This is a genomic window from uncultured Pigmentiphaga sp. (assembly GCF_937950555.1).
Lineage (GTDB): Bacteria > Pseudomonadota > Gammaproteobacteria > Burkholderiales > Burkholderiaceae_B > Pigmentiphaga.
The window spans coordinates 1-56,044 of the sequence record NZ_CALFCW010000062.1 but is presented as its reverse complement, the minus strand read 5'-3'; the positions used below and the strand labels follow the sequence as shown (position 1 = coordinate 56,044).

Sequence of the window (56,044 nt, the reverse complement as noted above, 5' to 3'; positions counted from 1 at the left end):
GAATGTGGCGGGGTACGACGTCACGAGGTTGATCACTGGTTCGTTGGGCACGCTGGGCGTGATACTCGAAGTGTCCTTGAAGGTCATGCCCAAGCCTGCTGCCGAAACGACGCTGCGGTTTTCCGTGGGGGAAGAGGAAGCGCTGCGCCAGATGAATGCCTGGGGGCGCCAGTCGCTTCCCATCAGCGCCACCGCATGGGATACGGATGCGGACGGGCGCGGCCGCCTCACCGTGCGTTTGTCCGGAGCCGGCGCCGCCGTCGCCGCCGCGATGAAAAAAATGGGCGGCGACGTCGTCCCGGAAGCGCAGGCGGCGGCTTGGTGGCGCTCTTTGCGCGACCACACCCATCCTTTTTTGTCGCGGCGGCCGCTATGGCGATTGTCCGTCAAGTCCACCGCACCGGCATTGGGGCTGGGGGCGACGCTGATCGAGTGGGGCGGCGCGCAGCGTTGGCTGGCTGGCCCGGTTGCCGCGGATGCCGTGCGCGCTGCAGCTACGCGAGCCGGCGGGCATGCCACGCTTTTCCGGGCTTCGTCGGCCCAGGAAGTACGGGCGGTAGGCGTTTTTCATCCGCTCCCGCCCGCCATCGCGGCCATTCATCGCCGGCTCAAGAACGAATTCGATCCCGAAGGCGTGTTCAATCCGGGCCGCATGTACCCCGATCTCTAAAGATTCAAACACGAGCGACGCCATGCAAACCCGGCTAACGGAATCGATCAAGGAAACGCCTGACGGCAAGCGCGCCGAGGCCATCCTGCGCAAGTGTGTACATTGCGGCTTTTGCACGGCTACCTGCCCGACCTACCAGGTGCTGGGCGATGAACTGGACAGTCCGCGCGGCCGCATTTACCTGATCAAGCAGCTGCTCGAAGGCAATGAGGTGACTGAAAGCACGCAGCGTCACCTCGATCGATGCCTGACCTGCCGCAATTGTGAAACCACCTGCCCGTCGGGCGTGCAATATGGCCACTTGATCGACATCGGCCGTCGCCTCGTAGACGAGCGGGTGGAGCGCGAGCCCGGCGATAAGATCAAGCGCGCCGTGCTCGGCAAGGCGTTGACTTCGCCGTTGTTCGGCGTGGCGATGCGGATGGCGCAGGCCGTGCGTCCGGCCTTGCCCGCCGCGCTTGCCGCCAAGGTACCACCGCGCCGCGCGCCGGGCCCCGTGCCGCGCCGCGAGCATGCGCGGGAGGTATTCATGTTGGCCGGATGCGTGCAGCCTTCCATGATGCCGTCCATCGATGCCGCGACGCGGAGGGTGCTGGACGCCATCGGTATCCGGGCCCGGGTCGCGTCGAGGTCCGGGTGTTGCGGCGCTGTGCGATTTCATTTGGACCAGCAGTCCGCCGCGCTGGCCCAGATGCGCGCCAACATCGATGCCTGGTGGCCGGACATCGAGGCCGGGCGCGTAGAGGCCATCGTCACGAATGCCTCGGGCTGTGGCGCCACCGTGCGCGAATACGCGCATCATCTGCAGGATGATCCTGCGTACGCGGCCAAGGCCGAACGCATTTCCGCTCTGGTGCGCGACGTGGCGGAGATCGTCGAACCGCATGCGGACGAACTGGCGGGCAAGCTGACCGGCCCGCTTCCCGCCCGGCCTGCGTTTCATCCGCCGTGCACGCTGCAGCACTGGCAAGGCTTGCGGCCGTTGACCGAGAATCTCTTGGCGAAGCTCGGGTTTGCATTGCAGCCTTTTGCCGAAAGCCACTTGTGCTGCGGGTCTGCAGGAACGTACTCGGTGCTGCAGCCGAAAATTGCTGGCGAGCTTCGGGACCGCAAGTTGGCGGCGATCCGGCAGGTCGAGCCCGACGTCATCCTGTCAGCGAACATCGGCTGCCTGGCGCACCTGCAAGGTGGTACCGACGTCCCCGTCCGCCATTGGATAGAAGCCGTGGATGCAGCCTTGTGAGCGCACGCTGCCCGGCGCGGCGGAGCGCTGCTCACAACATCAAGCGAAGTTCGTCCAGCAGTTTGACCGCGGGCTGCGGAAGAATGCCCCTGCTGCGGCGAAACACCATCAACCTGCGCTTCAACATGCCTCCCGGGACGGGCAGGGTATCGGCAAGGCCCGCCGCGCGCTCGGGTTGATACATGGGCTCGGGCATCCAGCTCAGGAAGCCCGCGTGCGCCACCATGCTCTTGATGGCGAGAATGGAGCGCGTCTCGATGACGACGTTGGGCAGGGGCAGGCCGCGTGACGTGAAGATATGCGTCAGCTCCGTGAATGGGGCCGTGCCCCGCGGCGGCAGGACCCACTTGTGGCTGAGCGTGTCTTCGAGCTTCAGCCTTGCGCGCTTGCGCAGTGGATGGCCGGCGGCCGCGATGATGTGACTGGTATCGTGCCACTCGCAATCCGGGATGGCGCTGATCTCGGGCGTGTCGGGCATGGACACGCCGATGGCGAGGTCGATGTCGTAGTTCAACAGGGCGTCCGTGAGGAGATCCCCCACGCCTTCGACGAGATGCACTTGCAGATTGGGCCACTGCGCCAGCACGCGGCCGATGGCGATCGGCAGCACCTGGCTGACGGCGCTCGCGACGGCCCCGACGCGTATCGTTCCCCTTGCCAGGCCGCGGAGGGCGTTGAGTTCCTCCGTGGCCTGTTCGGCTTCCCGCTGCAACAGCGTGGCGTGCGGAAGCAAGGCCTGGCCGAAGCTCGTCAATACCATGCCGGTGGAGTAACGCTCGAAAAGCGGCGCGCCGACCTGCTGCTCCAGGCGCCGGATGGTGCGGCTGAGCGCGGGTTGGGTGATGTTGAGCTTCTGTGCCGCGCGCCCCAGGGATCCGTGGTGCACCACGGCAAGGAAAGCCTGAAGTTGCCGGATGTCGTAGGTCATGCCAAAAGGTAATGACTTTTTCTCGAAAAAGCAATGTTCAGGCAAGGGTCGGCTTGCCATACTTGCATCAAAGACGGGCGAGGCCCGGACCTATCCCGGAGACGACTCATGATGCCTTCCAGCCCCACAGCGGCAGGCGCCACTACGACTGTCCGAGAGGCGGTGCTCGAATTGCTCCGCGCTTTCGACATGACCACTATTTTCGGCAACCCCGGCTCGACCGAGCTGCCCCTGTTCTTGGACTTTCCCGACGACTTCCGCTATGTGTTGGGCCTGCATGAAGGCGTGGTGGTCGGCATGGCGGACGGGTACGCGCAAGCGCGTCGCGGCGCCGCGTTCGTCAACCTGCACTCGGCCGCCGGCGTTGGCAACGCCATGGGCAACCTGTTTACTGCCTATAAGAACCGCACGCCGCTGGTCATTACCGCAGGACAGCAGGCGCGCTCCATCCTGCCGTTCGAACCGTTCCTGTACTCTGCCCAGGCAACCGAACTGCCCAAGCCCTATGTGAAGTGGAGCTGCGAGCCGGCGCGTGCGGAAGATGTGCCGCTCGCCATCGCGCGTGGCTATTACATCGCCATGCAGCCGCCGCGCGGGCCGGTGCTGATCTCGGTCCCGGCCGATGATTGGTCGCGTCCCTGCGAGCCAGTGGCGCCGCGTCGGGTGGGGGACACGTTGCGTCCCGATCCGGCCGTGATGGCCGAGATCGCGGCGGCGCTCGACCGGGCCCGGCGGCCCGCTTTCGTCATCGGCGCTTCGGTCGATCGCGACGGGGCCTGGGACGCCGTGGTCGAGCTGGCCGAGCGCCACAAGGCAGGCGTGTGGGTGGCTCCCATGTCCGGACGTTGCGGCTTTCCGGAGGACCATCGGCAATTCATGGGGTTCCTGCCCGCCATGCGGGAGAAGATCGTGGGCCTGCTGGGCGGCTATGACTGCATTTTCGTGATCGGGGCGCCGGCCTTCACCTACCACGTCGAGGGTTTCGGCCCGCATGTGCCCGAGGGTGCGACGCTGCTGCAGCTAACCGACGATCCCAACGTCGCGGCATGGGCTCCCGTCGGCACCGCGGCGGTGGGGAGCATCCATCTTGGCGTGCGGGAACTATTGGAGCGCACGGCTCCGCCCGTCCGCGAGCTGCCCGCGCCAAGAGCGCGCGTGCCCCGGGCCGAGCCTTCGTTGCCCATGTCGGCGGCCTATGTGCTGCAAACCTTGGCCGAGGTGCGCGATCCCGCTTCCATCGTGGTGGAGGAGTCGCCCAGCGCGCGCCCCATCATGCACCAATACCTGCCCATGCTGCGCAGCGAAACCTTCTACACCATGTGTAGCGGCGGGCTCGGGTACGGCATGCCGGCCGCCGTGGGCGTGGCCCTTGCCAAGCCGCAGGGCAAAGTCATCGGGCTCATCGGCGACGGCTCCAGCATGTACGCGATCCAGGCGCTCTGGACTGCCGCACAGCTCAAGCTGCCTATTACTTTCGTCATCCTGAACAACCGGCGGTATGCTGCACTGACGGAATTTGCACCGACATTCGGTTTCAAGCCCGGCGACCCGCTGGCAGGGACCGAGCTTTCCGACCTGGATTTCGCGTCCTTGGCCCGCGGCTTGGCGTGCGAGGGAATACGGGTGTCGGACCCCGCCAAGTTGCCGGACGTGCTGCGCCAAGCGCTGGCATCGCCGGTTCCCATCCTGGTAGACGTGGAAATCGCCTGATTTCCCGCTTCTGCCTTACTTCAAGCAGGAGACTGATATGAAAACGATCGCCATGCTGATCGATGGAAAGTCTGCAGCGGCCTCCGGGGATGCGACCTTTGAGCGTCGCAACCCGCTCGACGGTTCGGTCGCCACGCGCGCGCCGGCCGCCTCGCCGGAAGACATGGTCAAGGCCGTCGAGGCAGCGGCACGCGCCTTCGAGAGCTGGCGCGACACCGGCCCCAGCGAGCGGCGAGCGCTGTTGCTCAAGGCGGCCCAGGCCTTGGAGGCCAAGGGCGACGCGTTCGCGCAGGCCATGGCGGCCGAGACGGGCGCTTCGGCGATGTGGGCCGGATTCAACGTTCACCTGGCCGCGGGCATGCTGCAGGAAGCGGCTGCCTTGACGACCCAGATCAGCGGCGAGGTCATTCCCTCGGATGTGCCCGGCAGCCTCGCCATGGCGGTGCGGCAGGGTGCGGGCGTCGTACTGGGCATCGCACCATGGAATGCGCCTGTGATCCTCGGCGTGCGCGCGCTGGCCGTGCCGCTCGCGTGCGGTAATACCGTGGTGTTCAAGGGATCGGAATTGTGCCCGGCCACGCATGGCCTGATCGTCGAAGCGCTCAACGAAGCCGGTTTTCCGCCGGGAGTGGTCAACTTCGTTACCAACGCGCCGGCCGACGCCGGTGCTGTGGTGGAGGCCGCCGTCGCGCATCCCGCCGTGCGTCGCGTGAACTTCACTGGCTCGACGCGGGTAGGGAAGATCATTGCGCAAACTTGCGCCAAGTATCTCAAGCCCGTGGTGCTCGAGCTCGGAGGCAAGGCGCCGCTCGTGGTCCTGGACGACGCCGATCTGGACGCCGCAGTCAATGCCGCCGCGTTTGGCGCGTTCGCCAATTCGGGCCAGATCTGCATGTCCACCGAGCGCATCATCGTCGATGAAAAGGTGGCTGACGAGTTCGTGGCCAAATTCGCGGCCAAGGCCCAGTCCCTGCCGCTGCAGGACCCGCGCAAAGGGCCGGCGGTACTCGGATCGGTGGTGGACATGTCGACCGTGGAGCGCTGCAACGCCATGATCGATGATGCGCTGTCCAAGGGTGCCGTGCTCGTGTGCGGAGGCAAGGCGGAAAACACCCTCATGCCGGCGACCATCCTGGACCGGGTGACGCGCGACATGAGGATTTACTCGGAAGAGTCGTTCGGCCCGGTGAAGGCGGTGGTGCGTGTCAGCGGCGTCGAAGCCGCCATCCAATGCGCCAATGACACCGAATACGGGCTTTCTTCCGCGGTCTTCGGCCGCGATGTCGCGCGCGCCATGCAGGTGGCCAAGCGCATCGAGTCCGGCATCTGCCATGTCAATGGCCCGACCGTCCACGATGAGGCGCAGATGCCGTTCGGCGGCGTGAAGGAAAGCGGCATCGGCCGTTTCGGAGGCAAGGCCGGCATCCACGAGTTCACCGAGCTGCGCTGGATCACCGTGCAGACCACGCCTCGGCACTATCCGTTCTGAACGCCCGGGTGCCCCGGCCGTCATCGCGGCCGGGGCGGGCGGGACGTGCAGTGTTCATCATGACAACACAGGAGACAAGCATGAACCGTCAAAGAGGCAAGCGAGCCATAGTGGCTCGGCTGAGCGTGTTCGCGTTGGGCTGGGCCGCGGCTTTCGGCGCCGCGGCCCAGTCATGGCCTACCAAGCCGGTGAAGGTCGTGGTGAACTTCCCGCCCGGAGGCGCAGCCGACCAGATCGCGAGGGCGGTCACAGGGCCTTTGCAGGAGGTGTTGGGCCAACCCGTGGTGGTGGAAAACAAGGGTGGGGCAGGCGGGAACATAGGCGGCGAAGCCGTCGCACGTTCGGCCCCGGACGGCTATACGTTGCTGATGAGCTCCGGCGGCATGGTGTCGGTCAATCCTTTCATCTATCCCAAGATGTCGTTCGATCCCGCCAAGGACCTGGACCCCGTCGCCGCCGCTGCCAAGGTCAAGGTGTTTCTCGTCACCCGCCCAGGCAAGCTGCCCACCGACGTGCAATCCTTCATCGCATACCTCAAGGCCAATCCAGGCAAAGTGACGTACGGCACGCCAGGCAACGGGAGTTCTCCTCACCTGGCCGCCGAAATGTTCCAGAGCCAGGCGGGCGTGAGCGTGGTACACGTGCCATACCGCGGCGCCGCGCCCGCGCTGGTCGATCTCCTGGCCGGCCAGATAGATTTCGCTTTCGATCCGGGGATCGCCATGCAGCACGTGCAGGCGGGCAAGCTCAACATGCTGGCCGTCGGCAGCCTGACCCGTTCGCCGCTGTTTCCCGACGTGCCGACGCTGGACGAAGTCGGGTTGAAGGGCTTCGACGCCGACACCGTCTTCGGTTTCTACGCGCCGTCGGGTACGCCCAAGGAAATCATCAACCGGCTCAATGGCGAGATCAACAAGATCATCGGCACGCCCGCGTTCCGGGAGCGCGTGGTGGCCATAGGTGGCGATCCGGCGCCGATGACGCCTGAGCAGTTCCGCAAGCGCGCAGAAGACGACGCCAGGCGTTTCGGCGCGATTATCCGTGAACGCAAGATCGTGGGCGATTGATGCGATGAAGGCACATCGAATCGTCTAGCAAGAGGCTCCGCCGTCAGCGCCGGGGCGCTCGCCAGCATCCGCCGGCGCGGCCAGCGCAGCCTTTTTTCGGTTCGCGGCGGGTTTTCAGGATAATGTGGTCATGTCTGGCGATATGCCACCTCCAGGAAGTCTTGCGTGGACCTCATCGTCGCCACCCGGGAAGGCTTGTATTGCCCCCCAGGCGGTTTTCACATCGATCCTTGGCGCCCCGTCGAGCGCGCGGTAATCACCCACGCGCATTCGGATCATGCACGCGTGGGCCATGGCGCTTATCTGGCCGCGCGGGCGGGCGAGACCGTGCTGCGGGCCAGGCTCGGAGATGTTTCCCTGCAAACGCTAGGGTATGGCGAGCCGGTGACGGTCAATGGCGTGCGCATCTCTTTGCATCCGGCCGGGCATGTCCTCGGGTCCGCCCAGGTCCGCGTGGAGCATCGCGGGGAGGTCTGGGTGGCGTCGGGCGACTACAAGCTCGAGCCGGATCCGACCTGTGCGTCATTCGAGCCGGTTCGATGCCACACCTTCATCACCGAATCCACTTTTGGGCTGCCCATCTATCGTTGGCAGGAGAACAGCATCCTGTTCGGTGAGATCAACGAGTGGTGGCGCCGGAATGCCGAGCAGGGCCGCCCCTCGGTGCTCTATTGCTACGCCTTCGGCAAAGCACAGCGCATATTGGCCAGCGTGGATGCTTCCGTTGGGCCCATCATCGTGCATGGTTCCGTCGCGTCGCTCAACGACGCCTACCGTCGCGCGGGCGTAGCCTTGCCCGCGGCCCTGCGCATCTCCGAGGTCGCCGACAAATCCCTCCTGCGTCGGGCGTTGGTGCTGGCGCCGCCGTCGGCCCAGGGTTCGCCTTGGCTTCGGCGGTTTGCCGACCATTCGGACGGTTACGCCAGCGGTTGGATGCGCGTGCGAGGCAATCGCCGCCGTCGCGGCGTGGACCGCGGATTTGTATTGTCGGACCATGCTGATTGGCCGGGCCTGCAGCAGGCCATCGCTGCGACGGGGGCGGAACGGGTGTTCGTCACGCATGGCAGCGTCCATGCCATGGTGCGTTGGTTGCGCGAACGTGGCCTGCTGGCGGAATCCTTCAGCACCGAGTACGGTGACGAAGAGGACGGGGGCGGAGATGAGCTCCAGCCCGCGGCGGGTGAGGCATGAAAGCCTTCGTCGATTTGTACGTTGCGCTCGAATCCACCACATCCAGCCGAGGCAAACAGGCAGCGATGGTGGATTACTTCAGGCAGGTGCCCGCCGCTGATGCCGCGTGGGCAGTGTACTTTCTCGCGGGCGGCAAGCCGCGGCAACTGGTGCCGGTCAAGCTGCTCAAGGAGTATGCGCGGGAGGCGGCCGACATCCCGGAGTGGCTGTTCGACGAAAGTTACCAGGCCGTCGGAGACCTGGCGGAAACGATCGCCTTGTTGCTTCCGGAGTCTGAAGGCCACGATCACGCGAGCCTCTCGGCCTGGGTGGAACACGGCCTGCTTCCTTTGCGTGGCCTGGCGCCCGAGCAACTCAAGCCGCGCTTGCTGGACGCCTGGGCCCGCCTCGACGCACGTGGTCGCCTGGTTTTCACCAAGCTCATCACTGGGAGCTTCCGGGTAGGCGTGTCGCGCCTTTCGGTGACGCGCGCGCTGGCGGAGGTAGCCGGCCTGGATGCCAAAGAGGTGGCGCAGCGCATGGTCGGATATACCGATCTCGGCGCACGCCCCACGGCGCACACCTACCTGGATTTGATTTCCTCCGAAGTGCGCGCCGAGCGGTCGCGAAGCGGCCTGCCTTACCCGTTTTTCCTCGCCCATCCCCTGCAACTCGACATCGGTGAATTCGACGGCGTGCTCGGACCGGTGTCGGAGTGGCTCGTCGAATGGAAATGGGACGGCATACGCGCGCAGTTGGTTCGGCGCAGCGGTGGCGTCTGGGTGTGGTCGCGCGGCGAAGAGCTCGTCAGTGATCGGTTTCCGGAGCTGGTGCAGGCCGGCGAGATGCTGCCTGACGGTACCGTCATCGACGGTGAAATCGTGGTCTGCAAAGAAGGCGAGGTCCAGCCTTTTGCGCAACTGCAGCAACGCATCGGCCGCAAGAGCTTGACGTCGGCCATATTGCGCAACGCTCCCGTGGCGCTCTTGGCCTACGACCTGCTGGAGTGGGAAGGAGAGGATTGGCGGAGCCGGCCTCAACGGGAGCGGCGCGGGAAACTCGATGAATTGCTTGCTGGCGTGGGCGCGGTGTGCCTGCGCCCGAGCCCGCTGCTGCAGGCGGCTTCGTGGGACGATTTCGCGCGCTTGCGCGAATCTTCCCGCAGCCGTGGCGTGGAAGGCATGATGCTCAAGCAGGCAGGCGGCCAGTATGGCGTGGGGCGCAGCAAAGACGTCGGATTGTGGTGGAAATGGAAGGTCGATCCTTATTCGGTCGACGCCGTCCTCATCTATGCGCAGAAGGGGCATGGTCGTCGCGCCAGTCTTTATACCGACTACACCTTCGCGGTGTGGGACGCGCCGCCCGGTACGCCGGGCCGCCGCCTCGTCCCATTTGCCAAGGCATATTCGGGGCTGACGGACGAAGAAATCCGACAGGTGGATGCCGTCGTGCGCAAGACGACGCAGGAAACGTTCGGGCCGGTGCGTAGCGTGTTGCCTACCATGGTGTTCGAACTCGGCTTCGAAGGCATTGCGCGCAGCACGCGCCACAAGAGCGGCGTCGCCGTGCGCTTCCCCCGCATGCTGCGCTGGCGCCGGGACAAGGCCGTCGAGGAGGCCGATACGCTCGAAACGCTGGTCGCGCTATTGCCGCAGGCTGGACGTTGAGTCGACCATAAGCATCTTCCGAAAAAATCGTTGACCGGCCGGGGGCTCCCGAATAACCTAGCTCTACCCGTCATTTGCACAAGTTGTTCGAATTATGAACATAAGCGGAGCGGGGATTCGAGGTTATCAACGGGCAAGAGGAAGTCGTGATGGCGATAATGAAGAAGTGGGCAATCCGCATTGCGGGAGCGGTGATTGCCTCCTGGTCGGCGGCGAGCGCGGCGCAGGCCTTTCCCACCAAACCAATTCGCATCGTTGCGCCGTATGTGCCGGGCGGAACGGTCGATGCCTTGGCGAGGGCGCTGGCTCCCCACTTGTCCCAGGAGCTCGGCCAACAAGTCGTCGTGGAGAATCGCGCGGGTGCCTCCGGCAATATCGGCGCGGAATACGTGGCGGGATCGGAGCCAGATGGCCATGTGTTGCTGTTGACGGCCAGCACGGTCATCGTCAATCCGCTGGTGATGAAGGAGAAGCCACGTTTCGACCTGCATGAGAATTTCACTCCGGTCGGGATGGTGGCGAGCACGCCGCTGGTATTCGTCGTTTCGCCGCAGAGCGGCATTAACACGGTCGGGGAATTCGTCCAGTACGCCAAAGCCCACCCTGACAAGGTGAACTTTGGCGTCGGCGGCTTCGGGTCGGGCGGCCACTTGGCCATGGAAACGTTCAACGTCCGCACGGGCACGTCGATTCCCATGGTGATCTACAAGGGTTCTGCGCCGGCGCTGACCGACATCGTCGGCGGGCAGCTCAGCGCGATGATGGATCCGGTGCTGACGACACTGCCGTTCGTGAACACGGGACGCCTGAAGGCGATCGCGGTGACGGGCGGACGTCGCAGCGATTTGCTGCCGTCGGTGCCGACGCTCGAAGAGGCAGGCGTTCCGAACATGGACTTCGTGTCCTGGTACGGCATGTGGGGGCCTGCGGGCCTCCCGGAATCGGTATCCAACCGTATTCAGTCCGCGTTGACCAAGGTGCTCGCTTCGCCTGATTTCAAGGCTTGGCTCGACAAGCAGGGCATGGTCGCCGGGACGGTCACCGGCAAGCGATTCGGCGATTACGTCTTGCAGGAAAGCAAGAAGTACGCCCAGGCCGTGGCCGATGCAAAGATCGAGCCGAAGTGACCGGCGCTGCACGGGAATAGGAGATCGCAGGATGGCGGGGCGTGCGAAGACTTTCCATGGCGTGACCATCGGCATCTTGATGGTGAAGACGGGGTTTTGCCGCCTTCCCGGAGACGTCGGCCATGCCGGAACCTGGGATTTCCCGGTGCAGTATCGCATCGTGGAGGATGCGACGCCCGACAAGATGATGGCGCTCGAATCGTCCGGGCTGCTGGACTCGTTCAAGGCCGCGGCACGCGACTTGGTTGCCGGCGGGGTAGACGGCATCGCGACGACTTGCGGTTTCCTGGCGTTGTATCAGCAAGAGTTGGCCGCTGCTTGCGGCGTACCCGTCGCCGCAAGCAGCCTGCTGCAGGTCCCGCTAGCGGAACGATTGATCGCGCCTGGCAAGCGCGTGGGCATTCTCACGTTCAGCCGAGAAAGCCTGCATGCGAGCCACCTGGAGGCAGTCGGCGTCCATCCGGGCACGCCGGTGGTCGGCATGCCGCCTGACTCCGTATTCGTGACATCCATCAAATCGGGCGATACCGTTCCACGTTACGAGCCAATGCGCACGGAGGTGCTCGAGGCCGCGGAACGATTGCTGCGGACTTATCCGGAGGTCGGCGCCATCGTGCTGGAGTGTGCCAATATGACGCCATTCAGCGCCGACATTGCCGAGCGTTTCGGCGTGCCCGTGTTCGATGGCGTGACGCTCATCAATTGGTTCCACGCCGGCTTGCGCCCGCGTCGCTACCGCCCTGCGTGAGGCGCTTTTCAGCCGTGCCGAAGGGCCGCGGAGACGTTCTCGCAGGCGCGGTGCAGATGCTGCGCGAGGGGGGACTCCGCATCCAGGCAATCCTCCAGGTCGAGCCCGGAAACCACGATGGCGCCGAGCGCTTCGGTGCTTTGTCCTCGAAACGGCAAGGCGATGGAGGCGAGCCCCCGCTTGTAGTTGCCGACGGTCATGCAGAACCCGCCTGCCTGCCGGATCTTGCGTAAGTCCGGGCGTATTTTGTCGTAGCGGGCCTGGCCCAGGGTGGCGATGCAGCGTTCTTCCGAGTAGGTGGAAAGAACTGATTTACCGCTGGCGCATTCGTCGATCAGGAATTGGTCGCCGATCTCGATGATGACGTTCATGGGCGTGAGCGGTGTCCAGATGCGCTCGACGATGACGATGCGGTCGCGCGCGGGTATCGAGATGGAAACCAGGGCGGAGCGCCCTTGCAGCACTTTTTCCTGCAGTTCGACCGCGTAGGGCAGCACGGCCCGCCGGATCTCCCGGCGGCTGATATGGCCAGCTGCGAACAAGAGGCATTCAGGCCCCAGCGCGTACGTTCCTTCGTGTGCGGTGACCATGCCCCAATGGATGAGGGTCTTGAGGAGCCGATGGACCGTCGTGCGTTCTATGCCCGTGCGGCGGGAGAGCTCTAGCGCGGTGGCCCCCTTGGGCGTGGCCGTGAGCTCGCGCAGCACCGCAAAGGCACGGTCTACGGATTGCACTCGTCCTCCGCCGTCGGCGTCGGAAGAGGGCAGTTCAGGCATCGTCTGCAAGGTTTGTGCTCGATGAGAAAAAGTACCAAGCGCCGCAGGCCTGGCCGTCATCAGTGCGGCAGGGATGTCCGGCTGGCCGCTATCGCTTCACGAATTTTCCGAGTCAACACTTTACCGTAGTGCGATCTTGGCAGGGCGTCCATGAATAGCACGTATTTCGGGCGTTTATGCGAGGATAGGTTTTCCCGGCAATATGCATGGATGTCGTCCGCGCTCATTGGCACGCCGGGTCTTGCCACGATCGCCGCCGCGACGATTTCTCCCCATTCTAGGTCTTCCACGCCGACCACCGCGGCTTCGAGCACGGCCGGATGGCCGCAGAGGACTTCTTCGACTTCGGCGGGTTGCACTGATTTGCCGCCGGTCCGGATGAGGGCTTTGGCCCGGCCCTGTATGCGCAGGCGGCCATGCTGGTCGAGGCAGCCGAGGTCTCCCGTGTGGAACCATCCGTCCTTGAGGACGGCCGCGGTCAGTTCCGGTTGGTTCCAATAGCCTTGCATGACGTGGGGGCCGCGAATCAGCACTTCGCCCGTAACGCCGGGGGGAAGATGGGTTAGTCCGTCGGAAACAACGATTTCGGTCGTCGTGGTGGTGGCCCCGACCAGGCCCAGCGTGTTTACCGGATCAGCCAGGAGCTCCCAGGCTGAGGAGGGGGGCCGATAACAGCTCCACGGCGCCTCGGTGAGGCCATAAATGACGGAGAAAATCGGGCCGAACGCGGCAACGGCGCGTTCGAAGAGTTCCGGCGACATGGCGGCGGCGCCCACCTCTATGCACGCGAGCGAGGTCACGTCCGAACGCTGGACTTCCCAGCGCCGCAATATCCGGATCAGATGGGTAGGCACGAGCGAGGTACAGGTCGGCCGATACCGTTCTACGAGCTCAAGAAAACGGCCCGGTTCGAAATGTGCGCCTAGGATCAGCGTGCCGCCCTGCATTAAATGCGCCAGCAACAGTATTGCGGCGATCGGCCAGAGCGGCCGCACATTGAGCATCCGGTCTCCCGTCCAGCGGCGGCGAGCCTCGGCGATGTTGAGCAGTGCAGCACAGTAGCTGCCATGCGTATGCACGACGGCCTTGGGAATCCCCGTCGTGCCACCCGTGTAATTTAGCGCCGCGATCCAGTCCGATTGGCACTGGACGGGGCAAGTGGTCCTGGCCATGGGCTGGTCCCGGACGATGGTGTCGATACTGCGTGCCTCGATGCCTCCGGCTTGCAGGTCTGGCAGCAACGCATCGACGTGCGGGGCATAGGCAGGGCAGTACAGCAATACGCGTGCGCCGGAGTCGTGGATCTGGGCGAGCAGCTCGCGCGTGGCCAGCGAGGGGTCCAGCGATACCTTCACGCGTCCCGCACTCATGACGCCATAGTCGGCGAACAGAAACCCCGGCGTTGCATCGCCCAGCAGCGCGATGCGGTCGCCCGGCCTGGTGTCGAATGTCTCGAGCAGCCGGTGCGCGCACTCGAACACGGAACCGACGAATTCCCGGAAGCTGTAATGCCTATCGGTTTCGGCGTCGATCAGTGCGCAGCGGTCGGGCCAGGTCTTGGCCGCGTGTTCGAGAAGCGAAGATACGTTCATGCCAGTGAGGCATCCAGGAAGCGATGGAATGGTATGTTCATAATAAACACATATTGTGCTCTATACAAACTCTTCCTAGAATGGCCTTCCCGCTGGCGCCGATGTGGGTGGCGCCGCAAGGAGCAACGATGAGCATCGAATTTCAAAGCGAGGGGGACGGCGTATTCGTTGTCACCCTGAACCGGCCGGAGCGTCTCAATGCCCTGGATTCGGCGCACAAAATGGCGTTGGGCGAGATTTGGCGCGAGGCAGAGGCCCGGGACGACGTGCGGGCGATCGTCGTTCGCGGCGCAGGCCCGAAGGCCTTTTCGGCCGGATCTGATTTCAAGGAGATGAAAGAGACGGGGCGCACGGTGGATACCGAGGTCCTGGCCAATGCGATCCCCACCGTGGGAGTCGAGCTGACCAAGCCGGTGGTCGCTGCGCTGCACGGCTATGTCATCGGATTCGGGTTGACGCTGGCCATCCACTGCGACCTGCGCATCGCCGGCCCGGACGCACGCCTGGCGTTTCCGGAGGTGGAGCACGGCATGCTGTCCGGCATCAGCGATGTCACCTTGCCTGGCATTGTGGGTGAAGCCGCAGCGCTGGAAATCATGCTGACCGGCCGCGCTTACACGGCAGAGGAGGCCCGGGAGATTCGCTTAGTCAATCGTGTCGCATCGGATCCCTATGCCGAGTCGCTCTCCTTGGCGCAAGAGCTTGCGCGCCATTCCTCCCGCGCGATGCGGCTGACGAAGAAACTGGTATTGGCCGAGCGCCGGGCTGCCATAGCGCGCCATATGCAGCTCGTGGGCGAGGCGCGCCTGGACATTGCAAAATCCAGCCGCCACGCGTCGGTCGTCGAAGGGTCCGCCGCCCAGCCGCGGGCACGGATCGACTGAACCATGGGCGAGCCCCACAAAACCGGCATGCCTGCATGGTTTGAGCGTGCCTTGGCGCATCGCCCCGAGTCGCGATTCGTCATGTCAGAGGGCGCCCGGCTGCATTATCTGGCGTGGGGCCTCGAGAGCCGGGACCGCCCGGGCCTGCTCTTCGTGCACGGTTATCGCGCGCATGCACATTACTGGGATTTCATCGCGCCATATTTCACGGACCGCTATCGCGTCGTGGCCATGGACTTATCTGGCATGGGTGATAGCGGGCATCGCAAGACATACAGCGCATTGGGTTTTGCGGCGGACATCGCGGCCGTGGTCGAGGATGCAGGGCTGGCTCCCGCAGTGGTGGTCGGGCATAGCTTCGGCGGTGCGCGGGCATTGCGGGCCGCGGCAGAGTTTCCCCGCTTGATCGCCCATGTGGTGGCCGTCGACAGCATCTGCCGCTTTGCGGACAGCCCCCCGAGTGCGGCGGCCGCCCCTCGCAAGCCGCGCCTCGAGCCCTATCCGGATTTCGAGAGCGCGCGCGCACGTTACCGGCTGACGCCGGAACAACCGTGCGATAACGGGTTCCTGCTGGACCACGTTGCGCGCTTTTCGCTCCGGCCCGAAGGCGGCGGTTGGATCTGGAAATTCGATCCATATTTGCCGCCCGGGCCCCACGAGCCCGACATGGGCGTCGTGCTCAGGGGCCTCGACATCCCCGTGGACTACTTACGCGGGGAGTCCAGCACGGTGATCCGCCCGCAGGAGGCCGAACGCATCGTGGGCTGCCTGCGGCGCGGGCGCGGGCCAATCGTGATCCCAGAGTCTTACCACTACCTGATGCTCGATCAGCCGCTCGCCTTGATCGCCGCGCTGAAGGCCTTGCTTACTCCACGGCCTTGACCATGTCTTCGACGACCTTTTTCGCGTCGCCGAAGACCATCATGGTCTTGTCGAGATAGAACAGCTCGTTGTCCAGGCCGGCGTAGCCCGCGGCCATCGACCGTTTGTTGACGATGATGGTGCGCGCCTTGTAGGCCTCGAGGATGGGCATGCCGGCGATGGGCGATTTGGGGTCGTTCTTCGCTGCCGGGTTGACCACGTCGTTCGCACCGAGCACCAGCACCACGTCTACTTGGCCGAATTCGGAGTTGATGTCCTCCATTTCATAGACCTGATCGTAGGGCACTTCTGCTTCGGCCAGCAGCACGTTCATGTGGCCGGGCATGCGGCCGGCCACCGGATGGATGGCGTATCTCACGTCCACGCCTTTCTCGGCCAGCTTGCTGGAGAGTTCCTTGAGCGCGTGCTGGGCGCGCGCCACGGCCAGTCCGTAGCCGGGAACGATCACGACGCTTTCGGCGTTGGCCAGGAGGAAGGCGGCATCCTCGGGGCTGCCCGACTTCACCGTGCGCTGTTGCTGCGCGCCAGCTTCACCTCCGGCCGAGGCGTCCCCGCCGAAGCCGCCCAATATCACGTTGAAGAACGACCGGTTCATCGCCTTGCACATGATGTAGGACAGGATGGCGCCGGACGACCCCACCAGCGACCCCGCAATGATGAGCATGGGGTTGTTCAGCGAGAAGCCGATGCCCGCGGCTGCCCAGCCCGAGTAGCTGTTGAGCATGGAGACCACCACTGGCATGTCGGCACCGCCAATGGGGATGATGATGAGCACGCCCAGGACGAAGGCGATGGCGGTCATGATCGCATAGGGCGTCCATTGCTGCGTGACGGCGAACCAGATGCCGCAGGCGATCATCACCAGCGCGAGCAGCAGGTTCAGCATGTGCTGGCCGGGGAAGACCACCGGTGCGCCGCGGAACACCCGGAGCTTGTAGCGGCCCGAGAGCTTGCCGAATGCGATCACGGAGCCCGAGAACGTGATGGCGCCGACGAAGGTTCCGATGAACAGTTCGATGCGGTTGCCGATGGGGATGGCCTGGCCGGGTGCGGCAATGCCGAAGGCCTGCGGTTCGGCGATCGCCGCGATCGCGATGAACACGGCGGCCAGGCCGATCATGCTGTGCATGAAAGCCACGAGTTCTGGCATCTTCGTCATCTCGACGCGCCTGGCCATGACGGTGCCGGCCGCACCGCCCGCCAGCAGCCCGAGAATGACCCAGCCCAGGCCTGCCCAGGGCTCGCTGCTCAGCTTGACGATGAGCGCGGCCGTGGTCAGCACGGCGATCGCCATGCCGACCATGCCGAACGCATTGCCCATGCGGGACGTCGTGGGGTGCGAAAGTCCTTTGAGTGCCTGGATGAAACACACCGAGGCAACGAGGTAGAGCAGGGTGACGACGTTGAGCGAGAGCATCAGCGGGCCTCCTGCTTGGACGGTTCGGCAGTGGCGGGCTTGGACTTCTTCCGGAACATTTCCAGCATGCGCCGGGTGACGAGGAATCCGCCGAAAACATTGACCGCGGCGAGCGCGACGGCGAGGACGCCCATCGTTTTGCCCAGGCCGGTGTCCGTCAAGGCGGCGGCGAGCATGGCGCCCACGATGATGATGGCCGAAATGGCATTGGTCACCGCCATCAGCGGCGTGTGCAGGGCGGGGGTGACGTTCCAGACCACGTGGTAGCCGACGTAGACGGCCAGCACGAAGATGATGAGGTTGACGATGGTGTGGTCGATGAATTCCATTACTTGTTCCTCAACACACGGTGGGCGTCGCATACCATGCAGGCGGCGACGATTTCGTCTTCGCGCTGGATGGCCGGCTTGCCGTCTTTGTCGATGACTAGCTTCAGGAAATCCAGCAGGTTGCGGGCGTAGAGTGCCGAGGCATCCGTCGGGACCCGCGCGGCAAGGTTGGTATAGCCGATGATCTTGACGCCGTGGGCCTCTACGATCTCGTCGGGTTTGGAGAGCGGGCAGTTGCCGCCGCGTTCGACGGCGAGGTCGACGATGACCGATCCGGGCTTCATGCCGGCGACCGTTTCTTCAGTGACCAGCACCGGCGCCGGGCGCCCCGGGATCAGGGCGGTCGTGATCACGATGTCGGCCTGCTTGCAGCGCTCCGCGACCAGTGCAGCCTGGCGCGCCATCCAGGCCGGCGGCATGGGCCGCGCATAGCCGCCCACCCCTTGGGCGATCTCGCGTTCTTCTTCGGTTTCGTAGGGCACGTCGATGAACTTGGCGCCGAGCGACTCGACCTGCTCCTTGGCAGCCGGGCGCACGTCCGAGGCTTCTACCACCGCGCCCAGCCGCTTGGCCGTGGCGATGGCCTGGAGCCCGGCCACGCCCGCGCCCAGCACGACCACGCGCGCCGCTTTTACGGTACCGGCTGCGGTCATCAGCATGGGCATGAAGCGGCCGTAGTGGTCGGCAGCGACGATGACCGCCTTGTAGCCCGCGATGTTGGCCTGAGAAGAAAGCACGTCCAGGCTCTGCGCCCGCGTGATGCGGGGAGCCGCCTCCAGGGCGAAGGCGGTTACGCCGGTGGCGGCGAGCTTCGCAAGCCCCTCGGCGTCGAACGGATTGAGCATGCCGAGCAGCATTTGGCCGGAACGGAGATGTGGCAGTTCGGCATCCTGCGGCGCCTGTACCTTCAGGACCAGGTCTGCCTCGGCATAGATTTGCGCGGCATCCGGCACCACGCTGGCGCCCGCGGCCGCATAGGCTTCGTCGGTAAAGCAGGCGTGGCGTCCAGCGCCGGCTTGTACCAGCACCTGGTTTGCGTTGCCGGCGACCAGCTTCTTCACCGTTTCCGGCGTGGCGGCAACGCGAGTCTCCCCCGGCCGTATCTCAGTCGGGATCCCAATCTTCATGAGATTCTCCTTCGTGCGTTGTGGCAGCCCGGCACGAGGGCGCTACCGTCTTGCGCGGTGTGTGCGTTCCCCCGTATGGCCCGATGCATCCTAGCATGCGGCGGGCAGGCATCGACAGCTCCCGGCGGGATAAAATGCCGCATGGATCCGAGCGAGCTTTACACGGTTTGGGCGCCCCGCGTGACCGTCGCCGCCGTCATCGAGCGTGACGGCAGATTCCTCATCATCGAAGAAGAGACGGACGAAGGCCTCAGGCTGAACCAGCCGGCCGGCCACCTGGAAGCGGGGGAGTCCCTCGCCCAGGCCGCTTGCCGCGAAACCCTGGAAGAAACCGCGCACCCGTTCCTGCCGGAAGGGCTGCTGGGCACGTATTTGTGGCGCCCCGGGGGCGAGGCTGCGCCTACCTACCTGCGCTTTGCCTTCGTTGGTGCGGCGGGCGATCCCGTCCCGGGCAGGAGCCTGGACGAAGGCATCCGGCGCGCGTTCTGGATCGACGCCGACGAACTGCGCGCGCGGCAGGCAGAACACCGCAGCCCGCTGGTCATGCGCTGCGTGGACGACTACCTGCGTGCCCGGGCCTCGGGGCGGCCCTGGCTTGCCCTGGACGCCCTTTACACTCACCCGGCAATTTTGGATAAGCATCATGGCTAGCAGTAAGGGACGCATCGTCGTCGGCATGTCCGGCGGGGTGGATTCGTCGGTCAGTGCCTGGCTGTTGAAGCAGCAGGGCTATGAGGTCGTCGGCCTGTTCATGAAGAACTGGGAGGACGATGACGACTCCGAGTACTGCTCGACGCGGCAGGATTGGCTGGATGCCGCGAGCGTGGCGGACGTCATCGGCATCGACATCGAGGCCGTCAACTTCGCGGCCGAGTACAAAGACCGCGTTTTCGCGGAGTTCCTGCGCGAATATTCGGCCGGTCGCACGCCGAACCCGGACGTCCTCTGCAATGCCGAGATCAAGTTCAAGGCGTTCTTGGACCATGCCATGCGCATGGGCGCGGAACGCATCGCCACAGGGCACTACGCGCGTGTCCGGAAGGTCGAGTCGGGGCCCGATGCGGGGCGTTACCAGCTGCTCAAGGCCTTGGACGATACCAAGGACCAGAGTTACTTCCTGCATAGGTTGAACCAGGAGCAGCTCTCGCGGGCGGTATTTCCGCTAGGCGAGATCCGAAAGACCGAGGTGAGGCGCATCGCCCATGAGCTTGGCCTGTCCAATGCGGCGAAAAAAGATTCCACTGGCATTTGCTTCATCGGCGAGCGCCCGTTTCGCGAGTTCCTGAATCGCTACCTGCCCACCAAGCCGGGGCCCATACGCACCCCCGAGGGCCAGGTCGTGGGCCAGCACGTGGGGCTGTCTTTCTACACGCTCGGTCAACGCAAGGGCTTGGGCATAGGCGGCGTCAAAGGGCATCAACAGGCGGACGGCACGGCTGATGCTTGGTATGTCGCGAAAAAAGACCTCGCGGCAAACACCCTGTATGTGGTGCAAGGGCACGATCATCCCTGGCTGCTGAGCCATGGGCTGCAAGCGGAGCAGGCCTCGTGGGTGGCGGGCGAGCCGCCTGCGCCCGGTTCGTACGGGGCCAAGACGCGTTATCGCCAGCCCGACGCGCCGGCGGTGTTGGAAAGCGCGGCTGGCGACGGTTTTGCGCTGAGCTTCCCGCAGGCTCAATGGGCCGTCACGCCCGGCCAGTCCGCCGTGCTATACGACGGTGAGGTCTGCCTGGGCGGTGGCATCATTACGGCACCTTCTTCCGAACGCTGACGCACGGGCCCGCGGCCGTTCTTCGCGGCGGAAGGCGCCAGGGCGGGTACGCCGGCGGCACCCGGTCCTAGCCCCTAGCAAATGCCTCCGGGTCTTCGAGCACGATGCGGGCGGTTTCCTGGTAGTGCCGCGTCAAGAGCGTCACCGCGAGGTCTGCGTTGCCGGCGGTGATCGCATCCATCAATGCCTGATGCTCTTCCTGGATGGGGCGGTCGGGGAAGATCTTCTGCACGGAGAGCTGTCGATACCGATAGAGCTGGTCTGCCAGCTGCTCGCAAAACCCGATCAACCAGCGTGAGCCGCAGCCGCCAATCAGCGCCCGGTGGAAAGCCCGGTGCCGCTGCTCCCATTCCGGATTGGCCTCGAAGCGGTCCGGGTGCAGGGAGCGCGGGGTTTTCGAAAGGCGATGGAAGGCCAGCACCAATTCCTCTTCCCATTGCGCGGATCCGGATGCCATGGATTTGCGCAGCGCCAGTTCTTCCAGCCAACAACGCGTGTTGGTGATCTCGATTAGATCCGCCGGACTGACGGAGGCCACGGCAAATCCGCGCTGGTCGCGTTGTTCGACGAGCCCGTCGGCCGTCAGGCGGTTCAGCGCTTCCCGCACGGGCGTTTGTCCTGCGCCGTAGTGATGGCTGAGGAATTCGATTTGCAGTTTGCGGCCGGGGGCCAGCAGGCGGCCCGCCAGCAGGTCGGCGCGCATGCGGTCGTAGAGCGAAGACGCCATGGTGGGGGCGGCTGCGCCCTGGTCGGCTGAATGGGCTGGGTTTCGTGCCACGGATGCTCCAGAAGCCCGGCGTCCCGGGAGTGCACTGGCAAAGGTCGGGGCAATTTTATATGAATGTGTATAAATCGCCGATAGTGGAGAAAATATGTACAAAAAATTGCGCCGAAGAAAAATATATATAAAATGGCGGGGCCAAAGGAGCATGTGCCGCCCGAGGCGCGCCGCTGCATGGCCGGCCTGTCGCGCATGCGCGTTCTTCCCTTGCACACACTGGAGTTAGAGATGAGATTCGTGAGTTTCCGCAAAGACGGCGCCGTGCGCCTCGGCGTCGTGGCCGACGACGGCGTCATCGACCTGAACCAGGCACAACCCCAGGTGCCCGCCGACTTGGGCGCCGCGCTGCAGGCCGGCGTGGACCTGCAGGCTGCCGGCAAGGCGGCCATCGCCTCGTCCGCTCCCCGCCTGTCCCTTGATTCCCTCGCCTATGCGCCGGTTGTTCCCCGGCCCGGCAAGATCATCTGCCTGGGCCTGAATTACTACGATCATGCCAAGGAAGGTGGCCGCGACAAACCGGAATACCCCTGGTTCTTCTTCCGTGGCGCGACCTCGCTGCTCGCGCACGGCGAGCCCACGCTGCGCCCCCGCGTTTCCGACAAGTTCGACTATGAAGCGGAACTCGCCGTCGTGATCGGCAAGGCCGGCCGCCACGTCAAGCGCGACAAGGCGCTGGACCTGGTCTTCGGCTACTCCTGCTTTAACGACATCTCGGTACGCGACTACCAGAAACGCACGCCCCAGTGGACCATCGGCAAGAACTTCGACGCCACGGGTGGTTTCGGCCCGACGCTGGTGACCGCCGACGAGCTGCCCCCGGGCGCGCGCGACCTGTCCATCAAGTGCCGCCTGAACGGCCAGGTCATGCAGGACGCCAACACCAGCGACATGATCTTCGACGTGCCCGAGACCATCGAACTGCTCACCGAAGTGCTCACGCTGGAGCCGGGCGACGTCATCGTCATGGGTACGCCCGCGGGCGTCGGCCAGGCCCGCAATCCGCAAGTGTGGATGAAGCCGGGCGACGTCGTCGAGATCGAGATCGAGAAGATCGGCGTGCTGCGCAACCCGGTCCAGGCTGAAGCCTGAGGCGTGACGGGCTGCGGCGTCGACCGCCGTGCACATGGAAAAGCGCGCCGCGGCGCGCTTTTCTTTCGAGAACTCGCCTTACCTATGAGTTACAGTGCCTTGGATACGCAGGAAGGCGTTAGGCTCCGTCGTTGACTATTCGTCAGGCCGGTAGAGTCGTCGTAGGCGGGTTGACAGGACGTTCCACTTTCAAATCCGGGTGCACGATGTCTCCGTCCCGGACGATATCCACGCCATCTAGTTTAAGGCTGCATCCGCGCATCGGGATGTCCATGTGGCAGGGGGTATCGTTGTCTCCTCCTAGCTCCACGTTCGGGCCGAGCGAGAACAAGACGTTTCCATAGAACGACAACGCGTTCATGATGTGCTCGTCATTGAGATGGCGGGTGGTATGCATGTGATACCAGCGCGCAGCGTCGTTCATGCCCCAGCCGATGTGTGATATGGCGTATGCTCGGGGGTCCTTAAAGCTTCCCATGTAGGTACGCATCAGATCGGCATCTAGGCCGTCTCCGTCAATCTTGACGACGTAGCCTCGTTCGACGGTCAGGACGACGTTGGAGTGCAGGTAACGCTTGAAAGCGGCGAAGATATCCCCTTGCCGAAGTACGACGGTTCCATTCACGGCACCGTCATTGGCTTGCGTAAAAACGAAACCGGACGGAAAGTTGTCCCATCGCCCCGGTTCTTCCGTATAGCCGTATTCCGACATGACTGGATACTGGCCCAACTCGTAAACGATGTCCGTTCCATAGGGCGATGTGATGTGAAGGTGGCGCCCCTGCATGAGAATTTCACGGCCCCGTTCCACGCGTCGTGCGAGGTCTGGAGTAGGAAACATCGCGCGCAGGACATGTGGTGGTTCCATGATTCTAAGAATGCGTACTCCAGCGGCTTGCATGTCGAGCTGCTCGCGCGAGAAAAGCAGACCCACGAGATCGATGACCATGTCGCAGCGCTTGAGCATGTCAAGCAATAGTTCGCGTCCTGCATACGGATGGCGACCCTGAACGGCTGCCAGGCGAGGCTGCTCACGTTGGACGGAAAGGTTGAAAGCCTGGGCACCAAGACGAGTGGCAGCCTTCAACAGTGCCTGAACGTACTCGGACCATTCTCCCGTGGCGCTAAGAATGGCCACCTGCTCGCCCTCATGTACTTTGCACAGCCGAAGTTCCTCTAGGAACAACTCCACGAGGTCAAAATCCGCAGATGTGGGGGTAGGCATTTCATTACACTCCTTCTTGCAGGGCCCGCCTGAGAATTCGCAGACATAGGTCGGCGTTCTCCGCCTGGATCTGGTGCGCCGCGCCAGGGGCTTCGATGATGCGCAGTCGCGGTTGGCTACGTAAGAACTGTTCGACTTCTTCGGCGTTGATCACGCCGCTCGCACCTGCGACGACGAGCGTTACAGGACAAGTGATTCGTGAGACGTCGTCATAGATGTCTTGGCTATGAAAATCGTGGTAGGCGGCGTCTATTGCGCGAGGGTCGCATGTGGCGAGCCATTCGGCACGTTGGCGTAGCAGAGGTTCAGGCCAGCGGGCGATACCCGGTTGACGTAAATAGGCCTCACCTTCTCCGAGCCTTGCCGCTTTCACCATTGCGAGCGTTCGAGAGGACGCAATGGGATAGGGACGCCTTCCCGGAGCGCTAGCAGGCGGGTCGAGCATGATCACCTTGCCAACTACGGACGATCGCGCGGCGAGGCGTGCTGCTATCCGCGCTCCCATGGAATGGCCTATGACGATGGGAACGTTCAAACGGGTAGCAGCGATAAACGCTGCGAGGTCTTCCGCACAGACGTCCAGTCCGTAGTCTAGAGTCTCCCCCTGCTCACTCAGTCCTCGCCCTCGCACGTCGAGTATCCAGATATCCCAGGAATCCGAAAGATGCTCTGCGATGTGGGTCCATAGAATGGCGGGGCTAACAATACCCGGAACGATGATCACGGAGCGGCCTGGGCCGGGGTGATGCAAATAATGTTGCCGGATTCCATTTGCGTGAACGTGCCCTCCATAGGGGGCAGGGCGCGGAGAGACTGGACTGGACATGCTGTCGTTACCTACGCTCATTCGTTGAGGCCTGCAGTTCGCGCACGGTGGACTTGAGCGGTATGCCTTCATCCGCCAATATGCGCGCATCCACGGGAGTGTCGGTGCCTACGAGATTGCGCAGCAGACGCAAATCTCCGCCTGCGTTCACAGCGATTACCTGGACCAGGCGATCGTTTTCCATCCCAAGGAGGAGAAACTTAGGGCGCTCGGCCTCGGCCACAAGGGAGCCTCGAGTGGTGTACGACAGTACCGTTCCGCGTGCCGTTCCAAGGATTTGAATATTGCAATCAAGCATGTCGGTCCAGAACCAAGGGACGCCGCGCGGAGCGGGATGCAGGCCCAACATGGCTGCTGCAGCCGTGCATCCTTGCTCATTGGCCGATTGCCAAGATTCGAGGCGGATCCTATTCCCATACCATGGATGTCGTTGGCTGACGCAATCGCCAGCGGCATAAATGCCCGTTTCGCTAGTGGTGCACAATGCATCAACCAGGATGCCCCCATTCAGGGCGTCGAGGGATAGGCCTGCTGCCTTGGCAAGTTCGATGTTGGGCTCTTGTCCGACTGCGATGATGATGATGTCTGCGAAGATCTTGCTGTGATTGTCCAGCGTTGCAATGTAGTGGTCACCTTCGAGGGAAATCGAGGCAATCCCGTTTCCTAGCATGGTCTGTATACCAGCCTTGGAACACCGCTGATGCAGCCACTGGCCTAGAATCATGGGTGCGCTGCGCGAAAGCGGATGGGAGGCGGTGTCGACGATATGGACTTGTCGACCTAGCGCAGCCGCACTCGAGGCGACCTCCAGGCCGAGATAGCCCGCTCCAACAACTAAGACCGATTGCACGCGTGTCAAAGCATCTCGTAGGCGGAGAGCATCTTCCAACGTGCGTAAGTAGTGCACACCTTTTGCGTCGGGCGGTAGGGTGGGAAGGACGCGGGGGCGTCCCCCGGTCGCGATGAGGCAGGCGTCGAAAGACAGCCAATCACCTCGGGTATCGCAGACTCGGCGTCGCTTCACGTCAAGTTCGGTCACCCGATAGTCGGGCCGAAAGGTAATGTCGAGTGCGGCTAACTCGTCTGGCCCGAACAGTGCTATTTTGTCGAGCTGGCCTGTGCCCTGCAAAATGCCTTTTGACAAGGCTGGCCGTTCGTACGGAAGGTGCGATTCGTCGCTTACGAGGGTGATTTGCCGATCGTAGCCGAGCCGCCTGAGTTCGCGTGCGGCCGATGCGCCGGCATGTCCTGCGCCGATTATCAGCACATTGCCAAGGTGGGCATTCATAAGTCCACCCAGATCTCTTCGTCTCGAACCTCGACAGGATAGACAGCAAGATTTTCTCGCGCGGGTCCGCATTGCACCTCTCCGGTGCTCACGTCGAACCGCGCGGCGTGTAGCGGACACTCGATGCAGTTGTCCTCGAAGAAACCATCTGTGAGCAGCGCGAAATCATGGGTACAGACGTTCGACGTCGCATGGATTGTTTCTCCAACGCGGAACAATGCGACATGCTCGCCGTTGTGTTCGCAGGCAAGCATGTCGTCCTGGAAATCCCCCATGCGTGCCATCATGACCCACGCCATCAATATCTCCTTCTATGCGGTGGAAAGGTACCGGTGCGGCTTCTTCCTGGGTTTCTTGGGAAAAGATGCGCACCGGCTCGGCTTTGACAGTGATGTGCGGAGCGTAGGGGCCCTACACTCCCCGGACCGTATCGAGCACGGCACCAACATCTCGCGGAATGGTATCGCCGCGCCAGGCTACATGTCCGTCGGGTCGTACCAGGACGTAGCGCCGCTCATACAACTCGGACACGGCTGGTGGAGCTTCCTGAACGGATATCGGTATCCCGCGCTCTTCAGCAGCGTTCAGGAATGGTTGCGTGCCGGCGACACCATCTGCCGCTGAAACGAGCACGAAGCCTTGGCCGTACCAGTCGAGCGTGGAGGAGCCGTCGGCTAGCCACGCATGCGGTGCGCGCGAACCGGGGCGAGAGCTTTGTACGTAGACCATGGGCTCATCCGGGGGAGGAGGCGTGCCATCGTTGATGACAACGCGAGATTCGTCATAGCGGTAACCCATTGACGTGCCCGCGATTTCCCATTCCGGCAGCATCACTTCTTTAAGCGTGGCACCGATACGCGCCCTGCTTTGTTCTCCTTCTGGCGTGTCGTCCAACACCTTGGAGTAGTCGAGATCCAGCTCCCACGGACGGAACAAAGCCGTAGCCGCGCGCACAAATCGCTGAGCTGTGGGATAGCGATCATCGTGATAAGACTCGAGCAATGCCTTCCCACCCCAGCCGTCTAGGTTCGCCTGAAGCTTCCAACCCAAGTCGAATGCGTCGCCGATTCCTGTGTTCATGCCATAACCACCGGTCGGTGACATGGCGTGCGCGGCATCTCCGGCCAAGAAAATGCGTCCTCCATGAACAAATCGGTCAGCGACGATCTCGCGACGGCGCCACGGAGAAATCGCCTTCACTTCAAACGGGATCTCGTCGCTACCGAAGCAACGGCGAACAAGGGCATTGACGTCCATGTTGGCTAGATCCAGCTTGCTTGCGGAACCGGAAAGTGACAATCGCCACTCGTCTCGGCCATCGACGACAGTGAGATTGCCCCAAATGCCCTCGGATCCAATCAGCATGTAGCGTTCCGCGGCTCCCATCGGGTGCTTGTGGTGTAGATTGGGGCTGTATACCAGCAAGCTTGCGGTGTAGTTAATGACAGGAATGCCAGAGACTCCGATTTCCAGCGCGTTGCGCACACCACTGTCAACGCCGTCGCAGGCTACCATGTACGCCGCGCGTATCCGGGTGATATTGTCACCGTCGGGCACGCCTCCGATCTGGACTTTTTCCAAGTTTTCGCCAGTGAAATTATTGCGCTTGCCACCGCGAATGTGCCGGACATACGCCGTGACCCCATCATCGTCGTATGCGAAGCGCTCCAAGCGCTGCTCGCGCATGAGTCGAACGCTGTTATAGCTCGTCGCTACCTTTTCGAGTACCGGGTCGAGAAATTTTTGAGGGCAGCGGTGTCTATCTTGAGGGGTGAAGTCAGGAATTTTGCGCCCGCCGAGCGGGGCATAGGGCTCCCGTTCCAGCTCATATCCACACAGGCTCGTGCAGTAGACGATATCTAGTGCGTAATCCTGAGGGAAGCCTGCACTGGCGACCATATCCACAATTCCCCAGCGACGGAAAATTTCCATCGTACGGGAGCTCAAACCTGAAGCTCGTGGCAAGACAACGTCGACGCTTTCTTGTTGGTCGACGATGATGCAGTCAATCCCTTTTGAACCTAGATCGATCGCGAGGGATAACCCGACGGGGCCGGCTCCGACAATCAGGACGGAAGTTTCCAAGCTTGCAACCATGTTATTGATCTGCTCCCTACAGTTTCTTTATTCCGCGTGTTGCCGCGGTCACATGCCCATTGCCTCGAGGTAGTACTTCATCAGGTGTTGGACGACGATCTCTGTTTTGGCCATCGGTCCCGGTTCGTAGAACCGTGAGCTCATCGCTTTTTGGAGGGCCACTACCATTTCAGCGTCTTCCTTGATGATTTGTCGGACGAAGGTCCTATAGTGATCCAGGCGATCATGGAAGTCCTCCATCTTGAGTGCCTTGGGGTCGAAGAGGAAGTAGCACTCCAAGGTCATTTTGTCCACGCCACGGGGCCATGCTTGCCATAGGCGCAGGCTGTCGTAACGCATGGACATGTTGATATTCGGGAACAAGCCCGCGCGCGTGGCGTTTTCAGCGCCATTTCCTTCAAGCCATGGCAATGTCGGGAATAGTTGCTCACCTGTCTTCGAGTGGGGGCGCCCCTTCTGGTCATAAGCCCACGAGCCGCGCTCATAAAGACGGGCCTGCAGGTTCCGATAGTTGTTGAAGGCGCCGATTGTCCCTTTGTGAATTACGGGGACGTGATAAATGTCGACTAAGTTTTCGACCAACAATTTCCAGTTGCAGTCGATTTCGAGAACCATCTTGTCTGCCAGGGCGCATTGGTCCGTTTGAAACCACCAAAGTTCGTCGCCGAGTACGCCGATGTGCTCTTCAAAGGGTATTGGATTTGGATTGAACGTAACGAATATCCATCCTCGCCAAACGACTGAATGCAAACGATGGAGTCGGCTGTTTCCGAGCGGTGCAGAATCGTTTTCCAGTCTGGGAGCGGTAACCAGCTTGCCGTCGAGGTCGTACAGCCAAGCATGGTAAGGGCAGCTGAAGTCTTTTGCGTTGCCCGTACCGTAAGCGACCGCGACTCCACGGTGCAGGCACATATTCATAAACGCTACGATCTGGCCTTCGGCATTTCGTGTGACGACGAACGGCTCTCCGACGATCTCCTTTGTCAAGTAATCGCCAGGATTGGGAAGCTCGTCCACATGGGCCACGCACAGCCACTCTTTCATGAATATTCGGTCTTTTTCCTGCGCGGCGATTTCTGGCGATGAATAAACTTGACCTGGAAGATGCCGCGCATCGGCTAAAGGTTCGCGAGTTTTCGCGAACTGGTGCTGCAAATCATGAAAGAGTAGGGGCTCTACATTATTCACAATTGCCTCTCCTGATACTGTTGCGAATTAAGTAATCGTGATGTCAGTTGTCGACGCTTATGCCTGCCTGTTTGACCGCAGTAGCGAATCGGGCGCTGTCGGTCTTGATGATTTCGGCGTACTCCGTGGGTCCAGCGCCGCTTATGATGATTTGATTGACCTTGGTCAGCCTCTGAGAGACGTCGGGCAATTTGAGGACAGCATTTAACGCGGCCGAAATGCGCTCTCTCAGTGCCAAGGGCGTGGCGGCGGGCGCGAGCAGTCCTATACCTGTGCTGTAGTCGTAGCCGCCGTATGTTTCTGCAATAGACGGGACGTTGGGTGCAAAAGGAGAGCGGGTGCCACTGGTAACCGCCAGTTGACGGAGTGTGCCAGCCTCAATGTGGGCCTGAACCGAAGTGGGAGATGCGACCAAAATGTCGATATCGCCGGCCAGAATGCCTTGTACCGATTGCCCCGAGCCTTTATAAGGGACATGGACGAGATTCAAGTTTGAGGCCGCCTTGAAAGCCTCCATCGACAGATGGTGTACGCTGCCAACGCCAGCAGTGCCGTATGTCAGCGGTTTGCCTGGATTGGCCTTCGCGTAGTCGATCATCTGCTGCAGGTTCTTCCAGGGTTTATCGTTCTTTACGAGGAAAAACAGGGGTACAGTGCCTGCCAGCCCGACGGGAGCGAGGTCTTTCACCGGGTCGTAGGGCGGAGTCTTGAGCAGCATGGGGGCGATAATGAATTGGCTGTCAGCTAGCAGCAACGTATGACCGTCAGACGGGGATCGCATCAACGCGTTGACAGCGAGTACTCCGGCAGCTCCGGGCGCGTTCTCGACGACGATGGTTTGATGAAAGCTTTCGCTCATTTTTTGGCTGAGCAAACGAGCTAGGCTGTCTACCGCGCCTCCAGGTGCGTACGGCACGAGCATGCGCATACTTTGTCTCGGAAAAGCGTCCGCGGCGCTGGCTGGCTGTAAACACGACATAACGAAGGCGGCGGAGATTAGGCTGCGTGCCAACCAGCCAGTCTTGCTGAGCTTCTTCGACATCATCATTCCCCCTAGAGAGTAGGCCTTGTGTTGACCCATGGGTTGAGTAAGGAGGTGCGCATCGTGCCCGCTCGCGATTAGAGCGAGTCGTAGATTGCACCTTCGGGTTAGCCGGGTTTCTTGATTCGTTCGTCCATGAGGGCGAGCGCATCATCGGTAGGCATCACATCGGCGTACTTGCTAGCCATGTCGAACAGGTTCACTGCGTGCGATACTTGTGACCTGTCGAAAACGCATTCATGAGGAACGACGATTCGAAGGCCGTAAGAGGTCGCGTCGATGGCTGAAGCTCTAATGCAGCCGCTCGTCGTACATCCGGTTAGGAATACCGTATCGACTTTCAGATTGATGAGGTGGCTGATGAGAGGTGTTCCGAAAAATGCGCTTGGGTGATATTTCGGAATCACGATCTCGCCTTCGCACGGCGCGACTTCTTCTACGAATTGATACCCTCTTGCCGGGATGGACATAACTGCCGGCGCTTTGTCGGCGAACCTACCCCCATCCGCGGCACTCTTGGGAGCAACGTGCGGGAATATCACAGGACACCCCATCTCCCGGAATTTCTTCATTAGCCTCGCGACATGTGGCACTGCGCGCCACCCGTGCTCTCCGCAACTCGTTGGGTACTCTTCCCGGATCGAGTCCATTACAGGTAGGCATTTGTGGCCGACCGAGCGGTATTGCAAATCGATGACCAACAATGCAGGGCTGATTTGTCCTTTGAAGGGGGTGCCGAAACCCGCTGCTCGGTAAATGGCCTGCTCGTCCTCCGGGATGACGTGGTGCCACGGGGGTTGGCGTAGATCTCCTGGCATGACCTCGGGCTGATCGTTATTGGCGCCGGTTGGATCGTTCCACGTCCTCATGTATTCCTCCTTCTCTCGAGATGAGCGCATGGCTTGGTTAACCTAACTCTGCGATGCTTTTTGCTCGTGCTACCAGCAAGTTGCCGACTTCGGCGATACGCTCCTGTAATCGCAATGTCGGTCCCCCTATCAATAGGGCATATGTCTCGCTGCCGAACCGGAAACCCGTAGCGATTGCTGTCGTATCAGGTTGGTATTCGCCAATTGCGACGTGGTAGCCGAGCCGCTCTCCCTCGGAAATCGTCTTGCGCAGCTTTTCTAGGTCAGTCACCGTATAGGGTGAGTAAGCGCACAGCTCGAGTTGTGCGAGGACTTGTTCGCGTTCGTCGGGGGGAAGCAAAGCCAAGAGCGCCCGGCCCGAGGCGGCGCTATGCATGGGCTTGATTTGGCCTGCGTAGGCGGTGAAGCGAAGTGTGCGGTTAGGTTCCACCACTTCTAGATAGAGGACGGTGGTTCCCTCTTGCTTGGCGATGATGGCTGTTTCGCCGGTGAGATCGCTGATTTCGTGCAATACCGGCGAGGCGAGAGAAAGAATTGGGTCGTGCTTGGTGATCGCTTCTCCGAGGTCCCGCCAGCGGCGGGTGGGGTAGTAGCCCTGATCTTTTCCCAACCAATAAACGTAGCCCCTGTTTCTCAACGTTTCCATCAGGGCATGGCAGCTCGATTTGGGCATATCGAGTTCTGCGCTTATCCGAGTGAGTGCGGCTGGCGTCGTCGTTCGGGCGAAGAACTCAAGGATTTCCAGCACACGCAAGGCGCTCTTCACTCCGGATAGCCGTTCGGTGCCCGATGACGCGATGTTTTCGTTTCCTTCCAACTGACTTCCTCTTCGAACCGGTGTATGGCCGGTCTTTCAACCTTGCCATACTTCGTCTTGTGTTCACATACATGAACGACTGTTGATGTATGAGAACAGTATAAATTTCAAGGGAAATTGGGGTCAAGGTTTTTTTGCCCTTCGCTAAGCTTGAGAGTGTTGGCGAATTGCCGATGCAGAGGTGTTGCTGTCGGACCGCGGGCCACAACTCGCGGCACAAAGGTCTCAGCTTCGAGCGCTTTGACCGGAGGCGTAAAGGCGTGAAGATGGATAGCTCTGCGTCTCGTAGGGCGCATAGCGCGTTCCGGCGAGCCGGCGGCACTAGGACAGGAATCCCTACGCAGATGAAGGGGCTCAGCGGAGAGCAGCGTGCTCACCGCCGTTGATCAGTTGACCTGCTGTGGAAGAAGCGCCGATTTGCTTGTCGAGATTCAGTGGCTCGCGTTCAAGCGGCCTCGGTCTGCTGCAGCATCGCCTCGAACGACTCGGCCTGGGCCATGGGCCAATATTTCCGGTAAACCGTATAGGAAGGCAGGCCACTGAGCAGTTCGCCCCGTTTGAGGAAGGGGAAGAGGCTGGAAAGCAGTTTGACTTCATTGCCCGAGACGCGGCGGACGATGTGTTCGGCGCTCAGTTTGGACGGATGGTCCAGGCCCGCTGCCGACACCAGCTCGCTGAGGGCGCGCTAGGTGTTGCGGTGGAACTTGTAGACCCGCTCCGCTTTGTCCGGCACCACGAGCGCACGTTGCCGCAGCGAATCCTGCGTCGTGACGCCGGTGGGGCATTTGTCGGTGTGGCACGCCTGGGCTTGTACGCAGCCGCAGTGCCGCCTTCGGCACCGTCCACCACGATGAAGTCCGGCGTGATGCCGGTTTTCAGCATGGCTTTGACGATCGCAAACCACTCCCAGGGGTGGTCCACGCACAGCTTGAAGCCTACGGGTTTGCCGCCCGACAGCTGGCGCAGCTCGGGGCGGACGAATTCGAACAGGAAGCGCAGGTTGCCCAGGATAGGGTAATTGCGACGGATGGCGTGCTTGGTCTGGGCCAGGTCGATGACGCCGAGCATCGCCAGGCCGGCGAACGCCAGCGCGAGGATGCTCCAGTCAGGGTCGTTCACGCTGGCGGCCCCGAATGCGACGGTGCCCAGTACTGCTAGGAAGAAGGCGGTGTATCGCGCGGCGAACCAGGGCTTGTAGGCCTCCGTTCATGCAGAACGGAGAAGCATAACAGTGGCGCCGCGCCGGGGCCTGTGGCGCCCGTAGCCTATGCCTTGCGGGGATCCGTCTCGATGAATGAGGGACGTTGCGACAGTTTGTCGAGCAACCGGGCCAGCCGCGGGTGGTCCGAGCGCCAATCGTGCTCAGGGAAGCGGAAGTCCAGATAGCCAAGGGCGCAGCCCACGGCCACGTCGGCCAACGTATAGCTGTTGCCCGCGCAGAACGGCTTGTCGCCCAGGCCGGTTTCCATCGCCTCCAGCGCGGCGATGATCTTGCCTCGTTGCCGGGCGATCCAGCGCTCGCTGCGCATTCCTTCCGGGCGCTGGGTATGCTCGATCCGTATCAGCACCGCGGCGTCCAATAGCCCATCGGCCAAGGCTTCCCAGCACTTGACTTCCGCCCGGTCGCGGCCGGACTGGGGGAGGAGGCGGCATACGGGCGTGATGGTGTCCAGGTATTCGGCGATGACCCGCGAATCGAAGACCGCGCCGCCGTCCTCCATGATCAGGCAGGGTACTTTGCCTAGCGGGTTCGAGTCCTGGATGCGGGTGTCGTCCGCCCACACGTTTTCGAGCTCGAATTGATAGTCGAGCTTCTTCTCCGCCAGGACGACGCGGACTTTGCGGACGAAGGGGCTGGCCAAAGAGCCGATCAATTTCATAGCGCGAAAAGGGGAAGGCCTAAAATCGAGCCATCCGGCGGGCGTGGGAATGGGCCGCGGAGTATACCATTCAGACCGCTTGCGCGAATGCTGCGGTGCTACAATTTCTTTTTACTTTCAAGCGCTTATGAAAACTTCCGACCAACTCACCCCCCTCAATGCATTGTCGCCGCTGGACGGCCGCTATGCCAGCCGTGGCGCGCAATTGCGTCCGCTTTTGTCCGAAGCCGGCTTCATGCATCATCGGGTGCAGGTCGAAGTGGCGTGGCTCGTCGCCCTGTCGGACGCCGGCCTGCCGGAGCTCAAGCCGTTTAGCGTCGCTGCCCGCCAGCGGCTGGCCGAGCTAGTGTCCGATTTTTCGGAAGACGACGCCGCCCGCATCAAGGAAATCGAGCGCACTACCAACCACGACGTCAAGGCCGTCGAGTATTGGCTGAAGGAAAAAGTCGCCGACAACGAAGAACTGCGCGCGGCGGCCGAATTCATCCATTTCGCTTGCACGTCCGAAGACATCAACAACACGTCGCACGCGTTGATGCTGCGCGCCGCCCGGGACCAGGTGCTCGTCCCGTCGCTGCGCAAGGTCTACGACAAGCTCGCTGCGCTGGCCGACCAGCATGCCGACCAGCCGCTGCTATCGCGCACGCACGGCCAACCCGCCAGCCCCACCACCATGGGCAAGGAGTTCGCCAACATGGCGGCGCGCCTGGGGCGGGCCATCTCGGAAATCGAGCGGGTCGAGCCGCTGGCCAAGCTCAATGGCGCGACCGGTAATTTCAATGCCCACCTGGCGGCTTATCCGGAAGTCGATTGGGAGGCCTTTAGCGCGAAGGTGTTGAAGGGGCTCGGCCTGACCCAGAACCGCCACACCATCCAAATCGAGCCGCATGACTGGATGGCAGCCCTGTTCGATGCCGTGACGCGGGCCAATGTCATCCTCATCGATGTGAACCGCGACATCTGGGGTTATATCTCGCTCGGCTACTTCAAGCAGCGACTGAAGGCCGGCGAGATCGGCTCGTCGACCATGCCGCACAAGGTCAACCCCATCGACTTCGAAAACTCCGAAGGCAACCTGGGCTTGGCCAACGCCACCCTGCGCCACCTTGCCGACAAGCTGCCCATTTCCCGCTGGCAGCGCGATTTGACCGATTCCACCGTACTACGCAATTTGGGCGTGGCCTTCGGGTACTGCCTGGTGGCCTACGACGCGTGCCTGCGCGGCCTGGATAAGCTTGAGATCAACGCATCCGCCATCGATGCCGATCTGGACAGCTGCTGGGAAGTGCTGGCCGAACCCGTCCAGACGGTCATGCGTCGTTATGGCCTGCCCCAGCCCTACGAGCGCCTGAAGGAACTGACCCGCGGCAAGGGCATCAGCGAAGAAGCCCTGCGCGAATTCATCCTGGGATTGGAACTTCCCGAAGAACCGAAGGCCAGATTGTTGGCGATGACGCCTCGCAGTTACATCGGCCTGGCGGCCAAGCTGGCGCGATCGCTCTGAGCGTCCCTCCTATTGTTTCTCGCCGCATGGGGGAGGCTGGTGCTTCCCTCGCGGGGGCGCTTGGTTTAATTTCGCGGTACTCCAATTCTGTTCCGTTCCTCTTGGGAGCCCTTGATGAAGAAACTCGCGCGTGTACTGTCTGTAGCCTGTGTTGCGGCGGCGCCCTTGCTGGCTCCCGGCACTGCGGCCGCTCAGTTCGCCAAACCCGAGGATGCCATCAAGTACCGCCAATCGGTACTGACCGTCATGGCCAATCATTTCGGCCGCATCGCGCCGGTGGTGCGTGGCCAGCAACCGTATGACCCGGAGCAGGTCAAGGCAGACGTAGAGATCGTCGCGATGATGTCCAAGCTGCCGTGGAGCGCGTTCGGACAAGGTACCGAAGGCGGCGCCGCACGCCCGGCCGTGTGGTCGGAAGGCGCCAAGTTCAAGCAGGCGCAGGAGCGTTTGCAGGGCGACATCGCCAAGCTGGTCGCCGCTGCGCAGTCGGGGGACTTGGCCCAGGTGCGAACCGCCTACGGTGCGGTGGGAGCGAGCTGCAAGGCGTGCCACGATAATTTCCGCAACCGGTAATCGACTGAAATAGCTTTCGTGATTTGTAAGTGATTTGTTTCAAAAAAGCCGGGGCCATGCCCTGGCTTTTTTCATGGCGGAGCGGTCGAATACGGTGTCCCTCGTTTCAAGGAGGCCCCATGGCTTCCATTTCCCGAATCGCGTTTTGCCTGGCCGCGGCATTTGCCACCGTGACGCCTGCCGGGCCGGTTGCAGCCCAGGGCTCGGTGTCTGCCCGTAGCAGCCTGGCCCAGGCGGCGGAGCTCGAGCAGCTCGTCGCGCCCATCGCCCTGTATCCGGACGCCTTGCTGTCGCAGATTTTGATGGCGTCGACGTATCCGCTGGAGGTCGTGGAAGCCGCACGCTGGCGCAAGGCCCACCCCGATCTCCAGGGAGAGGCGCTGGAGTCGGCTTTGCAGGACCAGGACTGGGATCCCAGCGTGAAGTCGCTGGCGGCGTTCCCGACTGTGCTGGAGATGATGAACGAGCGCCTGAGCTGGACCTCTCGCCTGGGAGATGTGTTCTTGGCGCAGCAGGATGCCTTGATGGACACTGTGCAGGCCTTGCGTGCGCGCGCGCAGGCCGCGGGCAACCTGAATTCCAGCTCCGAGCAGACCGTCACGGTCACCCCCTCCTCGGGTGGCTCGACGGTCATCCGCATCGAGCCAGCCAGGCCCGAAGTGGTCTATGTCCCGATCTACGATCCGGCCGTCGTGTATGGACCGTGGCTCTATCCCGCCTTCCCGCCGTTTTATTGGCATCCACCGGGATACGCCGTCGCCGGCACGGTGTTCTCATTTGGCGTCGGGCTTTTCATCGGCCATGCGCTCTGGAGCGGTTATGACTGGCATGCCCACAGGGTGAAGGTGGTCAACGTTCATCACTACAACCGCTTCAATCGTACCCGGTTCAGCCACGTCGACTGGAAGCACGATCCGCATCACCGGCGCAACGTGGCGTACCGCCTGCCTTCGCACGGGCACGGTTTTCACGGCGGAGACTCCCGTTTTGCCAGTCGGGAGAATTATCGTCCGCGCGCAGACGGTTTTCGGCGGGAGTTGCCGCATATCGATCGCACGGCCTTGCATGACCGCGGCGCGGCTTGGGGCAATGGGCAACACGGCATGCTCCCGAGAGGAGCGCCAGGGCGGCCCCCGGGCCGCGCTGAGGAAGGGCCGCGCGCTTCGGGCCTCGATCGCCCGGTCCAGGGCGGCCGCCGCCCCAACATCTCCCCGCGCGGGCCGTCCACGGACCGGGGGCGGGACGTGACGGTGAGGGCGCCCGGCACTGGCGTGTCGCGGCCTTCGGGGGGCGTGCAAACGGGGCGGGAAGGAGGATGGGGGGCCGGCGGTCGCTCCGGCACACCTAGTCCTCACGCCAGACCGAAGTGGGAAAGCGGGCCCGCGCGCGGAGTGGGCGGACCGCAGGCAGGCCGCCCGTTCGGAGGCAGGGAGATGGGCGGCCGAGACATGGGGCGCGGCTCCATGGGACCACCTGCTGGAGGCGGTCGCGGCGGGCCGTCGTCAGGGGGCGGGCGGCACGGAGGCCGCCTCAACTGAACGACCCGCAAGGCGGTCAGAAGCCGGCAGGGCGCATCGACACGATGCCATACACCACGGCTGCGACGATGGCGGCGATGGCGAGGGCGAGCAGTCTCGTTCCTGTCGTGTCGCGCGTGGAGTCAGCCCCGGGGGCGAATTCGGAGGCAGGCGCATCGCCGGTGATCATGGCGCGCGTGAGCTTCTGTTTTTTCGCTACGCGATACCAGAGGATCGCGGCCACGTGGAGCGCAACCAGGGCAAGAATGATCCACTCGTTCAGCTTGTGAAGACCGGTGAGCCGGTCGGACCATGCTTTGTCGACCAGGCTTGCCAACGGGCCTTCGGTGAAGATGTCGTCGTTGGCGAAGAGCCCCGTGACGGCCTGGTAGCCCAGCAGCAGGATCATCGCCAAGACGGACCATGCCCCCAAGGGGTTGTGGCCAGGGCGGCGGGGCGTCGTTCCTTTCAGATACGCCAGGACCGCGCACGGTCCGCGCAGGAAACTCGAGAACCGCGCATGCTGGCTGCCTACGAAGCCCCACACGATGCGGAACAGGATCAGCCCCAAGACAGCATAGCCGAACAGCATGTGGTACTCGGTCCAGAGGCCGCCGGCCTTGATGGTCACGTATGCACCGACGACACAGGCGACCAGCAGCCAATGGAAAATGCGTACCGGAAGGTCCCAGACGCGGATTTTGCTTGGAGTGGACATAGGCAAACCGTCGAGGTCAAAGGTGCCTTATTGTGCCATCGCCCAACTTATCCGTAGGCTGCCACGCCGCTATTCCTGCAGTTCGATGTTCGCCTCGCGGATGACCTGCGCCCACTGTTCCGTCTCTTTCTTGATTTGGGCGGCGAACTCGGCGGGGCGGGATGCGACGATCACCATTCCCAAGTCTTCCACGCGCTTCTTGACCGCAGGCAGGGCCAATGCCGCCGCGGTATCGCGTTGGATCTTGTCGATGATTGCCGCAGGCGTGCCCGTGGGGACGACCAGCCCGATGAGCGCCTGGACGGAGAAGCCGGGATATTTTTCCGCGACTGCCGCATAGTTGGGATAGGCCGCCTCGCGCTGCGGGCCCGTCGTCGCAAGCATTTTCAACCTGCCGGATTGAATGTGCGGCATGAGAGAAAAGATCGGGTCTATCATGACCATGACGCGGCCGCCGATGACGTCGGTATGTGCGGGGGCGCTTCCCTTGTAGGGAATGTGGGTGATCTGGATGTCCGCCTGGCGCGCGAGGAGTTGGCCGGCCAAATGCGAGGTGCCTCCGGTGCCGGGGCTCGCGTAGGTGAGCTTGCCCGGATTGCGCTTCGCATAGTCGATCATTTCGTCGAGGGTATTGAAGGGTGCATTGGGATTGGCGGCGATGGCCAGGGGCACCCGGATCAATTGGGAGACGGCCGTCAAATCCTCGTTCTTGTAGAGCAGTTTTTTCTGCAGGCTGGGATTGATCACAAATGCCGAGTTCACGACGCCGATGGTGTAGCCGTCCGGGGCCGCCTTGGCGACCGCCGCGGTGCCCAGCATGGTGCTCGCGCCAGGCTTGTAATCGACGATCACCGGGTGTTTCCAGGTCTCCGCCAATTGCTGGCTCACGATGCGGGCCAGCACGTCCGTGGGCCCGCCGGCGGGGAAGGGCACGATCATCGTGGTCGGCCCGTGGGGGTAGGAAGTCTGGGCGCTGGCAGGGCCGGCCAAGGCAGCTGTGGCCGCGAGCGCGGCAGCCAGGAAGTTTCGACGAGCGGTCATACGTGTCTCCGGTTATAGGTATGGTGGGTGAGGCGGCAGGTCGGTGCAGGGGGGCGCATCACTATGGCTGTTGCGCACGGCACATCAGCCGATACCACTCGCGATAGCCGTCATGAAAGCAAGTTTCGTCTCCCATGGTGCGAGGCCCAAGCCGGCCGTCGACGCGCTGCATGCCGAGTTCTGCACTGTAGGGCGCGAGGGGCGGCATGTCGCGGGTGTCCAGTCCGCGTAGATAACCGGCCGTCCAGCCGGCAGCCTTGGCCGGGAAACCCGCTTGGCTGTACTCGTACGCGACGTTGTCGTCGGGCGTGGCGAGGCCGCTCGCGTTGAAGAAGTCTTCGTAGTCCCTGATGCGGGCGGCGCGCATGTCCTCATCCTCACCCTTGGGGGCGAGGCAGAAAGTCCGCATTTCTGTCTTGTCCACGGCCAGCGGATGGATGACCCGGAGCATCATGCTGGTGACGTTGTCCACGATTTGCAGATTGGGGAAGATGGTCAGGTTCCTGGCGCGCAAGGCCCAACGCAGGCGGGTTTCGTCCATCGTGGCGGCGTAGGCTTGCCGGCGCCGGGCAAGGAGCGCAGCCGTCGCCCGGCTTTCTCGCCAGGTCACTGCATGCCCGTGTCCGAAACTGAAGGTACCCTGGGTTTCCGGCACGGCTGGGGGCGGACCGCCCGCGTAGGCCTCTGCCGGCCGGCGCGCCAGGAGCTCCACGTACGATGCGTGCGTGGATGAAAAGTGGTACATGTCCAGCGAATTTTCCAACTGCAGCTTCCAGTTGGCGTCGAACGTGTAGCTAGTACTTCCGGGCACGAACTCCAGGCCCTCGGGTCCCTGGTCGGCGATGAGGTCCAGGAAGACGCGCGCGTCGCCGAGATATTCGGAAAGGGAGGGCACGTCTTCCGAGAGGCTGGCAAAGAGGAAATCGCGGTAGCTGTCGAAGCGGGCGACGGGCGCCAGCCCGTGTTCGGCAGCGTCGAACCAGTCCGGATAGCGGCCCTCTTCCTGGTTGGTGACGTACTGGTTGCTGCCGTCGCTCCCATAGACCCAACCGTGGTAGCGGCAGGTATGGGTACGCCTATTGCCGCTGCGCCGGGACGTAAGCATCATGCCCCGGTGCCGGCACGAGTTCAGCAGGCAGTGAAGCTTGCCTTCGCCGTCCCGCGTGACCAGGATCGGCTGGCGGCCTATCCGGGTCGTGAAAAAATCGTGTGCTTCCTGCAGTTGCGTCTTCAGCCCGACGAATACCCACGTGCGCTCGAAGATCGACGCCAATTCGTGTTCGAAGATCTCCGGGCTGACGAAGGCGTCTCGATGGACGCGGAACACGCCTTCGTTGGGACGGTCGTCCAGGAGCTTGGCCAAATCTAATTGCTGCATCGCCATTTCCTTTCCCGTCAGATGCAGTAGAAATCGAGCACGGTTGGCACTTTGTCGTTGATCAGCAGCGCCTTCTTGCGCGCGATGCGCGGCAGTCCATTGCGCATCAGGAGCGTGTGCTCATAGCGGGCGGCCGATGTGCGCAAGGCCTCGGTGCGCAGGTCATAGACATGCGTCACGCAGTACGATCGCACGATCCATGCGTCGGTGGAATCGTCCCGGGCGACGAGCGGGTTCGTGATGCAGTGCATCGTACGCGGCAGCGGCTGGGATGCGAGGGATTTCGTTCCCGTCGCGCGCTTGACGCGTTCTTCCAGCCTGTTGCGGCCGCAGGCGTAGATGAGCGATACCTCCCTGGACGGATCGCTCGTGGGAACGTGATCGTCCTTCCATGCGGGCACCCAGAAGACGGCATCCGGCAAATAAAGATCCAGCCATTCCTCCCACCGTTGCTCATCCAAGTGGCGGGCCTCGGCGTAGATGAGGTCGATGAGCGTCTCGTTTGAAGCGTTCGTCATAGTTCTTGTCGCATGAATGGGCGTCTCGGCGCCTGGTGAACGGCCTCATTAGACGGCTGGTCATTTAACAAGTAAAGTGAGGAAGACTTGTTAACTAAAAAGTGATTCTTATGAATGTCTCGACGCGGCAGTTGAAGGCGTTCCTGTGCCTGGCGCGACTGCAAAGTTTCACGCGGGCGGCCGAGCAGTTACATATCACCCAAGCCGGGTTGAGTTTCATGATGCGCGACCTGGAGGCCCAGTTCGACTGTCGCTTGTTCGATAGGACGACGCGGGCGGTGTCCCTCACGCCGGCCGGGCAGCAGCTGGTGCCCCGTGCAGAACGCATGCTCGCCGAGTTCGACGAGGCATGCGTTGCCCTGGGCAAGATCAGCGCCCACGCCAAGCGCGTGCTGACGGTCGCCGTAGCGCCCGTCGTCGCCGTGAGTCTCTTGGCAGACGTTTGCAAGCGCTTCGCGGAGCTCGAGCCGGGCGTAACGGTCCGGCTGCGCGACGTGAACAAAGAGCGAATATTGGCGATGGTAGAGAGCGGGGAGGTAGACGTGGGGTTTTGCGCGCAGCCCAGCACCACGTCGGGCACGGACCGGCTCTCGTTGTTCAAGTGCCGCTTGCTCTGCATCGCCAGGCCCGGCACGCTGGATCTCAAGCCCGCCCGCGGCGGAGGCCTGCCCGTGATCCGCTGGGCGCAATTGCCCAAGCTTCCCATCCTGGCTTCCGCCGATCCGAGCCAGGGCCTGATCGATGAGTACCTGGAGAAAATCGGTCGGGCCCATGAAGAGCGGCCGGCTTATGCCAGCATGCCGACCATCATCGCGATGGCAGCGGGCGGGTTCGGCATCGGGTTCGTCCCGTCGTTCGCTTTGCCTATTTGCCAGCGCCTGGGGGTGGAGGTCGCATTGCTCCAGCGCCCTTCAGTCGAGATCGATTTTTATCGCATCACCAAGAAAGGACGGGAGATCCCCCGCCTGGTCGATCCTTTCGTGGCCTCTTTCGTCGAGGTGGCGCGCGCCGCGGGCGTCGCCCAGTCGTTCTGAATGCAAAAAAACGCCCGGCGGCGCCGGGCGTGGGAGAGTAGGGAAGTGGCGGGTTAGCCGACGACCTCTTCCGTATTCTTCTTGACTGGCTTGACCAGGTCTTCGCGCTTGACGCCCAGCCACATGGCGATGGCGGCGGCCACGAACACCGACGAATAAATGCCGAACCAGATGCCGATGGTCAGGGCCAGCGAAAAATAGTGCAGCGACGGACCGCCGAAAATCAGCATCGCGATCACCATCATCTGGGTCGAGCCGTGGGTGATGATGGTGCGGGAAATGGTGGCCGTGATGGCGCTGTCGATGACTTCCCTGACGGTGGCCTTGCGCTGCTTGCGGAAGTTCTCGCGGATCCGGTCCATGATGACCACGGATTCGTTCACCGAGTAGCCCAGCACGGCCAGCACGGCAGCCAGGACCGGCAGCGAGAACTCCCATTGGAAGAAGGCGAAAAAGCCCAGGATGATGACGACGTCGTGCAGGTTGGCTACCACGCCGGCCACGGCGAACTTCCATTCGAAGCGGAAGGCGAGGTAGACCATGATGCCGATCACCACGAAAAGCAGTGCGAGCAGGCCGTCCTCGGCGAGCTCCCTGCCTACCTGGGGGCCGACGTACTCAACCCGACGCAGTTCGACGCCCGGATCGGAGGCCTTCAAGGCTTCGATGACTTCGTTGCTCTGCTGCGTCGACGTCTTGCCTTCGACGTTGGGCAGGCGAATCATCACGTCGCGCGAGGTGCCGAAGTTCTGCACCTGGAAGTCGCTGTATCCCTTTGCGGCAATGGTGGAGCGGACCTGGTCCAGTTCCACGGCCTGCGGGTAGGCGACCTCCATGACCGTGCCGCCGGTGAACTCGATCGACAGGTGAAAGCCCTTGGTCGCGATGAAGAACACCGCCGCGAGGAAGGTGATTAGGCTGATGACGTTCAGCACCAATGCATGGCGCATGAACGGGATGGTCTTGCGGATGCGGAAAAATTCCATGGTGTGCGACCTATTCGGGTTTCCAGACCTGGCCGATCGATATCTTGGTGAGCTTCTTGCGTCGGCCGTACCAGAGGTTGGCCAGCGCGCGCGCGCCGACGACGGCAGAGAACATCGAGGTCAGGATGCCTATGGTGTGGACGATCGCGAAGCCGCGCACGGGGCCGGAACCGAAGGCCAGCAGGGCGACGGCAGCGATCAGCGTGGTCACGTTGGAGTCCAGGATCGTGCCCCAGGCGCGCTCGAACCCGTAGTGGATGGCTTGCTGCGGGGTGGCGCCGTTACGCAATTCCTCGCGTATCCGTTCGTTGATCAGCACGTTGGCGTCGATCGCCATGCCTAGCGTGAGGGCGATGGCAGCGATGCCCGGAAGCGTCAGCGTGGCCTGCAGCATGGACAGCAGTGCGATCAGCAAGAGCAGGTTCACGGCCAGCGCGATGACCGAGAACACCCCGAACAGCCCATAGTAGAGCATGATGAAGATCGCGATGGCGGCGAAGCCGTAGACCACCGAGTCGAAGCCCTTCTTGATGTTGTCCGCGCCGAGGCTCGGGCCGATGGTACGTTCTTCGATGATCTCCATGGGCGCGGCCAGGGAGCCGGCGCGCAGCAGCAGGGCGACGTCGTTGGCCTCGACGGTGGTCATGCTGCCGGAGATTTGCACGCGGCCGCCGCCGATTTCCGTGCGGATGACGGGGGCGGTGACGACCTCGCCCTTGCCTTTCTCGAACAACAGGATGGCCATGCGCTTGCCGACGTTGTCGCGGGTGACGTCGCGGAAAATGCGGGCGCCCTTGGCGTCCAGCGTGAGGTGCACGGCGGGCTGTTGGGTCTGGCCGTCGAAGCCGGCTTGGGCGTCCTGTAGGTTTTCGCCGGTCAGGATGACCTGGCGGCGTACCAGGACGGGCCGCCCGTCGCGGTCGGTATAGCGTTCCAGGCCAAAGGGAACGGTTCCGCTCGCGAGTGCGCTCAGCGCTTCGGGCGAATCGTCCACCAAGCGTACCTCCAGGGTGGCGGTCCGGCCCAGGATGTCCTTGGCCTTGGCGACGTCCTGCACGCCGGGCAGCTGGACGACGATGCGGTCCGCGCCTTGTTGCTGGATGACCGGCTCGGCCACGCCAAGCTCGTTGATGCGGTTGTGCAGCGTCGTAATGTTCTGGCGCAGCGCGTTGTCTTGCGCGGTCTTGATGGCTTGCGGGCTGAGCGTGCCGATCAGCTTGAACTCGCCGGCGGCGTCCTGCTCGGTGAGCTGGAGATCGGGCAGCGCGTCGCGCAGCACGTTGCGCGCATTGTCGCGCGTGGCGGCATCGCGCAGCTTGATTTCTATGGTTTGCCCGACGCGCTCGATGCCGCCGTGGCGGATGTTCTTGTCTCGCAGCAGCGTGCGCACGTCGCCGGTGATCGCGTCATAGCGCTTGGTCAGCGCGCCCTTCATGTCTACCTGCAGCAGGAAGTGCACGCCTCCGCGCAGGTCCAGTCCAAGGTACATGGGCAAGGCGTGCAGGGAGCGCAGCCAGGCGGGAGAGGCCGAAAGCAGGTTCAGCGCGACGACGTAGCTCGGATCCGAAGGGTCGGGGTTGAGCGCCTTCTCGAGCAGGTCGCGTGCGCGAAGCTGTAGGTCGGTCGAGGCCAGGCGTACCCGTACTGTGCCGACCGGCCCATTCTGCTCGAAGTACAGCCCCGTGTTGGAGATCCCAGCGCCGCGCAGGATTTCGTCTACGCGTTGGGTCATGTCGTTATCCACCTTGACGGTGGCCTTGGCGCTGGAGACTTGTACGGCGGGGGATTCGCCGAAGAAATTCGGCAGTGTGTAGATGAAGCCAAGCACGACCGCGACCGCGATCATGATGTACTTCCAGAGAGGGTAGCGATTCATCGGTAATCAAACCTCGGAAGGCTGGAGCGTCGGCGCCAGTACCCCGTCGGGGGTACGCCGCAGAATGCGAAAAAGGGGCGGCGCTTGGCGCCCGCCCCCTGCAAGGCATCGATGCCGCGGGAGCGGCATGGACGCGAGCGCCCGGCTCACAGGGCCTTGATGGTGCCCTTGGGCAGCACGGCCTGAACGGCGGTCTTCTGGACCAGCACTTCGACCGGCTTGTCGCCTTCGCGCGCGATTTCCATCGAAATGTAGGTATCGCTGACCTGCGCGACCTTGCCCAGGATGCCTCCGGCCGTGACCACCTCGTCGCCTTTGGCCAGCGCGGCGATCATGTTCTTGTGCTCCTTTTGGCGCTTCATCTGAGGCCGGATCATCAAGAAATAGAGGATCACGAACATCAGGACGATGGGCAGCATTCCCATCAGGGCGCCTTCACCGCCAGCCGCAGGAGCTTGCGCCAGGACGTTGGCGAGCGCGTTGGTTGTCAACATTTTTTCTCCGGAATCAAGGACTTGCGTCGAAAATAACTCAAAATTGTAGCCCAGGCCGTCTTGGGAGGGGCCTGGGCGTATTCAGGGATAACCCACATCGTTGCCACGGTGGGCAAACGCCGCAAGTGTCTGGCACGCCTTACCGCCAGGTGAGGGGGCATTCTAGACGCTATGGAGGCCGGGCGGGGGCCGAGGGGCGAGGACGCGTCGCGCAGACTGTCATCGCCCTTTGCACTGCGCCCGCGGCGGCCTACACTCCCCTGGCGCGGTTGGCTGCGAACTCCGCGCGCCAGGCGGCAAAGCGTCCGGCGGCAATGGCGTCGCGCATCTCCTGCATCAGGTTCAGGTAATAGTGCAGGTTGTGAATGGTATTGAGCCGCGCGCCCAGGATCTCGTTCGACCGGAACAGGTGGTGCAGATAGGCGCGCGAGAAATTGCGGCAGGTATAGCAGCTGCAGCTTTCGTCCAGCGGGCGGGTATCGTCCCGGTAGCGGGCGTTGCGGATCTTCACATCGCCGTAGCGGGTGAACAGCCAGCCGTTGCGTGCGTTGCGGGTCGGCATGACGCAATCGAACATATCGACGCCGTTGGCGACGCCGTCCACCAGGTCTTCCGGCGTCCCGACGCCCATCAAATAGCGGGGGGCGTCCTGGGGCAGGCGTGGCGCGACGTGCGCCAGGATGCGCTGCATGTCTTCCTTGGGTTCGCCAACGGAAAGGCCGCCGATCGCATACCCATGAAAGCCGATGTCGGTGAGGCCAGCGAGGGATTCATCGCGCAGGTGTTCATACATGCCGCCCTGCACGATGCCGAACAAGGCATTGGGATTCTCCAGCCGGTCGAACTCCGTGCGCGAGCGCCGCGCCCAGCGCAGCGACATGCGCATCGAGGTCGCGGCCTCGTCCGCGGTCGCAGGGCGGCCGTCGATCTCGTAGGGCGTGCACTCGTCGAACACCATGGCGATATCGGAGTTCAGGCTGCGCTGGATGCGCATGGATTCCTCTGGGGTCAGCATCAGGCGCGCGCCGTCGATGGGGGAGGCGAACCGCACGCCTTCCTCGGTGATCTTGCGCAGGCCTTCGAGGCTGAATACCTGGAATCCGCCGGAATCCGTCAGGATGGGCTTGTGCCACTGCATGAATCCGTGCAGGCCGCCATGGGCGTCGATGATCTCCGTGCCGGGGCGTAGCCACAGGTGGAACGTATTGCCCAATACGATCTGCGCCCCGATCTCCACGAGTTCGTTGGGCGCCATGGCCTTGACCGTGCCGTACGTGCCTACGGGCATGAAGATGGGCGTTTCCACCACCCCGTGATTCAGCGTGACGCGGCCGCGCCGCGCCTGGCCGTCGGTGGCCAGCAGTTCGAATTTGAGTCCGTTCATCGTTCTATAAACATCGCGTCGCCGTAGCTGAAGAACCGGTAGCGCTCCGCCACGGCATGCGCATACGCGCGGCGGATGGGTTCCATGCCGGCAAAGGCGGAAACCAACATCATCAACGTCGACTTGGGCAGGTGAAAATTGGTCACCATCGCATCCACGACGCGGAACTCGAAGCCCGGCGTGATGAAAAGGCGTGTGTCCCCCCGGGTTTCCCGCAGCGGCCAATGCGCCGCCGCCGCCGACTCCAGCGCGCGCACGCTGGTCGTGCCTACCGCGATCACCCGGCCGCCGGCATCGCGGGCTTGGGCGATGGCATCTGCCGTTTTCTGGGGAAGCGTGTACAGCTCGCTGTGCATCACGTGCTCGGATACCTTTTCCGCGCGGACCGGAAGAAATGTGCCTGCGCCCACGTGCAGGGTCACGAAAGCCATCCGGATGCCCTGCGCCCGCAGCGTCTCGAGCAAAGGTTCATCGAAATGCAGGCCGGCCGTGGGCGCCGCGACCGCGCCGGGTTCGCGCGCATAGACCGTCTGGTACCGGGTGTCGTCGCCCGCGTCCGGGGCGTGGGTAATGTAGGGCGGGAGGGGTGTCTGCCCGTACTGTGCGAGCAATTCCAGCACCGGCCCTGGGAAGCGCAAATCGAACAGGTCGCCCTCGCGCCCCAGCATCGTCACCTCGAAAGCATCGGCCAGGCGCATGACCGCACCGGGTTTGGGCGACTTGCTTGCACGCAAATGGACCAGCGCCCGGTCGGCTTCAATGATGCGCTCGACTAGCACTTCCACCTTGCCACCGCTGCTCTTTTCACCGAACAGGCGCGCCTTGATGACGCGGGTATCGTTGAAAATCAGCAGGTCGTTCGGGCGCAGCAGGCCCGGCAGATCGGCAAACCGACGGTCGTGCAGGTCGCCGCGGGCGTCCAAGTGCAGGAGGCGACTGGCGGTGCGGTCGGCGGCGGGAGTTTGCGCAATCAGCTCGGGCGGGAGCGCATAGTCGAAATCGTCGAGAGTCAGCTCGGGCACGGCTAAGGGCTTGAAAAATTAGCGGAAAACCAGCCATGATAACCCGGCTGGCGGGGCTGCCCGTTCGCCGTACCGAGCCAACCGCCTTCGCCTCGAAGACGCGCCGAACCGACGCGGTCAGTCCTGCCGGCTGGTGACTTCCACCAAGTGGTAGCCGAACTGTGTCTTCACCGGTCCCTGCACTACATTGACCGGCGCACTGAAGACGACCCTGTCGAACTCCGGCACCATCTCGCCCGGTCCGAAAGTGCCTAAGTCGCCGCCTGCGGCGCGGGACGGGCAAGCCGAGTATTGCCGGGCCACCTCGGCGAAATCCGCGCCACCCTCGATCGCGGCCTTCAATTCATTGCACTGGGCTTCGGTGGAGACGAGGATGTGACGTGCGGTTGCGTAAGCCATGATTTGCTCCAGGGGGACTAGGGGACAGAGTACTCGAAATATGGGTATAATGCGCGCTTCCCTCCCCCGGCCGTTCGCGCCGGGATTGCCCGGGTGGTGAAATTGGTAGACGCAGGGGACTCAAAATCCCCCGCCGCAAGGCGTGCCGGTTCGAGTCCGGCCCCGGGCACCAGAATCAGTCCTTTTCAAGGTTAGCCGTCACTCTCGCCAACTAAGAAGACGTTCCGCATTGGCTCGGGTAGTACGGGGGGGCTCTACCCCATAAACGGGGGATGAGCATTCATCAGACCCGGTTAATCACACCGTTCCAACCGCACTGAGCCAAGACTCTCATGCGGTAATTCTCAAAATTTCTGAACCCAAACGCCCGGCGCGAGAGCATTTCCATCTTCGTGTGGAAGCCCTCGGTAATCCCGTTGGATTTAGTGAACCGCCACATCCGCACGATGGGCTCGAGCCACGATAGTAACGTCGCCGCCAGCGCCTTGGCTGGACTTTGCTCGAACTGCCGGATCAGAGCCAGGAATTTCGGCAGCATTTTTTGTGCGCGTTTGGCCTTTAAGCTCTTCAAAACCAGAAATCCGTTGAGCTGCTGTTTGGCGAAATACAACGCCTGCAGCACCGGCATCTGCGCCAGATAGCGGTGCAGCCTTTCCTTCTGAATGGCGGTCAACTTCCAGCGATGACGACGCATCAGACTCAACAGCCCCCGGTTTTTACGACCGTCGGGATCGTGTTGTTGCCATAGCTTTAAGAAATGCTGGTTCACCAGTCGAATGACGTGGAAGCGGTCGGCCACAATCATGGCGTTGGGGAAGTGCTGTTGAGCGATCCGACGATAGGTCTCGGACAGATCCATCACGATCACGCGCACCTGTTCTTTACCCGGCAAACGCTTCAAATACCCGTGCAGGCTCGCTGCCGAACGCCCCAGCGTTACGTCAAAGACCTTGTGGTTCTTTAAGTCGACCAAGGTGGTGGCGTAGCCCTTTTTACGGCTGAAAAAATGTTCATCGATACCGAGCACCTGCGGGCAAGCACGCCCCGAGAGTTCGGATACGCGTTGCTTGACGAACGATTGATACCAGCGTTCGACCGTGGCGCTGCCGATGCGGTGAGTGGCTCTCAGCTTGCGCTGGCTGACGCCGCCTTCGTGAGCCTCGAATACCTCCAGCCGATAGGCCTCGGTCGCGCGCAGCCTGGGCCGAATCCCGGTAAACCGATGCCGGAAATAGCGATTGCAGTCGGTGCAGTGATACTTGGGCACACTCAGGTGCAGCACCAGCAGTTGATTACCCTGACGGGTGTGTTTGAGCGTGCGCCGATGGGTGGCCTTGATCCGCACCCGTGTGCAGGCGCAGTGGATGCAGGCCAGGTGTCGCCGGGGAGCGGCCCAGACGTGGATGTCCTGGGCTCGTTTGACTTCTTGGACCACCAGACCGGGTAACCCTAAGATAGAATCGATTGGGGACATCAGCATTGTTTCCTTTAGACAGGTTCTTCGCAAAAACAAGTCTAATGAATGCTGGTCGTCCCCCGTTTATGATGTAGAGCCTACGGGGGTCGCTCCACTCATTTCCAGGCCGCTACCATCTCAGTCCCTTTGCGCCTGGCATGGCTTTCGGTGCCAATGCCTCCTCCTCGCTGGGCTGTCTTGCCCTCACCCTGGAGACCAAAGCCTTACATGAACCCGCCGCGCGCATCGAGTCTCAATGTGCGCTCTCTTTGCTGCGCAGGCCGCAAACCTCGCTCGGGCATGCCGTTGCTGCCTCGGGAGCGTTGGCGAGGTAGACGATCCCTCCCTGATGGTTTCCTACGCGAACGTAGCCGGCCAGGTTGTTTTGGTGGCTCGTCATCTCGGCCAAGCGGTTCTCCAGGGCTTTGATCTGCTCGGCCAACGCATCCCTTTCTTTAGCAAGGGCGGAGTACGCCTTGACGAGCTGGGTGCAAGCGTCCTGGATATCGCTGGCATTGTTCTTGATGACAGAACTTAGCTCCGAGAGCAGTCGTGCATCATTGCTGGTAATGGCGTTTTTCGCCAGATCTAGGGATAGGCGTAGCACATTCAATGTGTGGGAGAGCCTGTTGTGCATGGTTGTTCTCCGCGAGCTAAGAGCTGTCTGGCTATGTCTCCAAGACTATCGATGGCCGATAGCTGGTCTTATCTTGTTGTGTACCCACCGCAGTGTGGGTGAGCGATCGTACGGAATCCCGCCCCTGGACTGGATACGGAGTTTCCCGTGGGCCCGAGGAAGCGAGATGTCGGCCCTACATAATGCTTTTCGGGACCGCAAGGTTTGGTTGAGGTCGCCTATCGGCGTGGTGGTCAGGATGCGTTCTTGATCATTCTCAAATCTCTTTCGGTTTTTGCCTTTGCATGCCTTGAGCAGGTATCGATGGGTATTTAGACTTTCCCACGTGGTCTGCAGCATTGACCCCTGCAGATTGCATGGGAAAGCCGATGGCCGGAGAGGTGGTTTTATGCGTGTCTCCTCCACGTCCGGCCCGAGGCTTTCTTGATGAAGCATGGGTGTCGTTTCGGCGTACCCCGGTGCTTTCATCCCCGCATGGCAAGCCCTGGACCCTGTTGCGCAAGCAGCAGGGTTTTTTTTGTCGAAGCGGCGTTGGTACGCGTGCTTGGCCTCCTTGAGAATGGAAAAGCCCCGGGACACGGTTGCGCCGCTTTTTTTTCGCGCGGAGTTCGCATGCTGCGGCGCTGTGTCGATGTCGTTGTTGACTTTGAGCGTGGCGTTGTCTCCGGCCTGGCCGGTTCAGACGCTACGATTCGTGCTTGACCCCCGCGAGCTTGACCAGCTTTCCTCGTATGTCGAGTTCGCGGGCAACGAATGCCCGGAATTCCTCCGGATTGGAGGACGGGGTGGCAATGAGCCCCAGATCGTCGACCTTTCGCTTTACGTCGGCCAGTTCAAGCATGGCTTGTACTTCCTTGGAAACGCGGGCGCTGATGGACTTCGGCGTGCCAGCCGGCATCACGATGCCGAACCACGAGGAGAACGAGTCGAATTCGGGCAGGCTTTCCGCCATCGTCGGTAAGTCGGGCAGGTTCGGCAGGCGTCGTACATTGGTGACCGCCAATGCGGTCAGCTTGCCGGTGCCAAGGTGAGGGACCACGGACGCCGTCGCGCCGAACATGAGGTCTACCTGCCCGCCCAGCACGTCCATGAGGGCCGGATTGGCGCCCTTGTAGGGGACGTGGTTCATGTTCGTGCCCGTCAGCAGCTTGAACCATTCCATGGCGAGGTGTTGGGGCGTGGCGTTGCCGGCGGACGCAAAGTTGAGTTTGCCATCGCGTTCCTTGGCGAGGGCTATGAGTTCTTTCACCGTCCGCACGTTCAGGTCGCGCTTTGCCACCAGTATCAGGGGAAACTCGACGACTTTCGCGGCGAACTCGAAATCGCGCATGCTGTCGTAGGGCAGTTTGGGGAAGAAGGACGGGTTGACGGCATGGGAGTCCGATATCAGGCCCATGGTGTAGCCGTCGGGCGAGGCCCTGCCGACCGTTTCGGTCCCGATGATCGTGCTGGCCCCGGGTTTATTTTCTACGATGACTTGTTGACCGAGGGCAGCGCCGAGTTTCTGGGCGACCAGGCGCCCCACTGCGTCGGCGCCCCCGCCAGCGGGATAGGGAACGATGAAGCGTATCGGCTTGGCTGGCCAGCTCTCAGTTTGCGCGCGGATGCCGGGCGCCGTGGCAAGCAAGACGGCGGACGAGGCGCTTTGCAAAAAGCGGCGGCGAGCCGCCCCCTTGGACTTTGATTTCATGGGTTGTCTCCTCTCTTACCCGAGCCGTGGGAGGGATGGCTGTCGTGGCTTGGGGCGGTATGGGTGGGCTTGATGGGTGGGTTCTCGTTTTGTTTGGATGCGCACGCGCTCAGGAAACGAGTGCGTGCTCGTATCCGACGACTCTTGCCGGGTTGGCGCAGCAGACGGTGTCTAGTTCCTGCGGGCTCAGGCCGAAGGCTTCCATGTATCCGCGTATCAACCGCATGCATTCCACGGAGTGCGGGAAGAGCGGTTCCCCTGCATCGCTGGACAACGTGACAGAGTCGACGCCGACCGCGCGGATGGCGTCATAAATTCGCTTGGGGTCGACACCGAGCAGTGGGGAAATTTCGTCGTAGGTGAAGTTCAGATAAATGCCGGCGCGCGCAAGCTCCTGCATCTGGCTGATGCTTAAGTCCACGAAGGGGCTGAATGGGTGGTCGATGACGCCGCGCTTGAAACCGATGCCTACCAGGAAGTCGGCTAGCGCGTAAATCTCCGGATGTGTCGCGTGTCCGAAGAATAAGGCAGCATCGCTGTCGGCGACTCTTCTGACGACCTCTTTATAGAAAGGTTTGAGTTTGCCGTTCTCGTCGATCAGGTAATGGCCGTACTTCAGCGCTTCTTCCCACGGCAGGGGAGGCGTGTGCGCCTGGGGGTCCGCGTCGGGATGCATCCAGATCGCTTTGCCTCCGACCTTATAGTAGGTGTTGGCATGGTTGAACACGGGGAGCCAGACTGCCACGACGCCGTCGTCGAGGTTTTCCTGCAGCCTTTCCAAGGAGGGCTCACGGTTGTCCATCGTAATTCCGTAGCCGGCCCAGCACTCGATGGGACGGATTCCGGTCTGGTCGGACCAGCGGTGCAGCGCTTCGACGACGCGGCGCACTTCGCGCGCCGGTTGGTAATCACCGGAAATCGGCCCTATGGTCTTGTAGAGAATGCCCGCCATGCCGTTCTCGGACGCAAGCTTGGCCAGGGACAGTGCGTCTTGCTGGCCTTCATGGGCGTGGCAATGGATATCGATGGCGTTCTGGACCCCGGGCGCTTGGGGAGGGTGAACGACGCCCGGGCGGTAGTTTCGCCGGGCAGGGTAGGAAGTGACGCATCGCTGGCGCACGGGGGTGGCGTGATCGTCGGGGGTGCTCATTGTCTCCAGCCTCTAAAAACATTCATTGTGCAATGAATGTTTTTAGAGGCTGTCAGTCCGATCGTCAAGCCTGAAGCGGCTATGAAAACCCTAGCTAGGGTGAACCCGTGGTCGCAAACGGTGCAAACCCGTCATTCGGGCTGGCTGCGCAGCGCGTTGACCAGCATTTCTTTCAGGAGGTCGAGCTCTAGGGACCACTTGGCATGGTTGGGACGGAACAGCATCCGCACCGCCAAGCCGCGATAAGTCCCCATCGCGATATGGCGCACGGCCGCTATGCGCTCGGTTTTCGTGGTCACTTCGGCCAGGGCCGCCGTCCAGAGTCGATCCAGGGACTGCTCGAAGGCCTGCAGCCGATCGGAAAGATCGGACCGTAAGACGGAATCATCTTGCACCGCGAGGAGGATTTGCAGGACCGCCAAGTAGTGCCTGCTGCTCACGATGCGCCAAGTCGCATCGCAGGCCTGCCCGACCCGTTCTTCCAGCGTTCCCCCCGTGACGGCCAACGATCCTGACTCACGTTCCAAATGCTCGCCGAAGTCATCGACAACGCGCAGCAGTAACCCTTCCCGGTTGCCAAAATGATGCTGGATGGCTCCGCCAGTCGCATTCGCGCGCTTAGCGATCTTGGTGTTGGGCGAACCGGTGACTCCGTACTCTGCGATGCAGGCGATGGCGGATTCCAGCAGCTTGCGCTCCATTTCCGCGCTGCGTTCTTCCTGGGTACGACGCTTCTTGGGTTCAGTCTTCATAACGAGCGCGTTCTTTTCATTCTATGACGCGAAAGCCCGTAGCTTAACCTCTCGGGCAGGGGACGACGTGCGGGGCAGCACGCGGCGGCCGCCTAGGCCGCCGTGCAGGGTGCAGCCGTCGCCGCGCCATCTGCCCCGCTCGTCATCCTGGGCTTACTGCAGAGACGGGGCGCGCAATAACCCCGAGTGCGCACCACATTTCCAGCAGATGAACGCCGTGCCAGTGATTTGTTCGGGTGTCACACGCGTAGCCAATACAGTGTTGCAGCGATGGCAGAGATAGTCGGTCACATTGGTCGTCTCCCGCCCGGCCGCGACGGCCGGACCGCGATAAACGGGCGGGAGAGGCTTCATGACGAAGGTCGGCATGGGGGGAAGCTTGACACGTTTGCTCATGAGAGATCCTCCAGGTGAGTGTGGCAAGATCCATCATTTATGCGGCTTTTACATCCATGATACTGCGCTTGCCAACCTGCCCCGGGAACCGCGGCCGGCGCAGACCCTCTTCGCCAGCGGCCCTATCGGTAAAGAAGGGGTTTTTGAATGTGAGCACAAACTAACTTTTGCTGCGCATGCGCCCTCTGGGCGACGCGAGGAAAGGGGGGGGCGGGCTGAGATGCGTTCACCCACTTCCGCGTGCCAGGGCCTGGGCCGCGCGGAACGCCGACTCGAGCGCAGTGGGTTCTATCGCTCGGGTAATGAAAACCAGGCGGGATTGGCGATTTTCGTCCGGCCAACGTTCGAGCGGCACCGCGGGGTGGAATATGTGCTGCACGCATTGAACGACGACCGGAGCTCCTTCGATGTTCAGGATACCTTTCATCCTGAGCAGGTCGGGGCCGCGTAATGCCGTCAACAGTTCCAGGGCACTGGTGACGGCGGCCCATGTGAACGGTTCATCGAACCTCAGCGAAAGCGTGCGTATGTTTTGCAGATGTGGGCGAAACGCTTTGCCTACGGAATCGTCTGCCATTTCTGGAGCGTCGAGGGGAGCTCCCAGGAAACTCGAGGCCGCGGTCGTAGGGCGTGTGCCGTCGAGCCCCAGGCCGGTTAGCTGTTCGGGTTCAATCTGCCCGTGCAGGACCTGCAGGACCGGAGCGCTTCCGTTGAGCCTGCGCAGCATTCGTTCCAATTGCACCGTTTGCCCTGGGCCGGCGAGATCCGTCTTGGTGAGGAGGATGCGGTCGGCCAATGCGACTTGCTTGGAGGCTTGGGGATATTCCTCCAACTGTTGGCCGCCATTGACCGCGTCGACCAGGGTGATGATCCCATCCAGGCGATAGTGCGCCGCCAGCATCGTATCGCTGAGCAGGGTCTGCATCACCGGTGCGGGATCGGCCAATCCCGTGGTTTCGACAATGACGCGATCGAAGTCCGGGATCACCCCGGAGCGCCGCTGTCCGAAAAGTTCGCGCAGCGTTTCCTGTAAGTCGGTGCGGACGGTGCAGCAGATGCATCCGTTGGCGAGCACGGAGACGTTTTCTGACGAGAACGCAACGAGGTCGTGATCGATGCCGATTTCGCCGATCTCATTGATGACGACTGCGGCGTTGCGCATCGATGGGTGGGGAAGCAGCCGGGTGAGTAGCGTGGTCTTGCCGCTGCCGAGAAAGCCCGTAACCAGCGTCACTGGGAACCGGCCGGCGATGGGGGCGGGCGAACCTGTTGTCATGGCGACGTTCATCCGACGTGCATTTCCAGAATGTAGAGGCCACCGCAGAAGCGATCGACGGTGTAGACGATACGGCGATCGTCTACATATACGTCGTTCAGCTGGATAGCGCCCACGGGAGAGAGTGAGGGCGCAGCCGGGACGTAGTAGGCCACTTCCTGCACCTGCCACGGGTTGCTCGTGTCGTAGACGCGGACGCCGGCATTGAAGAACGTGCCCACGATGATCCGATCGGAGCGGAACGAGCAGGGAGCGGGCAGGTTTTCGTGCAGGTTGTGCGCGCCGAACCGGCCGCCGCGACGCGCAAACGCCTCGAACGGTGGGGCAGGGAAGGTGCCGATCGGGACCGGGTTCGCCTCGTGGCGGGCGTCCACTACCCACACCAGCTTAGGCCAGTCTGCACCGTCGTCCTGAACGCATTCGTCGCTTACGATCCAGAGATTGCGCTCGAAAAGCGGCAGCACCGTAAGGGAGGCATGGGCCTGAACGGAGGCCTGCACGACGCGGTTAGCCTATTCCGGCACCTGACGGGCCACTGGGACGA

Annotated in this window: 53 protein-coding genes, 1 tRNA gene and 1 pseudogene (1 of these 55 cut by a window edge); 19 read left to right on the top strand and 36 right to left on the bottom strand. The window is 62.4% G+C overall.

Features of this window, described 5'->3' with window-relative positions:
- Positions 1-670, top strand: the 3' portion of a protein-coding gene (gene glcE, locus Q0319_RS14520; RefSeq protein WP_299453752.1) for a glycolate oxidase subunit GlcE. Its footprint begins 419 nt before the window's first position; the window shows 670 of its 1,089 coding nt (coding positions 420-1,089); its start codon lies beyond the left edge, outside the window; its stop codon occupies positions 668-670.
- Between the two features lie 22 nt (positions 671-692).
- Positions 693-1,913, top strand: coding sequence for a glycolate oxidase subunit GlcF (gene glcF, locus Q0319_RS14515; RefSeq protein ID WP_296467001.1), 1,221 nt, complete (start codon positions 693-695; stop codon positions 1,911-1,913).
- Positions 1,914-1,944: 31 nt separating this feature from the next.
- Here glcF and Q0319_RS14510 read toward each other — a convergent pair whose 3' ends face one another.
- Positions 1,945-2,841, bottom strand: a complete 897-nt coding sequence (locus Q0319_RS14510; protein WP_296466998.1) for a LysR family transcriptional regulator — start codon at positions 2,839-2,841, stop codon at positions 1,945-1,947.
- 108 nt (positions 2,842-2,949) lie between these two features.
- Between Q0319_RS14510 and mdlC the strand changes: the two genes are divergently transcribed.
- The 7 genes from mdlC (at position 2,950) to Q0319_RS14475 (ending at position 11,819) form a co-directional block, all read left to right on the top strand.
- Positions 2,950-4,551, top strand: coding sequence for a benzoylformate decarboxylase (mdlC, locus tag Q0319_RS14505; protein WP_296466996.1), 1,602 nt, complete (start codon positions 2,950-2,952; stop codon positions 4,549-4,551).
- Positions 4,552-4,588: 37 nt separating this feature from the next.
- A complete protein-coding gene (locus Q0319_RS14500; protein WP_296466992.1) occupies positions 4,589-6,040 on the top strand; it encodes an aldehyde dehydrogenase in 1,452 nt (483 codons plus the stop codon).
- Positions 6,041-6,120: 80 nt separating this feature from the next.
- Positions 6,121-7,107, top strand: coding sequence for a tripartite tricarboxylate transporter substrate binding protein (locus tag Q0319_RS14495; protein ID WP_299453747.1), 987 nt, complete (start codon positions 6,121-6,123; stop codon positions 7,105-7,107).
- A 165-nt stretch (positions 7,108-7,272) separates the two neighbouring features.
- Positions 7,273-8,298 carry a ligase-associated DNA damage response exonuclease gene (locus Q0319_RS14490; RefSeq protein WP_299453745.1) on the top strand — a complete coding sequence of 342 codons (1,026 nt, stop codon included), beginning with the start codon at positions 7,273-7,275 and terminating at the stop codon, positions 8,296-8,298.
- The gene (locus Q0319_RS14485) at positions 8,295-9,944 is read left to right on the top strand and encodes an ATP-dependent DNA ligase (RefSeq protein ID WP_299453742.1); all 1,650 of its coding nucleotides are present in this window, start codon (positions 8,295-8,297) and stop codon (positions 9,942-9,944) included. Before Q0319_RS14490 ends, Q0319_RS14485 begins: the two co-directional genes overlap by 4 nt.
- Before the next feature lie 158 nt (positions 9,945-10,102).
- Entirely contained in the window at positions 10,103-11,071 is a 969-nt protein-coding gene (locus Q0319_RS14480; protein ID WP_296466980.1) for a tripartite tricarboxylate transporter substrate binding protein, read from the top strand.
- Between the two features lie 31 nt (positions 11,072-11,102).
- Positions 11,103-11,819: an aspartate/glutamate racemase family protein gene (locus Q0319_RS14475; protein WP_296466977.1), complete on the top strand. Its 717-nt coding sequence runs from the start codon at positions 11,103-11,105 to the stop codon at positions 11,817-11,819.
- A gap of 8 nt (positions 11,820-11,827) precedes the next feature.
- Here Q0319_RS14475 and Q0319_RS14470 read toward each other — a convergent pair whose 3' ends face one another.
- Together Q0319_RS14470 and Q0319_RS14465 are read right to left on the bottom strand one after the other, a co-directional pair.
- Positions 11,828-12,595: an IclR family transcriptional regulator gene (locus tag Q0319_RS14470; protein ID WP_296466973.1), complete on the bottom strand. Its 768-nt coding sequence runs from the start codon at positions 12,593-12,595 to the stop codon at positions 11,828-11,830.
- 59 nt (positions 12,596-12,654) lie between these two features.
- Positions 12,655-14,187, bottom strand: coding sequence for a class I adenylate-forming enzyme family protein (locus tag Q0319_RS14465; protein WP_296466970.1), 1,533 nt, complete (start codon positions 14,185-14,187; stop codon positions 12,655-12,657).
- Between the two features lie 128 nt (positions 14,188-14,315).
- Here Q0319_RS14465 and Q0319_RS14460 point away from each other — a divergent pair, with 128 nt between their 5' ends.
- Positions 14,316-15,071 (top strand): enoyl-CoA hydratase/isomerase family protein, encoded by a 756-nt coding sequence (locus Q0319_RS14460; protein WP_296469537.1) that lies wholly within the window; start codon positions 14,316-14,318, stop codon positions 15,069-15,071.
- A gap of 27 nt (positions 15,072-15,098) precedes the next feature.
- On the top strand, positions 15,099-15,953 hold the full coding sequence (locus tag Q0319_RS14455; RefSeq protein ID WP_296469535.1) for an alpha/beta hydrolase: 855 nt from the start codon (positions 15,099-15,101) through the stop codon (positions 15,951-15,953).
- On the opposite strand, the gene Q0319_RS14450 is transcribed toward Q0319_RS14455, so the two are convergent.
- Genes Q0319_RS14450 through Q0319_RS14440 form a run of 3 tightly spaced genes read right to left on the bottom strand, consistent with a single transcriptional unit; the run spans position 15,937 to position 18,826 of the window.
- Positions 15,937-17,370, bottom strand: coding sequence for an NAD(P)(+) transhydrogenase (Re/Si-specific) subunit beta (locus Q0319_RS14450; RefSeq protein WP_296469533.1), 1,434 nt, complete (start codon positions 17,368-17,370; stop codon positions 15,937-15,939). The genes Q0319_RS14455 and Q0319_RS14450 overlap by 17 nt on opposite strands.
- Positions 17,370-17,699 carry an NAD(P) transhydrogenase subunit alpha gene (locus Q0319_RS14445; protein ID WP_296469531.1) on the bottom strand — a complete coding sequence of 110 codons (330 nt, stop codon included), beginning with the start codon at positions 17,697-17,699 and terminating at the stop codon, positions 17,370-17,372. The genes Q0319_RS14450 and Q0319_RS14445 overlap by 1 nt, the downstream gene beginning before the upstream one ends.
- Positions 17,699-18,826 (bottom strand): Re/Si-specific NAD(P)(+) transhydrogenase subunit alpha, encoded by a 1,128-nt coding sequence (locus Q0319_RS14440; protein ID WP_299453734.1) that lies wholly within the window; start codon positions 18,824-18,826, stop codon positions 17,699-17,701. The genes Q0319_RS14445 and Q0319_RS14440 overlap by 1 nt, the downstream gene beginning before the upstream one ends.
- A gap of 141 nt (positions 18,827-18,967) precedes the next feature.
- Between Q0319_RS14440 and Q0319_RS14435 the strand changes: the two genes are divergently transcribed.
- Together Q0319_RS14435 and mnmA are read left to right on the top strand one after the other, a co-directional pair.
- On the top strand, positions 18,968-19,477 hold the full coding sequence (locus Q0319_RS14435) for an NUDIX hydrolase (RefSeq protein ID WP_299453731.1): 510 nt from the start codon (positions 18,968-18,970) through the stop codon (positions 19,475-19,477).
- Positions 19,470-20,597 carry a tRNA 2-thiouridine(34) synthase MnmA gene (gene mnmA / locus Q0319_RS14430; protein ID WP_296469525.1) on the top strand — a complete coding sequence of 376 codons (1,128 nt, stop codon included), beginning with the start codon at positions 19,470-19,472 and terminating at the stop codon, positions 20,595-20,597. Before Q0319_RS14435 ends, mnmA begins: the two co-directional genes overlap by 8 nt.
- 67 nt (positions 20,598-20,664) lie before the next feature.
- Here mnmA and Q0319_RS14425 read toward each other — a convergent pair whose 3' ends face one another.
- Positions 20,665-21,375: a GntR family transcriptional regulator gene (locus Q0319_RS14425; protein WP_296469523.1), complete on the bottom strand. Its 711-nt coding sequence runs from the start codon at positions 21,373-21,375 to the stop codon at positions 20,665-20,667.
- Positions 21,376-21,606: 231 nt separating this feature from the next.
- On the opposite strand from Q0319_RS14425, the gene Q0319_RS14420 reads away from it, so the two are divergent.
- Positions 21,607-22,467 carry a fumarylacetoacetate hydrolase family protein gene (locus tag Q0319_RS14420; RefSeq protein WP_299453726.1) on the top strand — a complete coding sequence of 287 codons (861 nt, stop codon included), beginning with the start codon at positions 21,607-21,609 and terminating at the stop codon, positions 22,465-22,467.
- Positions 22,468-22,609: 142 nt separating this feature from the next.
- Here the strand turns inward: Q0319_RS14420 and Q0319_RS14415 are convergent, their stop codons facing one another.
- From Q0319_RS14415 to Q0319_RS14365, 11 genes and pseudogenes are all read right to left on the bottom strand, one after another.
- A complete protein-coding gene (locus Q0319_RS14415) occupies positions 22,610-23,692 on the bottom strand; it encodes a 2,5-dihydroxypyridine 5,6-dioxygenase (protein ID WP_299453723.1) in 1,083 nt (360 codons plus the stop codon).
- Between the two features lie 4 nt (positions 23,693-23,696).
- Positions 23,697-24,416, bottom strand: coding sequence for an alpha/beta hydrolase (locus Q0319_RS14410; protein ID WP_299453721.1), 720 nt, complete (start codon positions 24,414-24,416; stop codon positions 23,697-23,699).
- A 109-nt stretch (positions 24,417-24,525) separates the two neighbouring features.
- Positions 24,526-25,806 (bottom strand): FAD-dependent oxidoreductase, encoded by a 1,281-nt coding sequence (locus Q0319_RS14405; RefSeq protein ID WP_299453719.1) that lies wholly within the window; start codon positions 25,804-25,806, stop codon positions 24,526-24,528.
- Positions 25,803-26,105, bottom strand: coding sequence for a non-heme iron oxygenase ferredoxin subunit (locus tag Q0319_RS14400; RefSeq protein WP_299453716.1), 303 nt, complete (start codon positions 26,103-26,105; stop codon positions 25,803-25,805). Before Q0319_RS14400 ends, Q0319_RS14405 begins: the two co-directional genes overlap by 4 nt.
- A 112-nt stretch (positions 26,106-26,217) precedes the next feature.
- Complete coding sequence (locus Q0319_RS14395; RefSeq protein WP_299453713.1) at positions 26,218-27,903, bottom strand: FAD-dependent monooxygenase; 1,686 nt, start codon at positions 27,901-27,903, stop codon at positions 26,218-26,220.
- Positions 27,904-27,951: 48 nt separating this feature from the next.
- Positions 27,952-29,091, bottom strand: coding sequence for an aromatic ring-hydroxylating dioxygenase subunit alpha (locus tag Q0319_RS14390; RefSeq protein ID WP_299453710.1), 1,140 nt, complete (start codon positions 29,089-29,091; stop codon positions 27,952-27,954).
- Positions 29,092-29,134: 43 nt separating this feature from the next.
- Positions 29,135-30,019 (bottom strand): tripartite tricarboxylate transporter substrate-binding protein, encoded by an 885-nt coding sequence (locus Q0319_RS14385; protein WP_299453707.1) that lies wholly within the window; start codon positions 30,017-30,019, stop codon positions 29,135-29,137.
- 221 nt (positions 30,020-30,240) lie between these two features.
- Entirely contained in the window at positions 30,241-31,002 is a 762-nt protein-coding gene (locus Q0319_RS14380; protein ID WP_299453704.1) for an isochorismatase family protein, read from the bottom strand.
- Positions 31,003-31,039: 37 nt separating this feature from the next.
- Positions 31,040-31,819, bottom strand: a complete 780-nt coding sequence (locus Q0319_RS14375; RefSeq protein ID WP_299453701.1) for an IclR family transcriptional regulator — start codon at positions 31,817-31,819, stop codon at positions 31,040-31,042.
- A 354-nt stretch (positions 31,820-32,173) separates the two neighbouring features.
- A pseudogene (locus Q0319_RS14370) lies at positions 32,174-32,815 on the bottom strand (glutamate synthase-related protein); the annotation flags it as partial.
- A 269-nt stretch (positions 32,816-33,084) separates the two neighbouring features.
- Positions 33,085-33,699 (bottom strand): glutathione S-transferase, encoded by a 615-nt coding sequence (locus Q0319_RS14365; protein ID WP_296470540.1) that lies wholly within the window; start codon positions 33,697-33,699, stop codon positions 33,085-33,087.
- Positions 33,700-33,826: 127 nt separating this feature from the next.
- On the opposite strand from Q0319_RS14365, the gene purB reads away from it, so the two are divergent.
- The 3 genes from purB to Q0319_RS14350 all read left to right on the top strand — a co-directional run bounded on the left by purB (position 33,827) and on the right by Q0319_RS14350 (position 37,314).
- On the top strand, positions 33,827-35,203 hold the full coding sequence (gene purB / locus Q0319_RS14360) for an adenylosuccinate lyase (protein WP_296470538.1): 1,377 nt from the start codon (positions 33,827-33,829) through the stop codon (positions 35,201-35,203).
- Between the two features lie 114 nt (positions 35,204-35,317).
- On the top strand, positions 35,318-35,776 hold the full coding sequence (locus Q0319_RS14355; RefSeq protein WP_296470535.1) for a cytochrome c: 459 nt from the start codon (positions 35,318-35,320) through the stop codon (positions 35,774-35,776).
- Between the two features lie 119 nt (positions 35,777-35,895).
- Positions 35,896-37,314 (top strand): DUF3300 domain-containing protein, encoded by a 1,419-nt coding sequence (locus tag Q0319_RS14350; protein WP_299453696.1) that lies wholly within the window; start codon positions 35,896-35,898, stop codon positions 37,312-37,314.
- A 16-nt stretch (positions 37,315-37,330) separates the two neighbouring features.
- Here the strand turns inward: Q0319_RS14350 and Q0319_RS14345 are convergent, their stop codons facing one another.
- The 4 genes from Q0319_RS14345 to Q0319_RS14330 all read right to left on the bottom strand — a co-directional run bounded on the left by Q0319_RS14345 (position 37,331) and on the right by Q0319_RS14330 (position 40,948).
- The gene (locus tag Q0319_RS14345) at positions 37,331-38,011 is read right to left on the bottom strand and encodes a cytochrome b/b6 domain-containing protein (RefSeq protein ID WP_296470995.1); all 681 of its coding nucleotides are present in this window, start codon (positions 38,009-38,011) and stop codon (positions 37,331-37,333) included.
- A gap of 69 nt (positions 38,012-38,080) precedes the next feature.
- Positions 38,081-39,052 carry a tripartite tricarboxylate transporter substrate binding protein gene (locus Q0319_RS14340; protein WP_299453693.1) on the bottom strand — a complete coding sequence of 324 codons (972 nt, stop codon included), beginning with the start codon at positions 39,050-39,052 and terminating at the stop codon, positions 38,081-38,083.
- A gap of 61 nt (positions 39,053-39,113) precedes the next feature.
- On the bottom strand, positions 39,114-40,430 hold the full coding sequence (locus Q0319_RS14335; protein WP_299453690.1) for an SRPBCC family protein: 1,317 nt from the start codon (positions 40,428-40,430) through the stop codon (positions 39,114-39,116).
- 17 nt (positions 40,431-40,447) lie between these two features.
- Positions 40,448-40,948 (bottom strand): aromatic-ring-hydroxylating dioxygenase subunit beta, encoded by a 501-nt coding sequence (locus Q0319_RS14330; RefSeq protein WP_299453688.1) that lies wholly within the window; start codon positions 40,946-40,948, stop codon positions 40,448-40,450.
- A 110-nt stretch (positions 40,949-41,058) separates the two neighbouring features.
- Between Q0319_RS14330 and Q0319_RS14325 the strand changes: the two genes are divergently transcribed.
- Entirely contained in the window at positions 41,059-41,982 is a 924-nt protein-coding gene (locus Q0319_RS14325; protein WP_299453685.1) for a LysR family transcriptional regulator, read from the top strand.
- A 53-nt stretch (positions 41,983-42,035) separates the two neighbouring features.
- On the opposite strand, the gene secF is transcribed toward Q0319_RS14325, so the two are convergent.
- The 6 genes from secF to Q0319_RS14295 all read right to left on the bottom strand — a co-directional run bounded on the left by secF (position 42,036) and on the right by Q0319_RS14295 (position 48,143).
- Positions 42,036-42,968, bottom strand: a complete 933-nt coding sequence (secF, locus tag Q0319_RS14320; RefSeq protein WP_296470856.1) for a protein translocase subunit SecF — start codon at positions 42,966-42,968, stop codon at positions 42,036-42,038.
- A gap of 10 nt (positions 42,969-42,978) precedes the next feature.
- Entirely contained in the window at positions 42,979-44,844 is a 1,866-nt protein-coding gene (gene secD, locus Q0319_RS14315; protein ID WP_296470859.1) for a protein translocase subunit SecD, read from the bottom strand.
- A 146-nt stretch (positions 44,845-44,990) separates the two neighbouring features.
- Positions 44,991-45,338: a preprotein translocase subunit YajC gene (yajC, locus tag Q0319_RS14310; protein ID WP_296470861.1), complete on the bottom strand. Its 348-nt coding sequence runs from the start codon at positions 45,336-45,338 to the stop codon at positions 44,991-44,993.
- A gap of 250 nt (positions 45,339-45,588) precedes the next feature.
- Complete coding sequence (gene tgt / locus Q0319_RS14305) at positions 45,589-46,722, bottom strand: tRNA guanosine(34) transglycosylase Tgt (protein WP_299453681.1); 1,134 nt, start codon at positions 46,720-46,722, stop codon at positions 45,589-45,591.
- Positions 46,719-47,744 (bottom strand): tRNA preQ1(34) S-adenosylmethionine ribosyltransferase-isomerase QueA, encoded by a 1,026-nt coding sequence (gene queA / locus Q0319_RS14300; protein WP_299453679.1) that lies wholly within the window; start codon positions 47,742-47,744, stop codon positions 46,719-46,721. Before queA ends, tgt begins: the two co-directional genes overlap by 4 nt.
- 117 nt (positions 47,745-47,861) lie before the next feature.
- On the bottom strand, positions 47,862-48,143 hold the full coding sequence (locus Q0319_RS14295) for a peptidylprolyl isomerase (RefSeq protein ID WP_299453677.1): 282 nt from the start codon (positions 48,141-48,143) through the stop codon (positions 47,862-47,864).
- Between the two features lie 87 nt (positions 48,144-48,230).
- Here Q0319_RS14295 and Q0319_RS14290 point away from each other — a divergent pair.
- Positions 48,231-48,315, top strand: a tRNA-Leu gene (locus Q0319_RS14290).
- A gap of 111 nt (positions 48,316-48,426) precedes the next feature.
- On the opposite strand, the gene Q0319_RS14285 is transcribed toward Q0319_RS14290, so the two are convergent.
- The 8 genes from Q0319_RS14285 to Q0319_RS14250 all read right to left on the bottom strand — a co-directional run bounded on the left by Q0319_RS14285 (position 48,427) and on the right by Q0319_RS14250 (position 56,000).
- Positions 48,427-49,617: an ISL3 family transposase gene (locus Q0319_RS14285; protein WP_299453676.1), complete on the bottom strand. Its 1,191-nt coding sequence runs from the start codon at positions 49,615-49,617 to the stop codon at positions 48,427-48,429.
- Between the two features lie 235 nt (positions 49,618-49,852).
- Positions 49,853-50,236 carry a hypothetical protein gene (locus tag Q0319_RS14280; RefSeq protein ID WP_299453675.1) on the bottom strand — a complete coding sequence of 128 codons (384 nt, stop codon included), beginning with the start codon at positions 50,234-50,236 and terminating at the stop codon, positions 49,853-49,855.
- Between the two features lie 685 nt (positions 50,237-50,921).
- Positions 50,922-51,926, bottom strand: a complete 1,005-nt coding sequence (locus Q0319_RS14275) for a tripartite tricarboxylate transporter substrate binding protein (RefSeq protein ID WP_299453674.1) — start codon at positions 51,924-51,926, stop codon at positions 50,922-50,924.
- 109 nt (positions 51,927-52,035) lie between these two features.
- A complete protein-coding gene (locus Q0319_RS14270) occupies positions 52,036-53,076 on the bottom strand; it encodes a DUF6282 family protein (RefSeq protein WP_299453673.1) in 1,041 nt (346 codons plus the stop codon).
- Positions 53,077-53,207: 131 nt separating this feature from the next.
- The gene (locus Q0319_RS14265) at positions 53,208-53,828 is read right to left on the bottom strand and encodes a TetR/AcrR family transcriptional regulator (RefSeq protein WP_299453671.1); all 621 of its coding nucleotides are present in this window, start codon (positions 53,826-53,828) and stop codon (positions 53,208-53,210) included.
- 153 nt (positions 53,829-53,981) lie between these two features.
- Positions 53,982-54,224, bottom strand: coding sequence for a hypothetical protein (locus Q0319_RS14260; RefSeq protein WP_299453668.1), 243 nt, complete (start codon positions 54,222-54,224; stop codon positions 53,982-53,984).
- Between the two features lie 226 nt (positions 54,225-54,450).
- Positions 54,451-55,500: a GTP-binding protein gene (locus Q0319_RS14255; protein ID WP_299453665.1), complete on the bottom strand. Its 1,050-nt coding sequence runs from the start codon at positions 55,498-55,500 to the stop codon at positions 54,451-54,453.
- Positions 55,501-55,508: 8 nt separating this feature from the next.
- A complete protein-coding gene (locus Q0319_RS14250) occupies positions 55,509-56,000 on the bottom strand; it encodes a hypothetical protein (RefSeq protein ID WP_299453662.1) in 492 nt (163 codons plus the stop codon).
- Between the last annotated feature and the right edge of the window lie 44 nt (positions 56,001-56,044).

What these genes read in the sequence shown, in the direction of transcription:
- Q0319_RS14470 (WP_296466973.1), bottom strand. Translation starts at nt 12,595, where the DNA reads ATGCCTGAACTGCCCTCTTCCGACGCCGACGGCGGAGGACGAGTGCAA.
- secD (WP_296470859.1), bottom strand. Translation starts at nt 44,844, where the DNA reads ATGAATCGCTACCCTCTCTGGAAGTACATCATGATCGCGGTCGCGGTC.
- Q0319_RS14400 (WP_299453716.1), bottom strand. Translation starts at nt 26,105, where the DNA reads ATGGCGTGGGTCATGATGGCACGCATGGGGGATTTCCAGGACGACATG.
- Q0319_RS14465 (WP_296466970.1), bottom strand. Translation starts at nt 14,187, where the DNA reads ATGAACGTATCTTCGCTTCTCGAACACGCGGCCAAGACCTGGCCCGAC.
- Q0319_RS14335 (WP_299453690.1), bottom strand. Translation starts at nt 40,430, where the DNA reads ATGCAGCAATTAGATTTGGCCAAGCTCCTGGACGACCGTCCCAACGAA.
- Q0319_RS14280 (WP_299453675.1), bottom strand. Translation starts at nt 50,236, where the DNA reads ATGCACAACAGGCTCTCCCACACATTGAATGTGCTACGCCTATCCCTA.
- mnmA (WP_296469525.1), top strand. Translation starts at nt 19,470, where the DNA reads ATGGCTAGCAGTAAGGGACGCATCGTCGTCGGCATGTCCGGCGGGGTG.
- Q0319_RS14420 (WP_299453726.1), top strand. Translation starts at nt 21,607, where the DNA reads ATGAGATTCGTGAGTTTCCGCAAAGACGGCGCCGTGCGCCTCGGCGTC.
- secF (WP_296470856.1), bottom strand. Translation starts at nt 42,968, where the DNA reads ATGGAATTTTTCCGCATCCGCAAGACCATCCCGTTCATGCGCCATGCA.
- Q0319_RS14355 (WP_296470535.1), top strand. Translation starts at nt 35,318, where the DNA reads ATGAAGAAACTCGCGCGTGTACTGTCTGTAGCCTGTGTTGCGGCGGCG.
- Q0319_RS14260 (WP_299453668.1), bottom strand. Translation starts at nt 54,224, where the DNA reads ATGAGCAAACGTGTCAAGCTTCCCCCCATGCCGACCTTCGTCATGAAG.
- Q0319_RS14340 (WP_299453693.1), bottom strand. Translation starts at nt 39,052, where the DNA reads ATGACCGCTCGTCGAAACTTCCTGGCTGCCGCGCTCGCGGCCACAGCT.
- Q0319_RS14440 (WP_299453734.1), bottom strand. Translation starts at nt 18,826, where the DNA reads ATGAAGATTGGGATCCCGACTGAGATACGGCCGGGGGAGACTCGCGTT.
- Q0319_RS14350 (WP_299453696.1), top strand. Translation starts at nt 35,896, where the DNA reads ATGGCTTCCATTTCCCGAATCGCGTTTTGCCTGGCCGCGGCATTTGCC.
- yajC (WP_296470861.1), bottom strand. Translation starts at nt 45,338, where the DNA reads ATGTTGACAACCAACGCGCTCGCCAACGTCCTGGCGCAAGCTCCTGCG.
- Q0319_RS14380 (WP_299453704.1), bottom strand. Translation starts at nt 31,002, where the DNA reads ATGAGGACGTGGAACGATCCAACCGGCGCCAATAACGATCAGCCCGAG.
- Q0319_RS14345 (WP_296470995.1), bottom strand. Translation starts at nt 38,011, where the DNA reads ATGTCCACTCCAAGCAAAATCCGCGTCTGGGACCTTCCGGTACGCATT.
- purB (WP_296470538.1), top strand. Translation starts at nt 33,827, where the DNA reads ATGAAAACTTCCGACCAACTCACCCCCCTCAATGCATTGTCGCCGCTG.
- Q0319_RS14510 (WP_296466998.1), bottom strand. Translation starts at nt 2,841, where the DNA reads ATGACCTACGACATCCGGCAACTTCAGGCTTTCCTTGCCGTGGTGCAC.
- mdlC (WP_296466996.1), top strand. Translation starts at nt 2,950, where the DNA reads ATGATGCCTTCCAGCCCCACAGCGGCAGGCGCCACTACGACTGTCCGA.
- Q0319_RS14475 (WP_296466977.1), top strand. Translation starts at nt 11,103, where the DNA reads ATGGCGGGGCGTGCGAAGACTTTCCATGGCGTGACCATCGGCATCTTG.
- Q0319_RS14500 (WP_296466992.1), top strand. Translation starts at nt 4,589, where the DNA reads ATGAAAACGATCGCCATGCTGATCGATGGAAAGTCTGCAGCGGCCTCC.
- tgt (WP_299453681.1), bottom strand. Translation starts at nt 46,722, where the DNA reads ATGAACGGACTCAAATTCGAACTGCTGGCCACCGACGGCCAGGCGCGG.
- Q0319_RS14455 (WP_296469535.1), top strand. Translation starts at nt 15,099, where the DNA reads ATGCCTGCATGGTTTGAGCGTGCCTTGGCGCATCGCCCCGAGTCGCGA.
- Q0319_RS14450 (WP_296469533.1), bottom strand. Translation starts at nt 17,370, where the DNA reads ATGCTCTCGCTCAACGTCGTCACCCTGCTCTACCTCGTTGCCTCGGTG.
- Q0319_RS14385 (WP_299453707.1), bottom strand. Translation starts at nt 30,019, where the DNA reads ATGCGCATGCTCGTGCCGTACGCACCTGGAGGCGCGGTAGACAGCCTA.
- Q0319_RS14265 (WP_299453671.1), bottom strand. Translation starts at nt 53,828, where the DNA reads ATGAAGACTGAACCCAAGAAGCGTCGTACCCAGGAAGAACGCAGCGCG.
- Q0319_RS14480 (WP_296466980.1), top strand. Translation starts at nt 10,103, where the DNA reads ATGAAGAAGTGGGCAATCCGCATTGCGGGAGCGGTGATTGCCTCCTGG.
- Q0319_RS14285 (WP_299453676.1), bottom strand. Translation starts at nt 49,617, where the DNA reads ATGTCCCCAATCGATTCTATCTTAGGGTTACCCGGTCTGGTGGTCCAA.
- Q0319_RS14435 (WP_299453731.1), top strand. Translation starts at nt 18,968, where the DNA reads ATGGATCCGAGCGAGCTTTACACGGTTTGGGCGCCCCGCGTGACCGTC.
- Q0319_RS14255 (WP_299453665.1), bottom strand. Translation starts at nt 55,500, where the DNA reads ATGACAACAGGTTCGCCCGCCCCCATCGCCGGCCGGTTCCCAGTGACG.
- Q0319_RS14365 (WP_296470540.1), bottom strand. Translation starts at nt 33,699, where the DNA reads ATGAAATTGATCGGCTCTTTGGCCAGCCCCTTCGTCCGCAAAGTCCGC.
- Q0319_RS14495 (WP_299453747.1), top strand. Translation starts at nt 6,121, where the DNA reads ATGAACCGTCAAAGAGGCAAGCGAGCCATAGTGGCTCGGCTGAGCGTG.
- glcF (WP_296467001.1), top strand. Translation starts at nt 693, where the DNA reads ATGCAAACCCGGCTAACGGAATCGATCAAGGAAACGCCTGACGGCAAG.
- Q0319_RS14325 (WP_299453685.1), top strand. Translation starts at nt 41,059, where the DNA reads ATGAATGTCTCGACGCGGCAGTTGAAGGCGTTCCTGTGCCTGGCGCGA.
- Q0319_RS14460 (WP_296469537.1), top strand. Translation starts at nt 14,316, where the DNA reads ATGAGCATCGAATTTCAAAGCGAGGGGGACGGCGTATTCGTTGTCACC.
- Q0319_RS14395 (WP_299453713.1), bottom strand. Translation starts at nt 27,903, where the DNA reads ATGGTTGCAAGCTTGGAAACTTCCGTCCTGATTGTCGGAGCCGGCCCC.
- Q0319_RS14415 (WP_299453723.1), bottom strand. Translation starts at nt 23,692, where the DNA reads ATGCCTACCCCCACATCTGCGGATTTTGACCTCGTGGAGTTGTTCCTA.
- Q0319_RS14275 (WP_299453674.1), bottom strand. Translation starts at nt 51,926, where the DNA reads ATGAAATCAAAGTCCAAGGGGGCGGCTCGCCGCCGCTTTTTGCAAAGC.
- Q0319_RS14405 (WP_299453719.1), bottom strand. Translation starts at nt 25,806, where the DNA reads ATGAATGCCCACCTTGGCAATGTGCTGATAATCGGCGCAGGACATGCC.
- Q0319_RS14295 (WP_299453677.1), bottom strand. Translation starts at nt 48,143, where the DNA reads ATGGCTTACGCAACCGCACGTCACATCCTCGTCTCCACCGAAGCCCAG.
- Q0319_RS14485 (WP_299453742.1), top strand. Translation starts at nt 8,295, where the DNA reads ATGAAAGCCTTCGTCGATTTGTACGTTGCGCTCGAATCCACCACATCC.
- Q0319_RS14270 (WP_299453673.1), bottom strand. Translation starts at nt 53,076, where the DNA reads ATGAGCACCCCCGACGATCACGCCACCCCCGTGCGCCAGCGATGCGTC.
- Q0319_RS14330 (WP_299453688.1), bottom strand. Translation starts at nt 40,948, where the DNA reads ATGACGAACGCTTCAAACGAGACGCTCATCGACCTCATCTACGCCGAG.
- Q0319_RS14445 (WP_296469531.1), bottom strand. Translation starts at nt 17,699, where the DNA reads ATGGAATTCATCGACCACACCATCGTCAACCTCATCATCTTCGTGCTG.